At 66.1% G+C, this 57,671-nt stretch carries 55 protein-coding genes (2 of these 55 only partly in view); 15 read left to right on the top strand and 40 right to left on the bottom strand.

What is annotated here, in order from left to right; translation table 11 throughout:
- The 5 genes in view from HQ354_RS01615 to HQ354_RS01635 are tightly spaced (at most 8 nt apart) and all read left to right on the top strand, a layout consistent with a single transcriptional unit that may run on beyond the window.
- Positions 1-93: the final stretch of a nitrite/sulfite reductase gene (locus HQ354_RS01615; protein WP_222634040.1), read on the top strand. The gene continues 1,641 nt to the left of window position 1, outside the view; only the last 93 of its 1,734 coding nucleotides appear in the window; the start codon falls outside the window, past its left edge; the stop codon is at positions 91-93.
- Between the two features lie 8 nt (positions 94-101).
- Entirely contained in the window at positions 102-800 is a 699-nt protein-coding gene (locus HQ354_RS01620) for a phosphoadenylyl-sulfate reductase (protein ID WP_374107335.1), read from the top strand.
- Positions 797-1,732, top strand: a complete 936-nt coding sequence (gene cysD / locus HQ354_RS01625; protein ID WP_222634042.1) for a sulfate adenylyltransferase subunit CysD — start codon at positions 797-799, stop codon at positions 1,730-1,732. Before HQ354_RS01620 ends, cysD begins: the two co-directional genes overlap by 4 nt.
- Positions 1,732-3,036, top strand: coding sequence for a sulfate adenylyltransferase subunit 1 (locus HQ354_RS01630; protein WP_114332100.1), 1,305 nt, complete (start codon positions 1,732-1,734; stop codon positions 3,034-3,036). The genes cysD and HQ354_RS01630 overlap by 1 nt, the downstream gene beginning before the upstream one ends.
- A 1-nt stretch (position 3,037) precedes the next feature.
- Positions 3,038-3,832, top strand: coding sequence for a sirohydrochlorin chelatase (locus tag HQ354_RS01635; protein ID WP_222634043.1), 795 nt, complete (start codon positions 3,038-3,040; stop codon positions 3,830-3,832).
- On the opposite strand, the gene HQ354_RS01640 is transcribed toward HQ354_RS01635, so the two are convergent.
- The 6 genes from HQ354_RS01640 to HQ354_RS01660 all read right to left on the bottom strand — a co-directional run bounded on the left by HQ354_RS01640 (position 3,829) and on the right by HQ354_RS01660 (position 8,222).
- The gene (locus HQ354_RS01640; protein WP_222634044.1) at positions 3,829-4,854 is read right to left on the bottom strand and encodes a sulfate/molybdate ABC transporter ATP-binding protein; all 1,026 of its coding nucleotides are present in this window, start codon (positions 4,852-4,854) and stop codon (positions 3,829-3,831) included. The genes HQ354_RS01635 and HQ354_RS01640 overlap by 4 nt on opposite strands.
- Entirely contained in the window at positions 4,854-5,654 is an 801-nt protein-coding gene (cysW, locus tag HQ354_RS01645) for a sulfate ABC transporter permease subunit CysW (protein ID WP_222634045.1), read from the bottom strand. The genes HQ354_RS01640 and cysW overlap by 1 nt, the downstream gene beginning before the upstream one ends.
- Complete coding sequence (gene cysT / locus HQ354_RS01650) at positions 5,651-6,514, bottom strand: sulfate ABC transporter permease subunit CysT (protein WP_068423681.1); 864 nt, start codon at positions 6,512-6,514, stop codon at positions 5,651-5,653. Before cysT ends, cysW begins: the two co-directional genes overlap by 4 nt.
- A 5-nt stretch (positions 6,515-6,519) precedes the next feature.
- Positions 6,520-7,542, bottom strand: a complete 1,023-nt coding sequence (locus HQ354_RS01655) for a sulfate ABC transporter substrate-binding protein (protein WP_167678793.1) — start codon at positions 7,540-7,542, stop codon at positions 6,520-6,522.
- 203 nt (positions 7,543-7,745) lie between these two features.
- Positions 7,746-7,847: an Ms4533A family Cys-rich leader peptide gene (locus HQ354_RS26000; protein WP_367946703.1), complete on the bottom strand. Its 102-nt coding sequence runs from the start codon at positions 7,845-7,847 to the stop codon at positions 7,746-7,748.
- A gap of 144 nt (positions 7,848-7,991) precedes the next feature.
- Complete coding sequence (locus tag HQ354_RS01660) at positions 7,992-8,222, bottom strand: hypothetical protein (protein WP_174551379.1); 231 nt, start codon at positions 8,220-8,222, stop codon at positions 7,992-7,994.
- Positions 8,223-8,299: 77 nt separating this feature from the next.
- Here HQ354_RS01660 and HQ354_RS01665 point away from each other — a divergent pair, with 77 nt between their 5' ends.
- Positions 8,300-10,342 carry a glycoside hydrolase family 15 protein gene (locus HQ354_RS01665; protein ID WP_068423685.1) on the top strand — a complete coding sequence of 681 codons (2,043 nt, stop codon included), beginning with the start codon at positions 8,300-8,302 and terminating at the stop codon, positions 10,340-10,342.
- Positions 10,343-10,397: 55 nt separating this feature from the next.
- Here HQ354_RS01665 and HQ354_RS01670 read toward each other — a convergent pair whose 3' ends face one another.
- Together HQ354_RS01670 and lepA are read right to left on the bottom strand one after the other, a co-directional pair.
- Positions 10,398-11,417, bottom strand: coding sequence for a nitronate monooxygenase (locus HQ354_RS01670; RefSeq protein WP_222634046.1), 1,020 nt, complete (start codon positions 11,415-11,417; stop codon positions 10,398-10,400).
- A 91-nt stretch (positions 11,418-11,508) separates the two neighbouring features.
- The gene (lepA, locus tag HQ354_RS01675; protein WP_243636952.1) at positions 11,509-13,356 is read right to left on the bottom strand and encodes a translation elongation factor 4; all 1,848 of its coding nucleotides are present in this window, start codon (positions 13,354-13,356) and stop codon (positions 11,509-11,511) included.
- Positions 13,357-13,506: 150 nt separating this feature from the next.
- Between lepA and HQ354_RS01680 the strand changes: the two genes are divergently transcribed.
- Positions 13,507-14,070, top strand: a complete 564-nt coding sequence (locus HQ354_RS01680; RefSeq protein ID WP_222634047.1) for a type II toxin-antitoxin system PemK/MazF family toxin — start codon at positions 13,507-13,509, stop codon at positions 14,068-14,070.
- Positions 14,071-14,115: 45 nt separating this feature from the next.
- Here the strand turns inward: HQ354_RS01680 and HQ354_RS01685 are convergent, their stop codons facing one another.
- The 4 genes from HQ354_RS01685 to HQ354_RS01700 are packed head-to-tail and all read right to left on the bottom strand — an operon-like array spanning position 14,116 to position 18,287.
- The gene (locus HQ354_RS01685) at positions 14,116-14,889 is read right to left on the bottom strand and encodes an aquaporin (protein ID WP_068423693.1); all 774 of its coding nucleotides are present in this window, start codon (positions 14,887-14,889) and stop codon (positions 14,116-14,118) included.
- Positions 14,890-14,943: 54 nt separating this feature from the next.
- Positions 14,944-15,774, bottom strand: a complete 831-nt coding sequence (locus HQ354_RS01690; protein WP_068423695.1) for a transglutaminase family protein — start codon at positions 15,772-15,774, stop codon at positions 14,944-14,946.
- Positions 15,775-15,782: 8 nt separating this feature from the next.
- Complete coding sequence (locus HQ354_RS01695; protein WP_068423697.1) at positions 15,783-16,757, bottom strand: alpha-E domain-containing protein; 975 nt, start codon at positions 16,755-16,757, stop codon at positions 15,783-15,785.
- A complete protein-coding gene (locus HQ354_RS01700; RefSeq protein WP_240931447.1) occupies positions 16,758-18,287 on the bottom strand; it encodes a circularly permuted type 2 ATP-grasp protein in 1,530 nt (509 codons plus the stop codon).
- Positions 18,288-18,667: 380 nt separating this feature from the next.
- On the opposite strand from HQ354_RS01700, the gene rpsT reads away from it, so the two are divergent.
- Positions 18,668-18,928 (top strand): 30S ribosomal protein S20, encoded by a 261-nt coding sequence (gene rpsT, locus HQ354_RS01705; protein ID WP_068423699.1) that lies wholly within the window; start codon positions 18,668-18,670, stop codon positions 18,926-18,928.
- A gap of 83 nt (positions 18,929-19,011) precedes the next feature.
- Here rpsT and holA read toward each other — a convergent pair whose 3' ends face one another.
- The 11 genes from holA to HQ354_RS01760 form a co-directional block, all read right to left on the bottom strand.
- Entirely contained in the window at positions 19,012-19,980 is a 969-nt protein-coding gene (holA, locus tag HQ354_RS01710) for a DNA polymerase III subunit delta (RefSeq protein ID WP_084423640.1), read from the bottom strand.
- Positions 19,981-20,028: 48 nt separating this feature from the next.
- A complete protein-coding gene (locus tag HQ354_RS01715) occupies positions 20,029-21,567 on the bottom strand; it encodes a ComEC/Rec2 family competence protein (protein WP_167679056.1) in 1,539 nt (512 codons plus the stop codon).
- The gene (locus HQ354_RS01720) at positions 21,564-22,415 is read right to left on the bottom strand and encodes a helix-hairpin-helix domain-containing protein (RefSeq protein WP_167679054.1); all 852 of its coding nucleotides are present in this window, start codon (positions 22,413-22,415) and stop codon (positions 21,564-21,566) included. The genes HQ354_RS01715 and HQ354_RS01720 overlap by 4 nt, the downstream gene beginning before the upstream one ends.
- Before the next feature lie 90 nt (positions 22,416-22,505).
- Positions 22,506-23,339, bottom strand: a complete 834-nt coding sequence (locus HQ354_RS01725; protein ID WP_167679052.1) for a DegV family protein — start codon at positions 23,337-23,339, stop codon at positions 22,506-22,508.
- Positions 23,336-24,106: a diglucosylglycerate octanoyltransferase gene (gene octT, locus HQ354_RS01730; protein ID WP_243636946.1), complete on the bottom strand. Its 771-nt coding sequence runs from the start codon at positions 24,104-24,106 to the stop codon at positions 23,336-23,338. Before octT ends, HQ354_RS01725 begins: the two co-directional genes overlap by 4 nt.
- On the bottom strand, positions 24,093-24,758 hold the full coding sequence (locus tag HQ354_RS01735; RefSeq protein WP_114332086.1) for a histidine phosphatase family protein: 666 nt from the start codon (positions 24,756-24,758) through the stop codon (positions 24,093-24,095). Before HQ354_RS01735 ends, octT begins: the two co-directional genes overlap by 14 nt.
- Entirely contained in the window at positions 24,755-25,150 is a 396-nt protein-coding gene (gene rsfS, locus HQ354_RS01740; RefSeq protein ID WP_167679050.1) for a ribosome silencing factor, read from the bottom strand. The genes HQ354_RS01735 and rsfS overlap by 4 nt, the downstream gene beginning before the upstream one ends.
- On the bottom strand, positions 25,151-25,915 hold the full coding sequence (gene nadD / locus HQ354_RS01745) for a nicotinate-nucleotide adenylyltransferase (RefSeq protein ID WP_302050729.1): 765 nt from the start codon (positions 25,913-25,915) through the stop codon (positions 25,151-25,153). It lies immediately after the preceding gene.
- 28 nt (positions 25,916-25,943) lie between these two features.
- Positions 25,944-27,359 (bottom strand): VWA domain-containing protein, encoded by a 1,416-nt coding sequence (locus HQ354_RS01750; RefSeq protein WP_167679048.1) that lies wholly within the window; start codon positions 27,357-27,359, stop codon positions 25,944-25,946.
- A 1-nt stretch (position 27,360) separates the two neighbouring features.
- A complete protein-coding gene (locus HQ354_RS01755) occupies positions 27,361-28,248 on the bottom strand; it encodes a MoxR family ATPase (protein ID WP_114332083.1) in 888 nt (295 codons plus the stop codon).
- 23 nt (positions 28,249-28,271) lie between these two features.
- Positions 28,272-29,555: a glutamate-5-semialdehyde dehydrogenase gene (locus HQ354_RS01760; RefSeq protein WP_068423719.1), complete on the bottom strand. Its 1,284-nt coding sequence runs from the start codon at positions 29,553-29,555 to the stop codon at positions 28,272-28,274.
- A 112-nt stretch (positions 29,556-29,667) separates the two neighbouring features.
- Between HQ354_RS01760 and HQ354_RS01765 the strand changes: the two genes are divergently transcribed.
- Entirely contained in the window at positions 29,668-30,771 is a 1,104-nt protein-coding gene (locus HQ354_RS01765) for an NADH:flavin oxidoreductase/NADH oxidase (RefSeq protein WP_068423838.1), read from the top strand.
- Between the two features lie 51 nt (positions 30,772-30,822).
- Here the strand turns inward: HQ354_RS01765 and HQ354_RS01770 are convergent, their stop codons facing one another.
- The 8 genes from HQ354_RS01770 to HQ354_RS01805 form a co-directional block, all read right to left on the bottom strand.
- A complete protein-coding gene (locus HQ354_RS01770) occupies positions 30,823-31,791 on the bottom strand; it encodes a D-2-hydroxyacid dehydrogenase (RefSeq protein WP_068423720.1) in 969 nt (322 codons plus the stop codon).
- On the bottom strand, positions 31,788-33,161 hold the full coding sequence (locus HQ354_RS01775) for an MFS transporter (protein WP_068423722.1): 1,374 nt from the start codon (positions 33,159-33,161) through the stop codon (positions 31,788-31,790). The genes HQ354_RS01770 and HQ354_RS01775 overlap by 4 nt, the downstream gene beginning before the upstream one ends.
- Before the next feature lie 181 nt (positions 33,162-33,342).
- Positions 33,343-34,548 (bottom strand): M20 family metallopeptidase, encoded by a 1,206-nt coding sequence (locus HQ354_RS01780; protein WP_222634048.1) that lies wholly within the window; start codon positions 34,546-34,548, stop codon positions 33,343-33,345.
- On the bottom strand, positions 34,545-35,774 hold the full coding sequence (locus tag HQ354_RS01785; RefSeq protein ID WP_068423726.1) for a PLP-dependent aminotransferase family protein: 1,230 nt from the start codon (positions 35,772-35,774) through the stop codon (positions 34,545-34,547). The genes HQ354_RS01780 and HQ354_RS01785 overlap by 4 nt, the downstream gene beginning before the upstream one ends.
- A gap of 1 nt (position 35,775) precedes the next feature.
- Positions 35,776-36,972 carry a Xaa-Pro peptidase family protein gene (locus HQ354_RS01790; RefSeq protein ID WP_261768619.1) on the bottom strand — a complete coding sequence of 399 codons (1,197 nt, stop codon included), beginning with the start codon at positions 36,970-36,972 and terminating at the stop codon, positions 35,776-35,778.
- 237 nt (positions 36,973-37,209) lie between these two features.
- Complete coding sequence (locus HQ354_RS01795; RefSeq protein ID WP_261768602.1) at positions 37,210-37,929, bottom strand: GntR family transcriptional regulator; 720 nt, start codon at positions 37,927-37,929, stop codon at positions 37,210-37,212.
- A gap of 14 nt (positions 37,930-37,943) precedes the next feature.
- Positions 37,944-39,401, bottom strand: a complete 1,458-nt coding sequence (locus HQ354_RS01800) for an NAD-dependent succinate-semialdehyde dehydrogenase (RefSeq protein WP_222634049.1) — start codon at positions 39,399-39,401, stop codon at positions 37,944-37,946.
- A gap of 46 nt (positions 39,402-39,447) precedes the next feature.
- Positions 39,448-40,710 (bottom strand): aspartate aminotransferase family protein, encoded by a 1,263-nt coding sequence (locus HQ354_RS01805; protein WP_222634050.1) that lies wholly within the window; start codon positions 40,708-40,710, stop codon positions 39,448-39,450.
- A 257-nt stretch (positions 40,711-40,967) separates the two neighbouring features.
- On the opposite strand from HQ354_RS01805, the gene HQ354_RS01810 reads away from it, so the two are divergent.
- Positions 40,968-41,828 (top strand): ribokinase, encoded by an 861-nt coding sequence (locus tag HQ354_RS01810; protein WP_222634051.1) that lies wholly within the window; start codon positions 40,968-40,970, stop codon positions 41,826-41,828.
- Positions 41,825-42,715, top strand: coding sequence for a LysR family transcriptional regulator (locus HQ354_RS01815; RefSeq protein WP_222634052.1), 891 nt, complete (start codon positions 41,825-41,827; stop codon positions 42,713-42,715). Before HQ354_RS01810 ends, HQ354_RS01815 begins: the two co-directional genes overlap by 4 nt.
- A gap of 1 nt (position 42,716) precedes the next feature.
- On the opposite strand, the gene crcB is transcribed toward HQ354_RS01815, so the two are convergent.
- Both crcB and HQ354_RS01825 read right to left on the bottom strand, forming a co-directional pair.
- Positions 42,717-43,079: a fluoride efflux transporter CrcB gene (gene crcB / locus HQ354_RS01820; protein WP_222634053.1), complete on the bottom strand. Its 363-nt coding sequence runs from the start codon at positions 43,077-43,079 to the stop codon at positions 42,717-42,719.
- On the bottom strand, positions 43,076-43,591 hold the full coding sequence (locus HQ354_RS01825; RefSeq protein ID WP_222634054.1) for a CrcB family protein: 516 nt from the start codon (positions 43,589-43,591) through the stop codon (positions 43,076-43,078). The genes crcB and HQ354_RS01825 overlap by 4 nt, the downstream gene beginning before the upstream one ends.
- Before the next feature lie 74 nt (positions 43,592-43,665).
- Here HQ354_RS01825 and HQ354_RS01830 point away from each other — a divergent pair, with 74 nt between their 5' ends.
- The 4 genes from HQ354_RS01830 to HQ354_RS01845 all read left to right on the top strand — a co-directional run bounded on the left by HQ354_RS01830 (position 43,666) and on the right by HQ354_RS01845 (position 49,263).
- Complete coding sequence (locus HQ354_RS01830; protein ID WP_222634055.1) at positions 43,666-45,771, top strand: ATP-dependent DNA helicase RecQ; 2,106 nt, start codon at positions 43,666-43,668, stop codon at positions 45,769-45,771.
- Between the two features lie 239 nt (positions 45,772-46,010).
- On the top strand, positions 46,011-47,831 hold the full coding sequence (gene ectB / locus HQ354_RS01835) for a diaminobutyrate--2-oxoglutarate transaminase (RefSeq protein WP_222634056.1): 1,821 nt from the start codon (positions 46,011-46,013) through the stop codon (positions 47,829-47,831).
- A 46-nt stretch (positions 47,832-47,877) separates the two neighbouring features.
- Positions 47,878-48,276: an ectoine synthase gene (locus HQ354_RS01840; protein WP_068423739.1), complete on the top strand. Its 399-nt coding sequence runs from the start codon at positions 47,878-47,880 to the stop codon at positions 48,274-48,276.
- 150 nt (positions 48,277-48,426) lie between these two features.
- On the top strand, positions 48,427-49,263 hold the full coding sequence (locus HQ354_RS01845) for a Sir2 family NAD-dependent protein deacetylase (protein WP_068423848.1): 837 nt from the start codon (positions 48,427-48,429) through the stop codon (positions 49,261-49,263).
- Positions 49,264-49,294: 31 nt separating this feature from the next.
- Here the strand turns inward: HQ354_RS01845 and proB are convergent, their stop codons facing one another.
- From proB to HQ354_RS01880, 7 genes are all read right to left on the bottom strand, one after another.
- The gene (gene proB / locus HQ354_RS01850) at positions 49,295-50,425 is read right to left on the bottom strand and encodes a glutamate 5-kinase (RefSeq protein WP_068423741.1); all 1,131 of its coding nucleotides are present in this window, start codon (positions 50,423-50,425) and stop codon (positions 49,295-49,297) included.
- Between the two features lie 6 nt (positions 50,426-50,431).
- Positions 50,432-51,880, bottom strand: a complete 1,449-nt coding sequence (gene obgE / locus HQ354_RS01855) for a GTPase ObgE (protein ID WP_068423849.1) — start codon at positions 51,878-51,880, stop codon at positions 50,432-50,434.
- A gap of 166 nt (positions 51,881-52,046) precedes the next feature.
- Complete coding sequence (gene rpmA, locus HQ354_RS01860; RefSeq protein ID WP_068423743.1) at positions 52,047-52,310, bottom strand: 50S ribosomal protein L27; 264 nt, start codon at positions 52,308-52,310, stop codon at positions 52,047-52,049.
- 73 nt (positions 52,311-52,383) lie between these two features.
- Complete coding sequence (gene rplU, locus HQ354_RS01865; RefSeq protein ID WP_068423745.1) at positions 52,384-52,695, bottom strand: 50S ribosomal protein L21; 312 nt, start codon at positions 52,693-52,695, stop codon at positions 52,384-52,386.
- 235 nt (positions 52,696-52,930) lie between these two features.
- On the bottom strand, positions 52,931-56,410 hold the full coding sequence (locus tag HQ354_RS01870) for a translation initiation factor IF-2 N-terminal domain-containing protein (RefSeq protein WP_222634057.1): 3,480 nt from the start codon (positions 56,408-56,410) through the stop codon (positions 52,931-52,933).
- Positions 56,411-56,930: 520 nt separating this feature from the next.
- Positions 56,931-57,344 (bottom strand): nucleoside-diphosphate kinase, encoded by a 414-nt coding sequence (ndk, locus tag HQ354_RS01875; RefSeq protein ID WP_167678484.1) that lies wholly within the window; start codon positions 57,342-57,344, stop codon positions 56,931-56,933.
- Between the two features lie 39 nt (positions 57,345-57,383).
- Positions 57,384-57,671, bottom strand: the 3' portion of a protein-coding gene (locus HQ354_RS01880) for a DUF4233 domain-containing protein (protein WP_114332703.1). 114 nt of this gene lie beyond the right edge of the window; 288 of the gene's 402 nt are visible here — the last part of the coding sequence; the start codon falls outside the window, past its right edge; it ends in the stop codon at positions 57,384-57,386.

The following is a 57,671-nucleotide window of genomic DNA, read 5'->3' on the forward strand; positions in this document are numbered from 1 at the left end:
GAACGAGTGGTGCGGAACTTCGTCAAGCACCGCGAAGATGGCGAGCGGTTCGCGCAGTGGGCCGTGCGAGCAGACGAGGCGGATTTGCGATGAGCACGAGAATGAATCTGACGGTCAACGAGCTGAAGGCGATCGCCGAGCGCGGCGCCCGTGAACTCGACGGTGCGAGTGCCACCGAATTGATGCAGTGGACCGAGCGCGAGTTCGGCAACGACTACATCGTGGCGTCGAACATGCAGGACGCAGTGTTGGTGCACCTCGCGACTCAGGTGCATCCCGGCGTCGACGTCCTGTTCCTCGACACCGGTTACCACTTCGCGGAGACCATCGGAACCCGTGACGCCGTCGAGGCCGTCTACGGCGTCAACGTTATCAACGCTCGCGCCGAACACAGTGTCGCCGAACAGGATTCGATCGAAGGCAAGGACCTCTTCGCCCGCGAGCCGAACCGCTGCTGCGCGCTGCGCAAGGTCGCGCCGCTGAAGAAGGAACTCGCGAACTACAGCGCGTGGGTCACCGGCATCCGACGCGTCGAGGCTCCCACTCGGGCGAACGCGCCGCTGATCTCCTTCGACGACGCGTTCGGCCTCGTCAAGATCAATCCCATCGCGGCCTGGTCGGACGACGACATGCAGCGGTACATCGACGAACACGGAATTCTCGTCAATCCTCTCGTCGACGAGGGGTATCCATCGATCGGGTGCCAGCCGTGCACCGTCAAGCCCGCCCCCGGCGCCGATCCGCGTAGCGGACGGTGGGCCGGTAAGGCCAAAACGGAATGTGGGTTGCACGCCTCATGACACTCAACTTCGCCACCAAGCGCCCCCAGGTCGACAGCACGCGCTTCGACACCCTCGACGCACTCGAGTCCGAGGCCATCCACATCTTCCGTGAGGTCGCGGGCGAGTTCGAACGGCCGGTCATCCTGTTCTCGGGAGGCAAGGACTCGACCGTCCTGCTGCACCTCGCGATCAAGGCGTTCTGGCCTGCGCCCCTGCCCTTCTCGCTGCTGCACGTCGACACCGGGCACAACCTGCAGGAGGTCCTCGACTTCCGTGACCACGTCGTGTCCAAGTACAACCTGCGCCTGCACGTGGCCAAGGTCGAGGACTACCTCGCCGACGGCCGCCTCACCGAGCGCCCCGACGGCATCCGCAACCCGCTGCAGACAGTGCCGCTGCTCGACGCCATCTCCGAGAACCGCTTCGACGCCGTCTTCGGCGGTGCCCGACGGGACGAGGAACGCGCCCGCGCCAAGGAACGAATCTTCTCGCTGCGCAACGCATTCGGTCAGTGGGACCCCAAGAAGCAGCGGCCGGAACTGTGGAACCTGTACAACGGCAAGCACTCCCCCGGTGAGCAGGTTCGCGTCTTCCCACTCAGCAACTTCACCGAGCTGGACATCTGGCGCTACATCGCGCGCGAGAACGTCGAATTGGCGAGCATCTACTACGCGCACCAGCGTCCGGTGTACCAGCGCGACGGCATGTGGATGACTCCAGGCGTGTGGGGCGGCCCCACCGAGGCCGAGGAGCTGCAGACGCTGTCCGTGCGCTACCGCACCGTCGGTGACGGATCCACCACCGGAGCCGTCCTGTCCGACGCCGCGGACAACGAGGCGATTCTCGCCGAGGTCGCCGCCTCCCGACTCACCGAACGTGGCGCCACCCGCGGCGACGACCGCGTCTCCGAGGCGGCCATGGAAGACCGCAAGCGCGAAGGATATTTCTGATGAGTTCGTCCAATTCACAGCTTCTGCGTCTCGCGACGGCGGGCAGCGTCGACGACGGAAAGTCCACCCTCGTCGGTCGGCTGCTGTACGACACGAAGTCCGTTCTCGCGGACCAGATCGACGCCGTCACACGCGCATCGGTCGACCGCGGCCTCAGCACTCCCGACCTGTCGCTCCTCGTCGACGGTCTGCGCGCCGAGCGCGAGCAGGGCATCACCATCGATGTCGCGTACCGCTACTTCGCCACGCCTGCACGATCTTTCGTTCTCGCGGACACCCCGGGCCACGTGCAGTACACCCGCAACACCGTCTCGGGCGCGTCGACGGCTCAGCTCGTCATCCTGCTCGTCGATGCGCGCAAGGGCGTCATCACGCAGACGCGTCGGCACGCGGCGGTTCTCGCCCTGCTCGGTGTGCCCAAGCTGGTGCTGGCCGTCAACAAGATCGACCTCGTCGAGGATCCGGCGACGGTGTTCGCGGACATCTCCGCCGAGTTCAACTCGCTGACCTCGTCGCTCGGCTGGGCCGCGGAGGACGTCGTCGAGATCCCGGTGTCGGCTCTGCACGGAGACAACGTCGCCGTCCGATCCACCAACACGCCCTACTACGACGGTCCGACGCTCATCGAGCACCTCGAGTCGGTTCCGGTCGACGCCGAGCCGCACCGCGTCGGACTTCGCTTCCCCGTGCAGTACGTGATCCGTCCTCGCACAGCCGAATTCCCGGACTACCGCGGCTACGCGGGCCAGGTCGCCGCAGGTACCGTCGCCCCCGGTGACGAGGTCGTCGTCCTGCCGTCCGGTACCCGGACCACGGTCGAGCGCATCGACACCGCCGACGGCGAACTCGATTCCGCAAGCGCCGGACGCAGCGTCACGCTGATCCTCGCCGACGACGTCGACGTGTCCCGCGGAGACTCCATCGTCTCGCCGCAGGACGCTCCCGAGCCCATCGGCGAGTTCGACGCCACCGTGTGCTGGCTGGCCGAGAAGCCCCTTCGCCCGGGTGCACGCCTGCTGCTCAAGCACGGAACCCGGACGACGCAGGCCATCGTCGGCGCACTGGTCGAGAAGTTCGACGAGCAGAACCTGACGGCCGACCCGTCTCCGGAAACGCTGGAGCTCAACGACATCGGGCGCATCTCAGTGCGCGTCGCCGAGCCCATCGTGGCCGACGACTACGCCGTCAACCGGCACACCGGCAGCTTCCTGCTGATCGATCCTGCCGGAGGCAACACCCTCGCCGCCGGTCTCGTCGGCGACGCGCTGTCGGCAGTCGAACTGGGAGAACCGGTTCCGTCCTGACATGGGTGTGTTGATCGCCGTCGCCCACGGTAGCCGCGACCCTCGTTCGTCGCGGACCGTGGGCGCAGTGGTCGACCGCGTTCGCGTGCGTCGGCCCGACCTCGACGTCAGGGTCGCATATCTGGATCTGACCGAACCCAGCGTCGAAGAGGTCATCGACGAGGTCGCCGCCGACGGGCACGAATCCGCTGCTTTCGTTCCGTTGTTGCTCGGCAACGCTTTTCATGCCCGGGTCGATCTGCCCGGGATTCTGGATGCCGCGCGACGGCGGCACCCGTCCCTCTCGCTGGTGCAAGCCGAGGTCCTCGGCGACGACAATTGCCTCGTCGATGCGCTGCGTGCCCGCATTCTCGGCGCCGGCGTGGACGTGGACGACCCAACGATCGGCGTCGCGGTCGCGGCAGTCGGATCGTCCAGGGAGGCGGCGAACCGGCGTACCCGCGCACTGGCAGCGCGTGTGTCCGCCGGAACGGGATGGGCGGGCGCGGTGACGTGCTTCGCGACGAACCGCAATCCTGGTCCCACCGAAGCGATCTCGCATCTGACGGCAGCCGGGGCGCGTCGCATCGTCATCGTCCCGTGGTTCATCGCCCCCGGGCTGCTCACCGACCGAGTGCGCGACGAGGTCGACGCACTCGACATCGACATCACCCACGCCGACGTTCTCGGTGACCACCCCTTCGTCGCCGATGTCGTGTCGGCACGGTACGACGCGGCGGTGGGCGGCTCCACCACCCGTGCGCGCGAATGCGTAGCGGGCTGTACATTCCCGCGCACGGGGGGCGCAGGCCCCTAGCCGGTCGGGACGATCTGCGGGATGCGCGTCGCCCGCACGTACACCGTCTCACCGGGTTCGAGCTGCAGAGCTTCGCTGTCGCCTCGCGTGATCTGCGCGGAGAACGCTTCACCCGTCGCAGCGTTCTTCAGCTCCACCTTGACCTCGAATCCCAGGTGGACGACGCGTTCGACGATCGCCCGCGTCACACCGGCCGACTCCGCGGTGCCGTTCTTCTGCGCGAGTGCGAGTGCCGGATCCCGTCCGACGCGAATGTCGTGCGGTCGCACCAACATTCCGTTGAGTTTGGCGACCTGTCCGAGGAACGACATGACGAAGTCGTTCTCGGGGCGATCGTAGAGATCCTCGGGTGACCCGACCTGTTCGATCCGTCCCTTGTTCATGACGGCGATGCGGTCGGCGACGTCGAGCGCCTCCTCTTGGTCGTGCGTGACCAGGACCGTCGTCACGTGCACCTCGTCGTGCAGGCGGCGAAGCCACGTCCGAAGGTCTTCGCGCACCTTCGCGTCGAGTGCACCGAACGGCTCGTCGAGCAGCAGAACCTGAGGGTCGACGGCGAGTGCTCGCGCCAACGCCATGCGCTGACGCTGACCGCCGGACAGCTGCGCGGGGAAACGCGTCTGGAAGCCCGCGAGCCCGACGATCTCGAGCAATTCGTCGACGCGGCGTTTGATCTCGTCCTTCGGACGCTTGCGAATCTTCAATCCGAACGCGACGTTGTCACGCACGCTCAAGTGCTTGAAAGCTGCGTAATGCTGGAACACGAAGCCGATCTCGCGTTTCTGCGGGCTGACCCACGTCACGTCCTCGCCCGCCAGAATGACCTGGCCGGAGTCGAGCTGTTCGAGACCGGCGATCGAACGCAGCAGCGTGGACTTGCCCGAACCGCTCGGACCGAGGAGCGCCGTCAACGACCCCTTGGGGATGTCGATGCTCACGTTGTCGAGAGCCGCGAAGTCGCCGTAGTTCTTCTTGGCACCCACCACGGAGATCTCGATGTCGGAACTCTTCTGTGCGGTCATTACTTCGTCCTCTTTTTGTCGAGGGCAGTCATCAGCAGCAACACGATGACGGCGATTGCCATGAGCAGAGTCGACGCGGCGTAGGCGCCTGCTTGGTTGAAGTCCTCGTACCGTGAGTTCACCAGGAGCGTCAGCGTCTGCGAAATGCCGGGGAGGTTCGTCGACACCATGATCACCGCACCGAACTCACCCAGTGAACGGGCAACGGTGAGGACGATGCCGTAGGTCAGACCCCAGCGGATCGCAGGCAATGTGATGCGCCAGAACGTCTGCCACGACGACGCTCCCAGAGTCGATGCCGCCTCCTCCTGCTCCTCGCCGATCTCGTAGAGCACCGGCTCGACTTCGCGGACGACGAACGGAAGCGTCACGAAGATCGTCGCGATGACCATGCCGGGCAACGCGAAGATGATCTTGAAACCGAGGGACTCGACACCACCGAACCATCCGTTGGCACCCCACAGCAGGATGAGGGCGACACCGGTGACGATGGGCGACACGGCGAACGGCAGATCGACGACGGCCTCGAGGATGCCCTTGCCGCGGAAGCGCCCGCGGACGAGAGCCAACGCGGTGATGACACCGAACACGACGTTGACCGGCACCACGATCGCGACGATCAGCAACGACAACTGCAGCGCCGACTGCGCTGCAGGCGTCGTGATCAGGCCCCAGAACTGCATGAAGCCGTCCTCGAACGTGCGGAACAGAATTGCCGCGAGAGGAAACAGCACCAACGCCGCGAGGTACAGCAGCGCGACCGTGCGCAGTGACAGTTTGACGGGAAGTCCGACCTTCATCGGATCTGCTCCTCACGCCGGGCGAGCCGGTTACCGACGATGCGCAGTACGAACAGCACCACGAATGCCAGCGCGAGCAGGACGACGGAGATGGCGGCGGCATCGACGGGCTGGTCGTATTCGATCAGCTCACGGATGTACTGCGACGCGATCTGCGTGTCTCCGGGAATGTTGCCGCCGATCAGCACGACGGAACCGAACTCGCCGATGGCACGGGCGAACGCGAGGCCGGCACCGCTGAGAATCGACGGCAGCAACACGGGGAGAACGATCGAGCGGAAGATCGTCCAGTTGTTCGCGCCCAGGGACGCGGCGGCCTCTTCCACTTCCTTGTCCAGTTCGATCAGGACCGGCTGGACGGCGCGCACCACGAACGGAAGCGTCACGAACAGCAGCGCGACGACGACTGCCGGCTTCGTCGCGTTGAACACCAGACCGATCGGACTCGCGGGACCGTACAGCGACAGCAGCACGAGGCTCGCGACGATCGTCGGCAGAGCGAACGGCAGATCGATCAGCGCGTTGACGATGCGCTTGCCCGGAAAGTCGTCGCGGACGAGCACCCAGGCGATCAGCGTTCCGAACACGAGGTTGATGACCGCGGCGGCCACCGACACCTCCAGGGTGACCTTGAACGTGGCGATGGCGCGCGGCTCGGTGATCGCATCCCAGAAGCCCGAGATGCCGTCGTCGAACGATTTCACGGTCAGAGCCGCCAGCGGCAGCAGAACGATGATGCTCAGCCAGAGCACCGCGACCCCGAGACCGAAGGGCCCGACCGAACCCGACCCGCGGAACTTCCGCCCCTTTCGGGGGGAAGGCCGCGTGCCGGGGGCCGAATCGATGTGCGTCGAGGACATGGTGATTACTGCGTGTTCTCTTTGTAGATAGTGGTGATGGCTCCGTTGTCACCGAAGAGCTCGGCGTCGACGGCTTCCCAACCACCGAGATCGTCGATCGTGCGCAGCGTCGCGGGCGTGAAGAACTTGTCCGTGAACTCGGCGGCGATCTCCGGGTTCGTCGGCCGGAACCCTTCCTCGGCCCAGATGCGCTGTCCCTCGTCGGTGTAGACGAAATCGTTCAACGCGTTCGCCCTGTCGAGTTGCGCGCTCGTGTTGACGACGGCGACGGGGTTGTCGATGCGGAAGGTGTCGGCGACGTCGACATGCTCGACCGGCTGTCCCTGCTCCTCGATGAGCAACGCCTCGTTCTCGTAGCTGATCAGGACGTCACCCTGTCCCTGCAGGAACGCCTCGGTCGCCGCGCGTCCCGACTCGGGCTGCACGGGGAAGTGGCCGGAGACCAGCTGCTGCACGTAGTCGAGGCCGGCCTGCTTGTCCTGGCCACCGTTGCTCTTGGCCGCGTAAGGAGCCAACAGGTTCCACTTGGCCGAGCCGGAGCTGAGCGGGCTGGGGCTGATGACCTGGACGTCCGGCTTCAGCAGATCGTCCCACGTCTGAATGTTCTTCGGATTACCCTCGCGCACAACGAGAGTCACCACCGAACCGAATGGAACACCGCCGTATGCGTTCTGGTTCCAGTCCTCGTCGACCTTGCCTGCCTTGACCAGACGGGTCACATCCGGCTCGACGGAGAAGTTGACGATGTCGGCGGGCGCGCCGTCGGCCACCTTGCGCGACTGGTTGCCCGACGCGCCGTAGTCGGCATTGATCGACGTACCGTCGCCGTCCTCGGTGGCCGCGAACGCGGGAGCAATGGCGTCCCACCCGTTCTTCGGCACCGCGTAGCCGACCAGCGTCAGAGCAGGACCGCTCGACGTGTCGGTCGAGCCGCCGACCGTGTCACTCGATCCACCCCCGCACGCAGCGAGAACGAGGGTTCCGACGGCTGCGAACGTGGTGAGCAGGTAACGAGAGCTGTGCCTCATCGAGTAGGGCCTTTCATCGAGTGTTGCCTCGGATGGATCCACGGAAGGTCGTACGGAAGTCGTGCCGGAGGACGGTCCGTGGACTGCGCCGTCGACAACCCCCGAGAGGGCGACGAACGAGCCGAACCGTCCGCGAGACGTGCACCGACGCAGGCGCACCCTCTACATGGATGCGCGATCTACCGCCGGAGAACAGTTCGCGTCTAGGACGTGATTCGACAACAGTCGATATCTGCGACATCGAGCTTGCCGACCGCAATCAACGCCAACTCATGGCGGACCCGGTACTCGGCAGCGGCAGACACGGTCAGAAATCTAGCAGAGGACTTCGACGGACCGAAAATCCGACTCCGCGCCCCTCATCGCGTCGGTCTACCGGGTCAGCAGCCACGCCAGTACGACGAGTACCAGCAGCGCGATCAGCGCGAGAGTGACTCTCGACTTCGGCATCAGTGACCTTCCCTCGACGGTGAATCGTCCGTTGCGACAGCGACGTCGCGGTCGGACCGGGCATCGCGTCCGAGCGCACGCAGAACCTCGGCCAGCACGCGGTCGAACAACCGCGCCACCCCGAACGCGATCGGCACGAGAACCAGAAGCACGACGATCGACTGGGGAACGAACGGGAGTCCGGTGACCCACAGCTCGATTCCGTCCCACCATGTGGCTAACGCGTGCACCTGTGTCACTGTAGTAGCCGCCACGCCGACGACCCGCATCGGTGGACGACGCGCACTCCTGCGTCGATGATTGGCGTATGACGGCATACGAGGACAAGTCGATCAACGTACCCGTACGCGACGACATGATTCCGCTACCGGGCGCACCCGACATGGACGGACACGACGGCCAGGGCGCCCTGGCCAGCACGGAAGCCCCGATCTCGACTCCGATCTCCTACCGCAGCGCGTTTCCCCCCATCGACGACTACGCGTTTCTCTCCGACTGCGAGACCACATGCCTGATCGCGCGCAACGGGTCGGTCGAGTGGATGTGTGTGCCGCGTCCCGACTCCCCCAGCGTCTTCGGCGCCGTCCTCGACCGAAGCGCAGGCCACTTCCGCGTCGGCCCCTACGGACAGTCGGTTCCCGCCGCGCGTCGCTACCTGCCCGGCGGACTGATCGTCGAGACGACGTGGCAGACCGAAACCGGGTGGATCATCGTGCGCGACGCATTGGTGATGGGGCCCTGGCACAACACCGATCAGCGTTCCCGCACGCACAAGCGCGCCCCGAGCGACTGGGACGCCGAACACATACTGCTTCGCACGGTCAAATGCGTCAGCGGGACCGTCGAACTCGAGATGAGCTGTGAGCCCGCGTTCGACTACCACCGAGCGCCCGCCCGCTGGGAGTACACCGGCAAGGTCTACGAAGAAGCGACTGCGACGTGCGAGGCCAGTTCGATCGGTGATCAGCCGACGCTCAAGCTCACCACCAACCTGCGCATCGGCATCGAAGGTCGCGAGGCTCGCGCCCGCACGCGAATGACCGAAGGCGACAACGTGTTCGTCGCACTCTCGTGGTCCGACCTCCCGGCACCCAAGACGTTCGACGAGGCCGCCGAGAAGATGTGGCGCACGTCCGAATGCTGGCGTCAGTGGATCACCATCGGACGCTTCCCCGATCACCCGTGGCGCGGATACCTTCAGCGCAGCGCACTGGCTCTCAAGGGCCTGACGTACGCGCCGACGGGCGCCCTGCTGGCCGCGTCGACCACGTCTCTACCGGAGACCCCACGGGGCGAACGAAATTGGGACTATCGCTACGCCTGGGTGCGCGACTCGACGTTCGCGTTGTGGGGCCTGTACACACTCGGACTCGACCGTGAGGCCAACGACTTCTTCTCGTTCATGTCGGACGTCTCGGTCTCCGACGACGGCAGCGCCAATCCCCTGCAGGTCATGTACGGAATCGGTGGTGAGAAGACGCTGGAGGAAAGCGAACTGAACCACCTCTCCGGCTACGACGGCGCGAAGCCCGTCCGCATCGGCAACGGCGCGTACAACCAGGAGCAGCACGACATCTGGGGCACCATGCTCGATTCGGTGTACCTGCACGTGCGTTCACGGGAGCACGTTCCGGAGTCGCTGTGGCCGCTGCTCAAGCGTCAGGTCGAAGAGGCCATCGCCAATTGGAGAAAGCCCGACCGCGGCATCTGGGAGGTGCGCGGCGAGCCGCAGCACTTCACGTCGTCGAAAGTGATGTGCTGGGTCGCGCTCGACCGCGGCGCCAAGCTGGCGTCGATCCACGGCGAGGACGAGTACGCGGACGAGTGGAACAAGATCGCCGACGAGATCCGCGAGGACGTGCTCGCGAACGGCGTCGACGAGCGTGGCGTACTCACCCAGCGGTACGGCCACGACTCGCTCGACGCGTCGTTGTTGCTCGTGCCGCTGCTGCGGTTCCTGCCCGCCGACGACGAACGCGTCCGCGCAACGGTTCTCGCGATCGCCGACGAGCTGACCGTCGACGGACTCGTTCTCCGATACAAGGTCGACACCACGGACGACGGCCTGGAGGGCGAGGAAGGCACCTTCACCATCTGTTCCTTCTGGCTGGTGTCGGCGCTCGTCGAGATCGGTGAACTGCAGCGGGCCAAGCACCTGTGCGAGCGTCTGCTCGGATACGCGAGTCCGCTCAAGCTGTACGCGGAGGAGATCGACGCGCGCACCGGTCGGCACCTCGGCAACTTCCCGCAGGCGTTCACGCACCTCGCGCTGATCAACGCCGTCGTGCACGTCATCCGTGCGGAGGAAGCACAGGCGGCCGGGCACTTCCAGCCGGCGCACACCAGCTGACCCTTTCGTGCGTGCGAATGTGCAGCGGGCTGCACATTCGCACGCACGGGCCGCGTCAGCGGCCCAACTGCCTCGCCCATGTCGCCATCAGCTCGGCAGTCGGAAGCGACTGCACGCGAGCATGTCCCGTACCGGCCCACATCGACAGCGCCGACGGATCGTGTGCGGCCGCGGCCTTCGCGCGCATCGGCCCGGTCAGGTAGTGCACGTCGGGGTACGCCAGCGGTGCGTCAGCGGAGTTCTCGCGCATGAAGTCGTTCTCGAGACCCCGTGCAGGGCGCCCCGAGAACGCCCGCGTGACAGCAGTGTTCGCGATGCGGGTGAGCTGTTCACGGTGCACCGGCCTCGTGCCGGCTTCCGGGGTGTCGAGCAACGCGGTCCCGAGCTGAGCTGCGTGCGCTGCACCCGAATCCAACAGCGGCGCAACGTCGTTGCCGTCCATGAGGCCGCCTGCTGCGATGCGCGGCAGGCCCGAGACCGCGGCCACCGCGTCGAGAACCTCGGCCAGCGGAGCCTCGGGCGCAGAACCGTCGAACGTACCGCGATGACCCCCGGCCTCCGGCCCCTGCACGACCAGCGCGTCGACCCCGTTCGCAGTGGCCACCGACGCGTCCTCGGCGCGCGCGACCGTCGCCCACACCTCGGTCCCGACGGCGTGCAGACGTGCGACCTCGTCGGCGGTGAACGTGCCGAACGTGCTCGACACGACGGGCACCGGGTCGGTGATCAGCCACTCGAACTTCTCGGGGTAGAAGTCGTCGCGACGCGGCAGCGCTCCTGGTTCGACGTCGTACTTCTCGAACCAGGGCTGCAGCCGAGCTGCGTAGGCGTCGACGTCGGCGCCCGTCGCGTCCTCGGGCATGAACAGATTGACACCGAACGGCACCGACCCGAGCGTGCCACGCACCCAATTCACTTGCTCGGCAAGCTTTTCGGGCGTCAGCAGCGCACCGGCGATCATGCCGAGGCCACCTGCGCTCGACACTGCTGCCGCCAGCTCGGGCGTCGACGGACCTCCCGCCATGGGTGCTCCGACGATGGGAATCCTCAGTTCGCTCAGTATCCGTGTCGTCATACTGTGCGAACTTACTCCCGGCGGCTGCGCCACCCGTGCGTGCATAGTTGGAGCGGGCGCCAACTTTTCGCGCACGGGCGCCGCAGGCGCACTATTTCTTGGGCTTGTCCGCCGACGACTCCGACGACAGCGCTGCAACGAAGGCCTCCTGCGGCACGTCGACGCGACCGATGGTCTTCATGCGCTTCTTGCCTTCCTTCTGCTTCTCGAGCAGCTTGCGCTTACGGCTGATGTCACCGCCGTAACACTTCGCGAGGACGTCCTTGCGGATGGCGCGGATGTTCTCGCGGGCGATGATGCGCGAGCCGATGGCAGCCTGGATCGGCACCTCGAACTGCTGGCGCGGGATCAGTTCCTTCAACTTGGTTGTCATCTTGTTGCCGTAGGCCGCAGCCGCGTCCTTGTGCACGATCGCGGAGAACGCGTCGACGGCTTCACCCTGCAGCAGGATGTCGACCTTGACGAGGGCCGCGCTCTGCTCGCCGACCTCCTCGTAGTCGAGGCTGGCGTATCCGCGGGTCCGCGACTTCAGGATGTCGAAGAAGTCGAAGATGATCTCGGCCATCGGAATGGTGTACCGCAGCTCGACGCGGGTCTCCGACAGGTAGTCCATACCGCCCAGCTCACCGCGTCGTCCCTGGCACAGCTCCATGATCGAGCCGATGAACTCGCTCGGCGAGATGATGGTGCATCGCACCATCGGCTCGAACACGTCGCGTGTCTTGCCCTCGGGCCAGTACGACGGGTTGGTGACGGTGTGCTCGGTGCCGTCCTCCATCTCGACGCGGTAGACCACGTTCGGTGACGTCGAGATCAAGTCGAGGCCGAATTCGCGTTCGAGACGTTCGCGGGTGATCTCCATGTGCAGCAGGCCGAGGAAGCCACAGCGGAAGCCGAACCCAAGCGCAACCGACGTCTCCGGCTCGTAGGTGAGCGCCGCATCGTTGAGCTGCAGCTTCTCGAGCGCGTCGCGCAGATCGGGGTAGTCGGAGCCGTCGACCGGATAGAGGCCGGAGTACACCATCGGGCGCGGCTCGCGGTATCCCGTCAGCGGATCGGTGGCGCCCTTGCGGAACGTCGTGACCGTGTCACCGACCTTGGACTGGCGCACGTCCTTCACACCGGTGATGAGGTAGCCGACCTCGCCGACGCCGAGACCCGTCGACGCCTTCGGTTCGGGCGACACGATGCCGACCTCGAGAAGCTCGTGCGTCGCACCCGTCGACATCATGGTGATCTTCTCCCGCGGCTTGAGCTCGCCGTCGACGACACGAACGTAGGTGACGACGCCGCGGTAGGTGTCGTAGACCGAGTCGAAGATCATCGCGCGGGCCGGGCCGTCGGGGTCGCCGACGGGTGCAGGCATCTGTTTGACGACCTCGTCGAGCAGTTCCGTGACGCCGACGCCGGTCTTGCCGGACACACGCAGCACCTCGTCCGGCTCGCAGCCGATGATGTGCGCGATCTCGCCCGCGTAGCGATCCGGGTCGGCGGCAGGGAGGTCGATCTTGTTGAGGACCGGGATGATCGTCAGGTCCTTCTCGAGCGCCAGATAAAGATTCGCCAGAGTCTGCGCCTCGATGCCCTGCGCCGCATCGACGAGCAGCACGGCACCTTCACAGGCCTCGAGTGCACGCGACACCTCGTACGTGAAGTCGACGTGCCCGGGTGTGTCGATGAGGTGCAGCACGAATTCTTCGCCGTCGACCGTCCACGGCAGCCGGACGTTCTGCGCCTTGATCGTGATGCCGCGCTCGCGTTCGATGTCCATGCGGTCGAGGTACTGCGCCCGCATCGAGCGATCGTCGATGACACCGGTGAGCTGCAGCATCCGGTCGGCCAGCGTCGACTTTCCGTGGTCGATGTGGGCGATGATGCAGAAGTTCCTGATCCGGGTGGGATCGGTGAACGTCGTGTCGGCGAAGCTGGGCACTCGTATCCTTTGCTGGCGTTTGCAGGAGCAACTGCTCCATGCTCCCACACGAGGGTCGTTCCGCAGGCTTCACTCCCGCCCGTCCCACACCGGCGTCGTTCCACCGGTTCCGCGTCGCGCCGCAGCCGATTCACCGCCTGACTACACTCGGCTCCCATGGCTGGCAACTGGAGCAGACTCGGTAAGGAACTCGGCAAGATCGCACTCCGCGAGGGCCCCAGGCTCTTTCGCCAGCTGCAGAACTCCGGTGCCCTCCAGAAGGGCAAGGACGCTATCGCCTCCAGGACCACGCCCGCCCCGAGCGCTCCCGCCGGGCGGCCGGTGTCGTCGAACGCCGTTCCCACGGCACACCGGGCACGACGCGTCGAATACTCCCCCGACCTCGACGGCAAAGCCGACCCCGGCGAGATCGTGTGGACGTGGGTCACCTACGAAGAGGACGCGAGCCAGGGCAAGGACCGTCCCGTCCTCGTCGTCGGCCGCGACGGCAGCACCCTTCTCGGACTGATGTTGTCCAGCCAGCAGAAGCACGACGGTGACCGAGACTGGGTCGCGATCGGCTCCGGAACATGGGATGCCGAAGGACGGCCGAGCTGGATCCGACTCGACCGTGTCCTGGACGTCCCGGAGACCGGAATCCGCCGCGAGGGTGCCGTTCTCGCGAAGGGCAAGTTCGACGCCGTCGCGGCGCGCTTGCGTTCGGAGTACAGCTGGTCCTGAGTGCCGCTCCGCGACCCGTGCGCGGAAAGTTGGCCTCTGGTGCAACTATCCGCGCACGGGCGGCGCAGCCGCACCGAACACCCCGCGGTAGACGAGCGCGCCCAATGCTCCACCGACGAGCGGGAAGACGACGAACAGCCAGACCTGTCCCATCGCGCCGGGCTGCCACGGGGCGACGGCCAGGCTTCGGGCCGGATTGACCGACGTGTTGTCGATCGGAATCGACACCAGATGGATGACCGCCAGCGTGAAGCCGATCGATACGCCGGCGAGCGGGACGTCGGAGATCTGGTCGGTCGAGGCCAACACGACGAAGACGAGCAACGCCGTCAGGAGCACCTCGACGACGATCGCTGCCGTGATGCCGTACCCGTTCTCCAGGATCCCGCCCAACGGGCCTTCGATCGCCGACGGGCTGTGCGGTCCCCAGCCGTTGGCGCCGAGGCCGTCGACGCTGCGGTCGTACGAGGGAAGACTGTTCGCGATCGCGAACAACACCGCGCCGGCTATCAAGCCGCCGACGACCTGGGCAACCATGAACAGCGCCGTCTGAACGATCGTCAGACGGCCGACGAGCAACTGCCCGAACGTCACGGCCGGATTGACGTGACATCCGGAGATCGGGCCGATCGCGTAGACCAGGAACAACAGGGTCAGGCCGAAGGCGAGCGCGACGCCCAGATTTCCCACCTTGTCGCCGGCGAAGACCGCGGTACCGACTGCGGTGAACACGAGCACGAACGTGCCTATCGCTTCGACGATGTACTTCTTGGTATCGGAGATGACCTCGGGTTCCACGTACTCCTGTGCCGTCGACATAGCCCACCTCTGCTCGATCGAAAAGTCGAAAAGAGAAACCTGCCGAGCAGTAGGTTACGCCAGTCGTGTGATCTCTACCACGACATCGAGGTCGGTGGAACCACCACCCGAATAGATACCTTTCAGGGGCGGGACGTCCGCGTAATCGCGTCCGAGACCCACCGACACGTGCTGTTCGCTGACGGGAATGGCGTTGGTCGGGTCGTAGCCCCACCAGGCGCCGGTCCATGCCTCGATCCATGCGTGGCTCTGCCCCTCGACCGACGCACCGACGACTGCTTCCTTCTTCGGGTGCAGGTAGCCGGAGCAGTAGCGACTCGGGATACCGACGCTACGCAGCAGCAGAAGCGTCAGATGCGCGTAGTCCTGGCAGACGCCCTTCTTCTCCGACCACGCCTCGACAGCCGACGTGTGCACGCCCGTCGTGCCGGGGACGTACGACATCTCCTCGTGTACCCATTCGGCAATTGCGACGACCGATTCCTGGGGCGGTAGGCCCTTCGTCAGCTTCTTCGCGATCGACGCGAGTTGCCGATTCTGCGGCACGTAGACCGTGAAGCCGAGGACTTCGTCGAAGCGGTCGACGACTGCTTCGCTCGCCAGGTACTCCCACGACGCCGTCTCCTCGGGCGGCGTGAACGGGTCGGTCTCCACGACGGACGACCCCGTCACCTCGAGTTCGGTGTGCGGCGCGTGCAGGTCGAACGCGGTCACCGCGGTTCCCCAGTAGTCGGTGTACCGGAACGATCGAGTGACCGGATTGGTCTCGACCCGGTTCAGAATGACGTTCTGTCGGTGGTCGCTTCGTGGCGTCAGACGCGCCTCGTTGTACGACGACGTCACCGGCGCGTCGTACTTGTAGCCCGTGGTGTGCACGACGCGCATACGCCAACTCACAGCTCACCTTCCAGTTGATCTTCGTAGCTCCCCTTGCCTGCGTCGGTCCACGCGACCCACGGCGCGGCGTGAAAGTACTGCTTGGAGATGGCGTCGCCGAGTTCGCGGCACGTCTCCTGCAGCGCGATCAGCCGGTCCTGCAGATCGTCCAACAACGCACCGGGGCGCAGGAACTCCAGTTCGCTTCGGGCTCGACCCAGCAACCGCTGGGCTTCCGCACGAGCGCCGACGCGGCTGTTCGGCTGATGATCGAGCTGATCGAGCGACCGCTCCGCCTCGCTGAGCGCATAGAACACCGATCGCGGAAAAAGCCTGTCCAACAACATGAATTCGAGCACGCGTTGCGCGTCGAGCGCCCCTCGGTACGTCCGAAGGTAGGTGTCGTGCGCACCTGCCGCGCGCAGCACCGTCACCCACGCGGGCGACGACGGCCTGTCCCCCGCGCGTGAGAGCAGCAGCCGCACGACCATGTCGACGCGTTCGACGGAACGGCCGAGGATGAGGAAGCGGTAGCCGTCGTCGTGACTGAGAGTCGAGTCGGCGAGACCGGCGAACATCGCCGCCCTCTCCTCGATGTAACTGAAGAACTCGTGCGGACCGGTGCGTTTCGACGCGCGGATCCGATCACTCAGCCCGTTGTAGGTCGTGTTGAGGCATTCCCACATCTCGGTGGACGTGACTTCCCGTGCGCCGCGGGCGTTTTCGCGCGCACTGGACAGCGAGTCGACGATGGACCCGCCGCCTGTCCGGCTGAACGCGACGAGCTCGGTGAGCGACCACACGTCGAACGACTCGTCGGGCTCGTACCGAAAACCCAGCACGCGCAACAGAACTCGCGAGATGTGGTCCGGGTCGACGGTCGCGTCCTCGAGCAGCTGGTGCACCGTGACGTCGAGAATGCGGGCAGTGTCGTCCGCCCGCTCGACGTATCGCCCGATCCAGTAGAGCGATTCCGCGTTCCGAGCGAGCATCTAGCTGACACCACCGTTCGACTGCTGCTGCTGTTGCTGCTGTTGCTGTTGGTCCATCGTCAGTTCGGGGCCCTGCTCGACCGTCGGCGACTCGGGCGGTTCACTGACGATCTCCTCGCCCGCGAGCTCCTGCTCCTCCTGCGACGTTCGCGTCGCCAGCACCCAGGTGTCCTTGCTGCCGCCACCCTGACTGGAATTGACCACCAGGGACCCCTCCGGGAGCGCGACGCGCGTCAGACCACCGGGCAGCACCCAGACGTCGTCCCCGTCGTTGACCGCGAACGGGCGAAGATCGACGTGACGCGGCACGAGCCGGTCGCCGATCTTGGTGGGAACCGTCGACAGCTGGACGACGGGCTGAGCGATCCACCCGCGCGGATCGGCACGGATCTTCTTGCTGATGGTCGCCAGTTCCTTGGGCGACGCGTCGGGACCGAAGACGATGCCGTAGCCGCCGGAACCTTCGACGGGCTTGATGACGAGTTCGTCGACGCGATCGAGCACTTCCTCGCATTCGTCGTCGAGCCAGCAACGAAACGTGTCGACGTTCGCGAGCAACGGTTTCTCGCCCAGGTAGTAGTCGATGATCGTCGGTACGTACGTGTAGACGAGTTTGTCGTCGCCCACACCGTTTCCGACGGCGCTGGAGATGACGACGTTGCCGGCACGCGCGGCGTTGACGAGCCCAGCGACGCCGAGAACCGAGTCGGGCCGGAACTGCATCGGGTCGAGATAATCGTCGTCGATGCGTCGATAGATGACGTCGACCTGACGCTCACCCTCGGTGGTCCGCATGTAGACGACGTTGTCGCGGCAGAACAGGTCTCGCCCCTCGACCAGTTCGACGCCCATCAGACGAGCGAGCAGCGAATGTTCGAAGTAGGCCGAGTTCGCGACTCCCGGGGTCAGAACGACGACGGTGGGGTCGGCCTCGTTCAGTGCGGCGGACGCACGCAGGGCGCGAAGGAGGTGCGACGCGTAATCCCCCACCGCGCGGACTCGATGCGTCGCGAACAGATCGGGGAACACGCGCGCCATCGTGCGGCGGTTCTCCATGACGTAGGACACGCCGGACGGCGAGCGCAGGTTGTCCTCGAGGACGCGGAAGGTGCCCTGGGCGTCGCGCACGATGTCGATGCCGGCGACGTGGATACGGACACCGTTCGGCGGGACGATGCCGATCGCTTCGCGGTGAAAGTGCTCACACGAGGTGACGAGGCGCTTCGGGACGACGCCGTCGCGCAGAATCTCCTGGTCTCCGTAGATGTCGGCGAGGAACATCTCCAACGCCTTGACGCGCTGCTTGAGGCCACGTTCGAGTCGAGACCACTCACCCGCCGCGATGACGCGCGGCACCTGGTCGAGCGGAAACGGCCGCTCCTGACCGGACAGCGAGAACGTGATGCCCTGGTCGATGAAAGCGCGGCCCAACGCATCGGACCGCGCGTCCAGGTCGGCCGAGCTCGACGGTTCGAGTGCAGTGTGAATTCCTTTGTAGGGCGTTCGGGTCTTTCCTTCGCCGTCGAACATCTCGTCGAACGCCGAGCCGTACTTCCCGTTGTCGAGGTAACCGTCGAACACCCCGTCGATGACGGGATTCGCACGTGCCGCGGATTTGGACTTCGTCTTGGCCTTGGCCTCTGGGGCTGCGGCGCCTCCGGATCGCGGACTCATTGTCGACATGTTGCTACAGAGACTGGCGTCGAGCGCGCTGGACACGTTAAATTCTCGAAACACGGCCCGTCCCGCACGGCCCGGCGCGACGCCGCGTCGACGGATTGGGTTCTGCGACGCCCAGCTGGTATTCTCGATCTTCGGCGCTGGGCTGCAATGGCTCCGCAGCAGACTTCGGGCATTCCAGCATGGATCGCCCTGACCGGAATATCGACGAAGACAGAAGGATTTTACGCGTGGCCAACATCAAGTCCCAGAAGAAGCGCATTCTCACCAACGAGCGCAACCGCCTGCGCAACCAGTCGGTGAAGTCCTCGCTGCGGACGATCATTCGCTCCTTCCGCACCGCTGAGGCTGCAGGCGACAAGGCAACGGCGTCCGCCATCGCCGTCACCGCAGGTCGTCAGCTGGACAAGGCAGCCAGCAAGGGCGTCATCCACAAGAACCAGGCAGCCAACAAGAAGTCAGCTCTGGCTCTGGCTGTCAACAAGCTCTGATTCAGACCTTCTCGTAGAGAACCTCGCAAGAACCCGCTCGGATCACCGAGCGGGTTCTTTGCTGTTCGCTCCGCTTCGGCCGGTCAACTACCGAGGCCGGCCACGACGGCCACCGCGTGCTCGACGGCGTAATCCGCGTCGGCTGCTTGGCCTTTGACGTCGGCGTTCAACTGCGCGACGATCTGCAACGCCTCCCCGATCGACTGCCCGTTCCAGCTGCGCGCCTGGGCCTGCGCCTTCTTGATCTTCCACGGCGGCATGCCGAGTTCACTCGCCATACGGAACGGGTCCCCGCGACCCGCCGACCCGACCAGCGCGATGGTCCGCACCGCGTCGGCGAGCGCGTCGGCAAGCAGGACGTGGGGCACACCCCGGTGCATCGCCCACCGCAGGGCCTCCAGCGCGCCTGCACCATCCCCTGCGACGGCCTTCTCGGCGACGTCGAAACCGGAGACTTCGGCTTTGCCCGAGTAGTAGCGGCGTACCGCGGCCACGTCGACCTTGCCCGCGGTGTCGGCGACCAGCTGCGAGCACGCCGCCGCTAGTTCACGCAGTTCGGAACCGACGGATTCGACGACGGCCTCGACGACGTCGCCGCTGACCCTGACACCCGCAGCGGTGAATTCTCGTTTGACGAAGTCGGGGCGGTCGCCGGGCTTCAGCTTGGAGCAGTCGTGCGTGACGGCACCGGCCTTCTGCAGCGCACCGGCCATCGCCTTCGCGCGGCCACCGCCGGAATGCATGACGACGAGGACGGCCCCGGCAGGCGGATCCGCGGCCGCGTCGAGCACGAGGGCGACGGCGTCCTTGCCCGCCTCGGCTGCCGCCTCCAGCACGACGACGCGGTCCTCCGCGAACAGAGACGGGCTGAGCAGCTCGGCGAGTTCGGGGGCGGTGGCATCGCCTGCACGCAGCTTGGTGACCGGCACCTCGTCACCCTCGGGTGCCCCGGCGCGCACATCGGCGACGATCGACGCGACCGCCCGATCCATGAGCAATTCCTCGTCGCCGAGTACGAGGTGCAGAGGAGAAACCGAGGCTGTCGCAGTCACAGCACAGATCGTGCCATGCCGGTCCGACGCTCTCCGAATGCGCCGACGTCACAAGAGTGCCGTTGCCACCCACGCGAGTGTCGCCGCCGCACAGAGCACTCCGCACACCCATCGGATGGGCCGGAATCGCAATGCCACGAGGACGACAAGCGTGCCGCCGAGAACGAGCCCTGCACCGGCGATGCCGTCCGGAACGACGATCGCACCCCCGGGAGCCGACGCGGCCCAGTGCGCGACGGCAATCAACCACCACAGCGGCGCGGACGCCAGTTCGAGGACGAGTGCGGCGAGTCCGATCGAGACCGGTGCGATCGTTGCCGCGGTCGCACCGACGACGGTGATCGGCGCGACGACCGGCGCGACCACGATGTTGGCCAGTACACCGACCACCGAGAACGTGCCCGCCATCGCCGCCACCACCGGGGCCGTGACGGCGTGAGCCGCCACCGCCACCGCGACGATCTCGGCACCGGCCCTCCCCCACCCGTGACGACGCAGCCAGTCCACCCAGACCGGCGCGAGCACGACGAGACCGGCGGTCGCGAGCACCGACAACGCGAATCCGAAGTCGACTGCCAGTTCCGGCCACCACGCGAGCAACACCAGCACTGCGGTGCACAACGCGGGGACCGCCTGACGACGGCGCCCCGTCACGAGCGCGAGCAGTCCTATTCCGCCCATCACGGCCGCGCGCAACACGCTCGGCGACGGACGCGCGACCACGACGAAACCCAGCAACACGACGGCACACACCACCACCGTCGGGCGTGGACCGATTCCGATCCCCCGCGTCAACAACAGCACGGCACCCAGGACGATCGAAAAGTTGGCTCCCGAGACGGCGTTCAGATGTGTCAGACCTGCTGCCTTGAAATCGCTTTCGACGTCGTCGGGCAGTGCCGAGACGTCTCCGACGACGAGACCGGGCAGCAGCCCGGCCTGATCGTCGGGCAGCGCTGCCCCGGCGGCCGACGTCAGATCACGCCGTATCGAATCCGCTGCGACGCCGATCGGACCTGGATCGCCCACCAGCAGCGGCGGTCCCTGCGTTCGAACGACCGCGAGCGTCAGATCGGCGCGGTCCGGCAGTGCGAGCCGACCACGCAGCGTCACCGATTGGCCTGGCACCACGTGCTCCCACCCGTCGGCGGGCGCGACGACGAGAATTCGACCGCCGTGACGAACGGGAACACCTCCGATGTCGATCTGCTCGAGTTCCGCTCGTACCGACACCGTTGCGGGACCGGGGTAGCGCAACCGACGGGGATCCTCACGAACCACGACCGCCGCGCTGACCCACGCCTTGTCCGCCGCTGCCGACGTGACAGGGCTCGATTCGATTGCCGACGAGTGCAGTGCCGTCGCGCCCGAGTAGCAGGCGCCCGCTACCGCGAACGCGATCAACCCGACGCCCCATCCCACTCCTCTGGTCGAAACACACAGCAGCGCAGCAACACTCGTGCAGACGACGGCGAGAACCACGGCGACGGCCGATCCGAACAGCACCCCGGCGACGGTCGCGGTCCACGCCGCGGCCGCGGCGGGTACCAACCGAATATCGAACGGCCGGATGGCCGGTTCGTTCACACCGAGACCTGAGTGCGCAGCTTCTCCAGTCGGACCGGGCCGATGCCGTCGACCTCCGACAGTTGGTCGACGGAGGTGAAGCGACCGTTCACCTCCCGCCACGCGACGATGTTGGCGGCCGTGACAGGACCGACGCCCGGCAGCGCGTCGAGCTCGGCCACCGACGCGTCGTTCAGATTCACCGGACCGCCGCCGACAGGGCCGGCTGCCGCCGTCGAATTGCCCTGCGTACCAGCCTGACTCGTCGTTCCGCTGACGATCGGACGCCCCTCGGGCGGCAGCGCGCCGACCACGATCTGATCGCCGTCGGCGACTTTCGCCGCGAGATTGAGCGCGACGACGTCGCCGCCGTCGCGGGCTCCACCCGCCGCGGCGAGGGCATCGGCGACGCGGGATCCGACCGGGAGATGAACCAGACCGGCGTTGACGACGAGCCCGACGACACTGACGACGATGTCGACCGGCGGTTCGGGAACTCCGGACGAAGCACCATCGGACGCAGCACCGCCGGACGCAGCATTACCGGACGCCGAAGCGCCCTCCGAAACAGGCTGCACGACAGGGAGAGCCGGAACCGGGGCTACGGCGGGCGCGTCACGAAGCCAGCCGTACGCCGCCACGAGGACGACGACCAGGCCCACCCCCGCCAACGCGAACATTCCCTTGCGTCCCGGGTCCACGCGCGCGCCGCGCCACCGTTCGGGTAGATACGCCGACAGGGCTGTGTCGCGACGATCGTCGGCGAGCAACCAGTTCGGTTGTCCGGTGCGATCGTCGTCGTGTTCGCCCGTCGATCGTGGCGGTGCAGATCCGGCGCGCGACACCGTACGGTTCTCGAGACTTGCCATGGGCCGACGCTAACCCGGCGACGATTCCGGCCTGGCTCCTCTGCGCTGGTGAGAAATTGCCCTGTGGACAGACCGGACGGCTGTGGACGATCAGGCGTCGGGGCAGACCGCGACGCCGACCGCTCCCGGCCCGACGTGCGCACCGAGCACCGCTCCGAACGGTGTGACGTCGACGCGGTCGACCTGCGAAACACGTTCTGCCAGTTGCGATGCGAGCGTCTCGGCGCGTTCCGGGCACTGCATGTGATGCACCGTCAGCGCGACGCCGTGCTCGCCTGCGACCGACGCGACCGCGTTCACGAGTTTTCCGAGCGCCTTCGTCGACGTGCGCGCCTTCTCCGCGAGGACGAGCCGCCCCTCGCTCAGATGGAGGACGGGTTTCATCGCGAGCGCCGTCCCGAGCAACGCTGCGGCTGCGCCGATCCGGCCACCGCGGCGCAGATGGTCGAGTTTGTCCACGACGATGAACGAGCGCACGCGCACCGACACCGACACCGCTGCGTCGTAGACGGCGTCGAGGTTCCCGCCTGCCGCAGCCGTCGACGACGCCGCCAGCGCGGCGTACCCGACGCCCATTCCCGCCGCCCCGGAGTCGACGACGCGTATGCCGTCTCCCAGTTCGGCGGCAGCCTGCCGGGCCGCCTCCCACGTGCTGGAGAGTCCGCGCGAGATGTGCACGGCGACGACGCCGTCGCCGCCACTGCGGTCGAGCGCGTCACCGTAGATCCGTCGCAGTTCGTCGGGCGACGCGCCGGCCGTCGTCACGGGGCCGTCGGCGGCGAAGTCGTCGGGAATCGGGTCGATCCCCTCACGAAGATCGGCACCTCCCACGAACACGTGCAGCGGCGCGATTGCCATGCCTTCTCGCCGGGCTACGGCGTCGTCGATGCACGCCGAGGAATCGGTGACGACGACGACGCTCATGCCTGCTGCCCGTCCGCGCTGACGCGGGGACGCAGTTCCGCGAGCATCGCGTCGGCGACAGCGACGTGTGCGTCCCAGCCCCAGTGGATGCCGTCGGGATTCGCGTTGTCGGACATGATGTTCGCGCGGACGGCCTCGGCGAGATCGACGAGCGGCACGCCGGTGTCCGAGCTCCAGCGCCGCAGTGCCCGCTCGGCTGCGGGCCGCCCGGTGTGCACGTTGCCGTACGCGTCGCTGCGATGCACCGAGGGCAAGGTGCCGACGACGGGCAGGTCGGGTCGGACGTACGCCAGAGCGGCACGGGACTTCTCGAGATATTCGACGCTGAGCTTGGGTGGCAACGCGACGGGCCATCCGAGCGGCGACAGCCGGGGCTGCGCCCACTGATATCCGTTTCGAACGAGACGACGGAGAGCCGGCGGCCTGACGTAGCGAATCTGCTCGCGCAACGCCGTCGGCAACGGTGACGGCAGCGAGTCCATGCCGCCGACGCCGAACACGACCGCGCCCGCTTTCGGGATCGCTGCCCACACGCGGGGGTCCTGCGTCAGTGCCCACCACACGTCTCGGCTGGTCCAGCCGATCCGAGCGACCAGTTCGACCGTCCACCCCAGCTCCGACGCCACCAGATTGGGCCAGATCCTCGGGTCGTCGACCGGCAGGCCGCCCTTGGGGCCGTAGTAACTGAGCGAGTCCGCCAACACCAGCAGTACCGGCGGCGTCCCCTCGGCCACCGGTGGTGCCGAGTAGTCGTCAGAGGACGTCACTGGCCACCCGCGCCGACGCGTTCCACACGTCCAGACGCCATCCCAGGTCGGCGACGTCGCCGTGGCTGCTGAGCTGCACCCAACTGGTGTTCGACAGCCCGCCGAAGACCGGCCATCGGTCGACGGGAAGATCGAGCAACGCTGCGGTCAGTGCAGCGATCAGGCCGCCGTGCGCAACGAGGACGACCGGATGATCGGCGCCGGACGCACCCCATTCCGGCAGCGCCGCGACCAGTTCCTGTACCACCGGCACACTACGGCGAGCGACGTCGACACGGTTCTCCCCACCGGGCGGAGCCATCTGCGCGTCGGCGCGCCACCGGAGCCGCGCACCCGGTGCCACGGCGTCGACGTCGTGATGCGTCAACCCCTGCCATTCGCCCAGGTGCGTCTCACGCAGGCGTTCGTCCGAGGTGACGGCGAGGCCCGCCGCGTCGCCGAGAGCCGACGCGGTATCGAATGCGCGCTTCAGGTCCGACGAGACGATGCGGAGCGGCGAGCGCGCCGCCAACACGGCGGCCGCGTCCTTCGCCTGCGTGCGACCTAGTTCGGTCAGATCGGTGTCGAGCTGGCCCTGCATACGATCGTTCGCGTTGTATTCCGTCTGACCGTGGCGCAGCAGGATCAACTGCCGCTTCGCAGCGATACTCACTGCTCCGATTCCGAGTCGGCGTCCCGGCGTTCGCCGATGCCGGGAACCTCGACGGTCGGGCAGTCCTTCCACAGACGCTCGAGAGCATAGAAGTTGCGCTCGTCGTTGTGCTGGACGTGGATCACGACGTCGACGAAGTCGAGCAACGCCCACCGGCCCTCACGAGTGCCTTCCTTGCGGACCGGCTTGTATCCCGCCTCGCGCAGTTTGTCCTCGACGTTCTCGACGATCGAGCTGACCTGGCGCTCGTTGGGAGCGGAGGCGATGACGAAGCAGTCCGTGATGACCAACTGCTCCGAGACGTCGAGAACGACGACGTCGGTCGCCAGTTTGTCGTCGGCCGCGAGCGCCGCGATTCGTGCGACGTTCACGGCCTCGTCAGTTGCAGTCACTTAGCTTCTCTCCCACTGGTTCGGGCTCGACTCCTCGGTCACGGAATCGGCCTGCTTGATCTTCTGGGGCACCGGCTCCGACATTGTGACGGAACCGTCGAGGCGTTGCTCGCCTCTGGGTCGATAGAGATTTCTCTTCGAGATGTACTGCACCACGCCGTCGGGCACGAGGTACCAGACCGGCCGATTCTCTGCCGCCCGCAACCGGCAATCCGTCGACGAAATGGCCAGCGCCGGAATTTCGATGAGCGTCAACGCATCGTCCGGAAGCGCCTGCAGGTGGTCCGCGAGGTGCTCGACTCCGAGCTCGAACCCAGGCCTCGACACACCGACGAACTTGGCCAGTTCGAACAGTTCCTCCCAGTTCTGCCAGGTCAGGATACTCTCCAGCGCGTCCGCTCCCGTGATGAAGTACAGCTCGGCGGTCGGGTGCTGGGCTCGAAGGTCACGCAGTGTGTCGACGGTGTACGTCAGCTTCTCGCGGTCGACGTCGACCCGGCTTACCGAGAAACGTGGATTGGACGCGGTCGCGATGACCGTCATGAGATACCGGTCCTCGGCGGGGCTGACCGCCTTGCCTTCCTTCTGCCACGGTGTTCCGGTCGGGACGAAGATGACCTCGTCCAATCCGAAGCTGTTCGCGACCTCGCTGGCAGCGACGAGGTGACCGTGGTGAATGGGGTCGAACGTCCCGCCCATCACACCGAGTCTGCGGACCGCAGGACGGTGTGCAGACGAGTCGCTGGTCTGGGGTGGTCGGTGCACGATTGTCGAGCTTATCTGGCGAGTGTCGTCACACCGGCAGCAGACGTGCGACGAAGTCCGAGAGCTGGACCGCCGAACGACATTCGTACATGCCGATCACCTCGCCGTACACGTTCGCCGCGGAGTCACCGCTCCCCCATTGCCCCTTCGGTTCCGGGTTCAGCCAGTAGGCGTGCTTGGCGACGGACACCGTGCGCGCGAGCGCGTCGGTACCCGGGTCGCGGTAGTTGGTCCGGCCGTCTCCCAGCACCAGAACCGAGGAGCGCGACGTCACCGCCGACGCGTACCCATCGTCGAACGTTCGGAACGCATTCCCGTAGTCGGAGTGGCCGTCGTACGTGATCAGATTCGCTTCCCTGACGATGCGCGTCATCGCGGCGCCGAGGTCCGAGCCGGAGTCGAAGAACTGCGTCACCTCGTCGGTCGAATCGATGAACGCGAAGATCCGGACGCGTGAGAACTGTTCGCGCAGCGCATGAACCAGCAGCAGCGTGAAGTGGCTGAAACCAGCGACGGATCCCGACACGTCGCACAACACGACCAGCTCGGGACGCGCCCGGCGCGGCTTGCGTTGCACGAGGTCGATCGGGACGCCGCCCGTCGACATGGACTTGCGCAGCGTGCGTCGTAGATCGATCGCGCCTGCCCTGCTTCGACTGCGTCGCACGGCCAACCTGCTGGCCAGAAGGCGCGCGAGCGGAGCGACACTGCGTCGAAGCGCAACCATCTCGGTGTCCGACGCGCGAAGGAAGTCGACTTCCTCGGCCAGCTTGGGAACTCCGTAACTCGCGACGCGTTCGCGTCCCAACTGTTCGGCGGCGCGGCGGCGTGTTTCCTGGTCGACCATTCTGCGCAGATCTGCGAGTCGCTGCGCTGCGGTCCGCTTGGCCACCTCGTCCTGGTAACCGCCTGCCGACCGGGTGGACCCGTCGTCCGCCTGACCGAGCAGTCCTTCGAGAATCCTGCTGAGCAGCGTGTCGGGTGCGACGTCGCGTAGCGCTTGATACGCCGAGAACGACGGACCGTTCGTGGACTTGTACTGACCGAGTTCTTCCACCATCTGAGCCGCGAGCAGTTCGGTGAGTTCGACGGCGTCCGGGCTGCCGTCGATCAGCAGCTCGGCGATCAGGTCGCGCAGTGCGGGGAAATCGACCTGCCCGTCCGGTGTGCGCGGCAGCGACGTGTCGATGTTTCCCGACTCCCGATGCCCCGACGCGGCGGGGAACCACAGGTCGAACAGCGCGTCGAACGTGGCCCGATGCGTCGGGCGACGCAGCAGCGAGCACGCGAGCCCCTCGCGCAGCGCCTCCCGGTCCATCAGGTCGAGGACCGACACGACCTTGCCCGCGTCGACGGTCTCCGACGGCCCGACGGCCACACCACGCCTGCGCAACGCCTCGACGAAGTCGACGAGATGACCGGGAAACCCGTGCGGGGAGTGCATGTCAGTTCAGCCGAAGCTCGGCTGCAGCCTTGTCCTGGTCCGACTGGTGCTTGAGCACCACGCCGAGCGTCGTACGCACCGCGTCGTCGTCGAGGGTGTCCAGCCCGAGGGCGAGCAGCGTGCGTCCCCAGTCGATGGTCTCGGCAACCGACGGCAGCTTCTTGAGCTGCATCGCGCGCAGCACACGGACCGTACGGACCATCTGTTCGGCTACGGCTTCCGGAAGCTCGGGCACCCGGCTGGCCAGAATGCGTCGCTCGAGATCGGCGTCCGGGAAATCGAGGTGCAGGAAGAGGCACCGCCGCTTCAGCGCCTCCGACAGCTCGCGCGTCGCGTTCGAGGTGAGCACGACGAACGGGGTGCGCGTCGCCGTGATGGTTCCGAGCTCGGGGATGGTGACGGCGAAATCGCTGAGTATCTCGAGCAGCAGGCCCTCGATCTCGACGTCCGCCTTGTCGGTCTCGTCGATCAGCAGGACCGTCGGTTCCTCACGACGAATGGCCTGCAGAAGCGGCCGCGCGAGCAGGAACTCCTCGGAGAACACGTCGAGCTTGGTCTCGTCCCAATCCTGCGCGCCGCCGGATCCCGACTGGATACGCAGAATCTGTTTCGCGTGGTTCCACTCGTAGAGCGCTCTCGCCTCGTCGACGCCCTCGTAGCACTGCAGTCGAACGAGCTCGGCGCCCGACGTCTGTGCCACCGCCCTGGCCAGCTCGGTCTTGCCGACACCGGCAGGACCCTCGATGAGAAGCGGCTTGCCGAGCCGGTCGGCCAGGAACACGGACGTCGCCGTGGCCTTGTTCGCCAGATATCCGGTCTCGGCGAGTCGTGCGACTACGTCGTCGACACTGCCGAACAAGGGAGGGGAAGTCGGAAGCGCTCGATCCACGTCTGGTGTCCTTTGCTGTCAGCTCATGCTTGTCGGGTGTGGCCTTCGCCCCAGACGATCCACTTGGTGGAGGTCAGCTCGGGAAGACCCATCGGCCCGCGTGCGTGCAACTTCTGCGTCGAGATGCCGATCTCGGCGCCGAACCCGAACTGCTCACCGTCGGTGAACGCCGTCGACGCGTTGACCATGACGGCGGCCGCGTCGACTCGGGTGGTGAACTCCTTGGCGGCCTTCAGATCCGAGGTGACGATGGCCTCGGTGTGGCCGGTGCCGAACGTGTCGATGTGTGCGATCGCCGCGTCGATGCCGTCGACGACCTTCAGCGCGACGTCGAGCGACAGATACTCCTCCGACCAGTCCGTGTCCGTCGCCGGAACCAAACCGGGCAGGTCGCCGTGTACGACGACGCTGTGCGCCTGCAGCGCCTGCAGCAACTGTGGCACGGCGGTCTCCGCGACGGCCGCGTCGACCAAGATGGTCTCGGCGGCGTTGCACACGCTGACGCGTCGGGTCTTGGCGTTCAGCACGATCCTCTCGGCCATCTCGAGGTCTGCTGCCGCGTGCACGTAGACGTGGCAGTTACCGACGCCCGTCTCGATGGTCGGAACCGTGGCGTCGCGCACGACCGCCGAGATCAACCCTGCGCCTCCGCGAGGAATGACGACATCGACGAGACCACGAGCCTGGATGAGGTGGGTCACGGACGCTCGGCTCGCGCTGGAAAGCAGCTGTACGGCGTCCACCGGTAGGCCGCGCGCAGCGAGCGAACCCTGGATCGCGTCGACCAGGGCAGCGTTGGACCGTGCAGCCGACGACGAGCCGCGCAGCAGCGCGGCGTTGCCGGACTTGAACGCGAGCCCGAACGCGTCGACGGTGACGTTGGGACGAGCCTCGTAGACCATGCCGACGACGCCGAGCGGAACCCGCAGTTGGCGAATGTCCAGGCCGTTGGGAAGCGTCGATCCGCGTACGACCTCGCCGACGGGGTCGGGCAGCCCGGCCACCTGACGTAGTCCTGCGGCAATGCCGTCGATTCGCGCCTCGGTCAGGCGAAGTCGGTCAAGCAGTCCCTCGTCGGTCCCCGCGGCGCGAGCAGCGTCGACATCCTCGGTATTCGCTGCGATGACCTGCGGCGCGGCGGCCAGCACCGCGTCGGCTGCCGCATGCAGCGCCGCATCCTTCTCTGCGGTGGTCAGCAGGGCCAGTGCCCGCGACGCCACCCGTGCACGCCGAGCTGCAACGTGCACCTGCTCACGCTCGTCCGTACCGCCGGTGGCCTGAGACTCCGCAAAGGATGGTGCAGTCATGCACTACACAGTAACCAGAACGGCCCGGCGGGTTGCAGCGTGATCGAGGGAATGCACCTCCGCTCGGGTGGGTTACCGAAACGGCGAGTGTATTTCGACGAAGGAGAGTTTCTTGAGTGCCCTGTTCGAACCCCTGACCCTGCGCGGCGTGACGTTCCCGAATCGCGTGTGGATGGCACCGATGTGCCAGTACTCCGCCGATACCGCAGGTGACCGCGTCGGAGCGCCGAACGACTGGCATCGGACCCATCTGATCAGTCGTGCGCTCGGCGGAGCGGGTCTCATTCTGACGGAGGCCTCTGCGGTGAGCCCGGACGGGCGAATCAGTCCAGCGGACCTCGGAATCTGGAACGACACGCAGACCGAGGCGTTCGCCGAGATCGTCGCGAAGATCGAGGAGCACGGCTCGGTTCCGGGGATCCAGCTCGCACACGCAGGACGGAAAGCGTCGACGACCGCTCCGTGGCTCGGCGGCAAGTCCATTCCTGCCGACGAGGAACTCGGATGGGAGACCATCGGACCCAGCGCTGTCGCGTTCGGTGACTACTCGACGCCGCGCGCCGCGACGACCGAGGACATCTCGCGGATCGTGCGCGACTTCGTCGCCGCGGCGGAACGGTCGTTGCGCGCCGGCTTCAAGGTCGCGGAAATCCATGCCGCGCACGGGTATCTGGTGCACCAGTTCCTGTCCCCCGCCAGCAACACTCGCACCGACGAGTACGGCGGCGACTTCGCCGGCCGTACCCGGTTGCTCGTCGAGATCGTCGACGCGGTGCGTGAGGTCTGGCCTGCCGAACTGCCACTGTTCGTCCGTGTCTCCGCAACCGATTGGCTCGACGAGGACACCGAGGGTCTCGAGGCGCCGAGTTGGACGTCGGATCAGACCGTCGCGCTCGTTCAGTTGCTGGCCGACCACGGCGTCGACTTGATCGATGTGTCCACCGGCGGCAACGTGCGCGCGAAGATCCCGGTCGAACCCGGCTACCAGGTTCCGTTCGCGAAGCGAGTGCAGAACGAGACGAAAATCCCTGCCGCGGCCGTCGGCCTCATCACCGAACCGAAGCAGGCCGAGGACATCGTGTCCTCCGGTGAGGCGGAGGCCGTCCTGCTCGCCCGTGAACTGCTGCGCGACCCGTACTGGCCCCGCCGCGCGGCGCGCGAACTCGGTGCGGACATCGCGCCCGCCGTGGCTCCGCAGTACGAGCGCGCTTTCTGATCCACGTGCACGAAAATACGTAGCCCGCTGTGTATTTTCGTGCACATGGGGTCAGCTCGAGACGAAACCGAGCTTCTTGTCGACCACGTTCTCGAGATCGGTCGACGACGCATACCGCTCGAAATTCGCGACGAACAGATCCGCCAGGCGGCGGCGCCAGCCCACGGCGTCGCCGCTCATGTGCGGTGTGACGACGACGTTCTCGGCAGACCACAGAGGGCTGTCCTCCGGCAACGGTTCGGTGTCGAACACGTCGAGCGCCGCCCCGCCGACGTGACCACTGCGTAGCGCGTCGAGAAGCGCTGCGCTGTCGAGTAATTCACCGCGCCCGACGTTCACGACGCGAACACCCGGTTTGGCCGCGGCGAGCACGTCTGCATCGACGACCCGCCGCGTCGCGTCGGTCAGCGGGGCGATGAGAATCAGATAGTCGACGTCGTGCACCACCTTTGCCAGCGTCGAACTGGCATGCACGACACCGAAATCGGGGTCCCCGTCGCGAGAGGTGCGTCCGACGCCACTGACCTTCATGCCCACCGCCGTCAGGATGCGGGCGATTTCACGGCCGATGGCGCCGGTACCCACCACCATCGCGTGTGTGGTGTCGATCAGTTCCGTTTCTCGATGCCGCCATTCGCGTCGCTGCTGCAGCTGCGCGGACACCGCGGAATCCTTGGCGAACGCCAGGATCTGGCCGAGTACGAATTCGGCGATGGGACGGTCGAAAACTCCTCGCGAATTGGTCACGACGACATCGGATTCCGCGAGAGCGTCGAACATCAGCGAGTCGACGCCCGCCGCGGCGATGTGAATCCATCTCAGCGAATCGCAACGATCCCACACATCGGGGACCGCCGACGAGAAGAAATCCCACAGCAGCAGGACGTCCGCGCCGGGCATGGCGTCCCCGAGGGTATCCGCCGTGGCGTAACGCACCTCGGCCACAGCGGATACCGCGTCCAGCCCCTCGGGGAGGTGATCGGCGTGGAGGACGACGACGATCGGCCGATCGACCGTCAACCCTTGTACCCCACCAGCTCGACGCCCGACGCCGCGACCTCGTCGTCGTTGTCACCTGGACACTGGGTGCCGCGCAACGAACGTCCTGCAGTTTCCGGCATCAGCAGAATCGGAACGAAAGCGATTGCGGCAGCCAGCATCATGTAGAAACCGGGCACCAGGTTGGAGCCGGTCCGGTCGATCAGGAACGTCAGGATCAGAGGTGCGGTACCGCCGAACAACGACGTCGAGACGTTGTAGCCGATCGCGAACGCGCCGTACCGAACCTGCGTCGGGAACAGCGCGGGCAGCGTCGACGACACGCACGAACACATGATGACCAGCAGGATGCCGAGACCCAGCAGACCGATCGTCTGACCGACCAGTCCGGTGTTGATGATGAGCAGGAACAGCGGCACGCTGAACACGAAGTAGCCGACGCACGCCGCCAGGAGCAGAGGCTTTCGGCCGACGCGGTCGGACAGCGATCCGATCGGGTTGATGATGGCCATCATGACGAGCATGATCACGACCAGCGTGAAGTTGGACTGAGTCGTGCTGTGCCCCAACGTGTCACTGAGGTACGACGGCAGGAACGTGAGCACCGTGTAGTAGGCGATGTTCAGCAGCAGAACGAATCCCATCAGGATGAGAATGCGCTGCCAGTACGTCATCGTGGTCTTGAGCGACGCGATCGCGCCGCCACCCTCCGAGCCCTCGGAGACGGTCTCGCCGTCGGCCTTCGCCTCGGAGAACACCGGCGAATCTTCGAGTCGCGTGCGGAGCCACAGCGCGATGATGCCGAGGGGCAACGTCACGAGGAACGGAATTCTCCAACCCCATGCCTCCATCGTGTCGTCGCCGAGACCGAGGTTGAGCAACGTGCACAGAGTGGCGCCTGCGACAGTGCCTGCGAGAGTGCCGAATTCGAGGAACGAACCGAAGAATCCGCGACGCTTGTCCGGGGCGTATTCCGCCATGAACACGGCGGCGCCACCGTATTCGCCACCGGTGGAGAACCCCTGCACGAGCCGGCAGACGAGGAGCAGGATCGGCGCGAGGATGCCGACGGTGTCGAAGGTCGGCAGAATGCCGATCGCTGCGGTCGCGACCGACATCATCGTGACGGTCAGGACCAGCACCTTCTGGCGACCGATACGGTCACCGAGTGGTCCGAGAACGATTCCGCCGATCGGGCGAATGATGAACGACGCCGCGAGAACCGCGAACGTGGACAACAGGCTGGCCCCGCCGTCCTCCGACGGGAAGAAGTTCGCGGCGACGTAGACGGCCAGGTAGCCGTAGACCGCGTAGTCGAACCATTCGACGGCGTTACCGAGTGCAGAGCCACCGATGGCTCGATGCAGAACTTTCTTCTCCTCCGGGTTCAACTCTTTGGTGTCCGGCGGATAACCGGTGGTCGAACTGTCGGACTCGCTACTGCTAGACCCACTACTGGAAGATCGTGTCACGGTCCATTACCTCTCGCTTTGTGAACAACGTGGAGCGTCGGGCAGGTACTTCGCAGCGTTTCACACTACGGAAGCAAAAATTCGACTTTTCGCACTACCCCTAGGTTTTTGTCATAACTGCTGGTCGCACAATGGTTCTGGACGCCATCAATGCGTACGCCCTTGCGCTGTCGCACAATTGCCGAACCGACACCGATTCGTCGGGCTGGTGAGCCTGCGTTTCTATTTCTCCTGGGCCGAACACGACGGTCGGTGTACCCAGATCGCGCGCGACGAAACCTCCGTCGCACGACGCCGTCCACACGTCGGTTCCGCGGAATCCTGCCGCATCGGTGACGGCGCCGACGACCGTGCCGACGACAGCGGCATCGATCGAGGTCAGGAAACCGGGCATCTCCATCGCGACATCGACCGACACGTCGATTCCATCGCCTGTGATGCCCGCTGCGCGGACACGGTTCGCCAGGTGTGCTGCGATGTCGTGCGCATCCTCGCCGGGAAGAAGCCGGCGGTCGGCGGTGATGACGCAGCGATCCGCGACCATCGAGGTACCCGTGCCGCCCGCGATCGTTCCGACGTTCCACGTGCCCGGCCCCAGGGTGGGGTGCGCGGATGCCCTCAGTTCCTCGGCCATGGTGTCGAGGAGCCCGACGATGCGCGCGGCTGAGGAGATCGCATTGCGACCGTTGCTGGGCCGCCCCGCGTGTGCGGACCGACCGGTCACCGTGATCTCGAGATTCGCAGCGCCCCGGCATCCGACGATGGTCACCAGATCCGTCGGCTCGGCGACGATGCACGACGCATACGTCCTCCGATGCGGCGCACGCACGTACGCGCGAATGCCGAGTCCGGTGTCCTCTTCGTCGACGAGACACGCGAGCGACACCGGTGAAGCACCCACCGCGCCTGCCTCTTTCAACGCAGCCATGGCCATGACGACCGCTGCGAGACCACCTTTCATGTCGCACGCTCCACGGCCGAACAGTCGGCCGTCTCGCACCGTTGCGCGGAACGGGTCGGACGTCCATCCGCTCCCCGCCGGAACGACGTCGGAGTGGCCGACGAACAGCACCCCCGGCTCGTCGGAACCGCCCACCGACACAACGACATTGGGACGACCGGGCGCGACATCGTCGATCTCGACGTCGAATCCGAGAGCGCGACAATGCTCGTCGAGTACTGCCGCGACGGAGCCCTCCGTGCTGCCGGGGTTCTCACCACCGGCATCGATCAGCGCCGACGCCAGGGACACGATCGCGTCGTCGTCGATACGTTCGAGAATTCGACGCTCGAGGGCGTCCGTCATCGACGGGAGCTACCCGATCGTGCGTCGACGACCTTGTCGACCGCCACCGCAAGGCGTTTCACACCCTCGTCGATCCGATCCGGAGTCGACGACGCGAAGCACAGCCGCAGCGAGTCGTGGAACGCGCCCGCGACCGAGAGTGCAGGTCCGGGAATGTAGGCAACACCCTCGGCCAGTGCGACTTCGAACAATTCCTGCGTCGAGATCGACGCGGCCTCGCCGCGCAACGTGGCCCACAGGAAGAATCCACCCTCGGGGTCGGTGGTCACGAGGCTGTCGCCGAAGTACGTCGCGATGCTCTGCTGCATGGCGATCTTCCGTGGGCGGTAGACCGCCGCGAGCGACCGAAGATGAGCGTCGAGGTACCCGCGTCGAATGAATTCGGCGATCATCCGTTGGTTCGGCAGGTTGGTGCACGTGTCCATCGCCTGCTTCGCGTTGATGATCAGCTGCCGAGCCTCGGGGGCGGCGTCCACCCATCCGACGCGTAGGCCCGGAGCGATCATCTTGGAGAACGTGCGTACCGAGAACACGAGCGGATCGTTCGGGCTCAGCGACGGGAAGCTCGGAATGTGCTCGCCCTCGAATCGGAGAAGCCCGTACGGGTCGTCGTCGAGGATCACCGAACCCCATGCGTGCGCGAGCTCGAGCAACATGGTCCGACGCGCGAGCGACATCGTTGTACCCGAGGGGTTCTGGAAGTTCGGGATGACGTAGATCATCTTGGGGCGTCTGCCCGCGCGCTCGACCAGCTCCGGGAGGGCCTCGACGACGAGACCGTCGGAATCCATCGGCGCTTCGAGAACGTCGCCTCCGTAGCTCAGAATCGTCGCCGTTCCGTTCGTGTACGTCGGACTTTCGACGATCACCAGATCTCCCGGATCCACGAACAACTTGCACGCGAGGTCGAGACCCTGCATACCACCGGAGGTGATGACGAGTCGGTCCGCCGACGTCGGCTCCCCCACCGAATCCAGATAGCCGAGCAGCGCGTCGAGCAACGCCGGATCACCCTCGGTCGCAGCGTAATCCATCGCATCGGCCGTCAGGACCGACGACGCGATCTCCGAGAACGCCTGCGCCGGAACCGTTTCGGCGGCAGGTGATCCCATGGCGAATCGAACGATGTCATGCTTCTGCGACGCGAGGAGCGATGTCGAGGAGTCGATCACCGAACCCACGAGCTTGTCGGTGCGCATCGCCCAGGGCAGTGTGGTCGCAATCATTTCACTCCTTCGTCAGCAGGTGCCGCGGGAAGGACGTGAACGTCTCGACTCCGCTGTCGGTTACTCGGACGGCCTCGGATACCTCGTATCCGTAGTCGTCCATCCACATTCCCCCGATGATGTGGAAGGTCATGTTCTCGGCGAGAACCGTGTCGTCGTCGGTGCGGATGCTCACCGTGCGCTCGCCCCAGTCGGGTGCGTAGGCGATGCCGATCGAGTACCCGATGCGCGACGGCTTGTGCAAGCCGTGCTCGGCGAGAGCGATGTTCCAGGTCTGCGCCAGATCGCTGGTCGTGGCACCGGGACGAACGGCGTCGAGAACGGCGTTCAAGGCCTCGCCGGTCGACTTCGCCAGATAGTCGAGCCGCGTGCTCGGAGTGCCGAGGACGATCGTGCGGGCCATCGGGACGTGGTACCGACGGAACACACCGGCCAACTCGACGACGGTGGTCTCACCGGCGATGAAAGCTTGATCGGACCACGTCAGGTGAGGTGTGTCCGCGCCCGCACCGGTGGGAAGCATGGGCACGATTGCCGGGTGGTCACCGCCGAAGGCGTCGGTGCCCTTCACCTGCGCGCTCATGATGGCGGCGGCCGCGTCGCACTGCCGCCGTCCGATCTCGACCGATTCGAACGCCGCCTCCATCGCCGATTCGCACACACGCGCGGCGCCCCGCATCAGATCGATCTCGGCGGGTGACTTCACGACGCGCACCCAGTTGACCAACTCGTAGGAATCGGTGAATCGATACTCGGGCAGTGCCTTGACGAGAACCTCGAAGGCGCGCGGGCTGAAGTAGTAGGAATCCATCTCCAGACCGACCTGGCCGTGCGAGAAGTTGTTCACCACACCGAGTTCCCGCAATTTCTGGCCGACCCACACGAACGGGTGCGTATCTTTGCGCTGCACGAACGTTTCGGGGTAGCCGAACGTCTGATCCTGCGGCAACCACGACGTCCGGAATGCGCCTGCCGCGTCCATCGCCCGCGCGAAGAAGTACAGCTCTCCTTCGAGTGGGACGTACAGCATCTGCGGGGTGTAGAACGACAAAGCGTTGTAGCCCAACAGGTAGTAGAGGTTGGACGGGTCGGTCACGATGAGGGCCGTCAGATTCTGCCGGGTCATGCGTTCCCGCACCGCGGCCAGACGACGGGAGTACTCGTCCTCGGTGAAGGTGATCGGCGTGCTGTTCGGCAGATCCACGTATTCGGCGAGACCCGGTGCATGCTCCGGTCCGACTGCGCTGGTGAGCGCGACGACGGGATGTTCGTTCTCGTTCACTGGTACCCCCTTTCGAGATGTCGCGGACGGCAGGGACCAGCCTGTACGCGTTTTGCAGATTGTTGACAATCAGGCTAGGTGCTGAAACCCAGCCACTGCAAGGGATGTCGTGTTACTTCTGCGTTGCGGACAGCCGACGGCAGCCCGGACCGCTCAGGACGAGGCCAGGAGTGGTACGTGCTCGGCGGGGGCCGACTCCGCCGCCATCGCCGTCGTCAGATCGTGGACGGCCGTGTCCATGTGCTCGTGCAGGCCCGCTTCGAGCGCCGCCCAATCCGAGCCGAGCAACAGGTCGACGAGCAATTGATGTTCCTCGACGAGCGCTTCCGGCCGGTAGTACGCAGTTTCCAAGTTGGCCATGCAGATTCGCGCTTCGGCCGCAAGCGTCGCGTACATCCGAGACATCCTGCTGTTCGACGTCGCCGCCACCAACGCGGTGTGGAAGGCCAGGTCACGCTCGGCGAGCCCGAGCCAGTCGGCACGATCGATGAACGGCTGCATCTGACCGACGATGTCCGACAATTCCACCGCAGTGGACTTCAGGACCGCGAGATCTCCGTTCACGAGCGTCCACGCGGCACCCACCTCGATCGCGGCGCGCGCCCCGTAGATCTCGGCGACGTCGTCGACACTGAGTTCGACGACGAAGACACCGCGGTTCCGGTAGCTGACGAGCAGACCTTCCTGATTGAGACGCTGCAACGCCTCGCGTACCGGGCCACGTGAAATCTGAAGCTCTGCAGCGACATTCGCCTCGTTGATCTGCTCCCCTGGTGCGTAGGAGCCGTCGATGATGCGATCGCGGATCTGATCCGCGATCACCATCGAGGTGTTCCGCGCATCGATCGGCGTCAGCCGCCTCGAACCGGTCATCGTCATGCCTCCTGTCAAGACCTCGGGATCGCAAAGTATTTGTATTCCAAGAACTCGTCTATGCCAACCTTGCCACCCTCACGACCGAGCCCGGATTGCTTGACGCCTCCGAACGGCGCCGCCGGATTGGACACCAATCCTGTGTTGAGTCCGACCATGCCGACCTCGAGCCGCTCCCCCATGCGCAGCGCGCGGTCGATGTCCTGCGTGAACACGTACCCGACCAGTCCCCACTCGGTGTCGTTCGCGAGCGCGATCACTTCGTCCTCGGTGTCGAACGGTACGACCGCGGCGACGGGGCCGAAGATCTCGGTCGACATGAGATCGGAGGACGCGTCGACGTCGTCGAGCACGGTGGGCGGATAGAAGTAGCCGGGTCCGTCGTCCTGGATCCCGCCGACCACCGCACGAGCCCCCCGCGACAGTGCGTCGTCGACGAGGCGTTGCACCTTGGCGCGTCCGTCCTGGTCGATCAGCGGACCCACCTCGACACCGTCCCGGGCGCCGGCACCGACCGTCAGCGACCCCATGCGCGCGCCGAGCTTGTCGGCGAATTCCTTTGCGACGCTGCGGTGGACGAAGAATCGATTGGCGGCGGTGCACGCCTCCCCCATGTTGCGCATCTTGGCGACCATCGCCCCGTCGACCGCTCGATCGATGTCGGCGCCCTCGGCCACGATGAACGGTGCGTTGCCACCGAGCTCCATCGACGCCCGCATGACGGTCGGTGCAGCCTGCGCCAGCAAGATCTTGCCGACCTCGGTCGAGCCGGTGAAGCTGATCTTGCGCGCGAGGCCGCTCGACATCCACGAGCCGACGACGTCCGACGCGTTCGTCGTCGGAACGACGTTGACGACACCGTCGGGCACGCCCGCCTCGTGAAGGATGTCCGCGAGCGCCAGCGCGGTCAACGGAGTCTGCTCGGCGGGCTTGAACACGACGGTGCATCCCGCAGCCAGCGCAGGCCCGATCTTGCGGGTACCCATGGCCAGCGGAAAGTTCCACGGCGTCACCAGAATGCACGGCCCGACGGGCGCACGCGTGACGATGATGCGGTTCTTGCCGTCGCCGGTCGACGTGTGATCACCCGAGATGCGTACCGCCTCCTCGGAGAACCATCGAAAGAATTCCGCGCCGTAGGCGACTTCGCCGCGGGCGTCGGCCAGCGGTTTGCCCATTTCGGCGGTGATCACGGCGGCCAGTTGCTCCGTGCGCTCGACGATCAGCTCGAATGCCCGACGCAGGATGTTGCTGCGTTCGCGAGGAGCCGTCGCAGCCCAGGCCTCCTGCGCATCGGCGGCGGCAGTCATCGCAGCTTCTGCATCGGCGACCGTTCCATCGGCGACGGCGGCGATCACCTCACCGGTGGCAGGGTCGACGACGTTGAATGTCGCCTCCGTATCGCGCCACGCACCGGCGATGAAAAGTCCTGTCGGAGTATCGATGTGGGGTCGAGTAGTTGTCGCGGTCACCGGAGCCGCTCCTTTCCGTAGTGGGCGGCGATCATCGCTGATTCGGTCACAGCGCACGCTTCAAGGTCCGGGCGAGCGCGTCGACGCCCTCGGCGATCTCGTCGTCGGTCACCACCAACGCAGGAATTACACGGACGACGTTGCCCATCCCTCCACACGTGAGCAGCAACAGGCCTTCGGAGATCGCGGTCTGCTGCACACGGGTCGCGGCGGCCGCGTCGGGTGCACCTGCGTCGTCGACGAATTCGAGCGCGAGCATCAGACCGACGCCACGTGCATCACCGATCGCCGAGTACTGCTCTTTCAGACCCCGGAGACCGTCGAGCAGCGCAGCGCCCTGCTTGGCCGCGTTCTCGACGAGACCCTCGTCGCGGACGACGTCGAGCGTTGCGATGGCCGCGGCCGCGGCGACCGCGTTGCCGCCGTATGTCCCGCCCTGCGAACCCGGCCATGCCTTCGACATCAGCTCGGTGGACGCCGCGATCGCCGAGATCGGGAAGCCCGACGCGAGCCCCTTGGCCGTGATCACGATGTCGGGCTTCGCTGCCGAATGCTCGTGACCCCAGAACTTGCCGGTGCGTCCGACGCCTGCCTGCACCTCGTCGACGACGAACACGATGCCGTGCCTGTCCGCGCGTTCGCGCAGTCCTTCGAGGAACGCGGGCGGGGTCTGGATGTAACCGCCGTCGCCGAGGACCGGTTCGATGATGAACGCCGCGGTGTCGGCGGGACTCGAGACGGTGGCGAGCAGGTAGTCGAGCTCCTTCAGCGCGAAGGCCACTGCGGTGTCGACGTCCCAGCCGTAACGAAACGCGTACGGGAACGGTGCGATGTGGACGCCGCCCATGATCGGCGAGAAGCCGGACCGAAATTTCGTGCCCGCGGTGGTGAGCGACGCAGCCGCGACGGTCCGGCCGTGGAATCCGCCGTGGAAGGCGATGATGTTCGGACGCCCGGTTGCCATGCGCGCCAGACGAATCGACGCCTCGACTGCCTCCGACCCGGAGTTCGCGTAGAACACGCTGTCCAGACCGGCCGGCAGGACATCGCCGAGCTTCTCGGTCAGCTCGAGGAGGGGCTTGTGCATGACGGTCGTGTATTGCGCATGGATGATTTTGCCGACCTGCTCGCGCGCGGCCTCGACGACCCTTGGATGGCAATGCCCGGTGCTGGTGACGCCGATCCCCGTCGTGAAGTCGAGGTACCGGTTCCCGTCCGTCCCGTGAATCCAACTGCCGATCGCATGGTCCACGACGACAGGGGTCGCCTGCTTCAGGGCTGGACTGAGGTGAGTGGTCGACGCTGTCATGCGCTCCATCGTGGGCGCAGTATTGCCGATTGTCAACAATCTGCAACTGACTTTTGGGCGCCCCCACCCGCCCCATTTCCGGACCGAATGTCACGTTCGGTCACTCGGAGTAAGCGAGGGACGCCCTCGCTGGTGTTCGGGCGTTCGGCGCCCACCGGACCGAATGACGCATTCGGTCACTCTGAGTAAGCACGGGACGCCCTCGGTCCGTCTCACCCCTCCCCCGCACCCTCACCCCGGCCGCATAGTGTCATCCCATGCACGCGACGCGAGTGACCGTTCTGGGCAGCATCAACATGGACCTGACTGCGGTTACCGACCACCTCCCCGCTCCGGGCGAGACGGTTCTCGGCGACGCGTTCGCGACCGCGCAGGGCGGCAAGGGCGCGAATCAAGCGATCGCTGCGGCCCGCTCCGGCTCCGAGACCACATTCCTCGGAGCGGTCGGCGACGACGCGTTCGCGACCGACCTCGCCGCGCGGCTGCGCGATGCATCCGTCGACGCGTCCCTGCTGCGCCGCACCGACGGGCCGAGCGGCATCGCCGTCATCACGGTCGACACGAAGGGCGAGAACTCGATCGTTGTCGTTCCCGGGGCCAACGCGCTCGTCACCGATCCGACCGGCGAGGAACTCGACGCCATCGCCGAATCCGATGTTCTGTTGTGCCAGTTCGAGATTCCGCTGTCCACGGTCACAGCGGCAGCACAACACGCGCGACGGAACGGGACTCTCGTCGTACTGAATCCCTCTCCCGTGCACGCCGCGCCGGACGAGCTTCTCGATGCGGTCGACGTTTTGGTCCTCAACGAGGCCGAGGCCGCGGCACTCGGCTCCGACCTGCTGGAACGCGTCACGCATGTCGTGACGACCCTCGGCGCATCCGGCGCACGCTACTCCGGGCCTGCAGGCGAATTCGCCGTCCCCGCACCCGTCGTCGACGCGATCGACACCACCGGCGCAGGCGACGCGTTCACCGGTGCGCTGGTGGCCGAATGGCCGAAGGGTCCGGAGGCCGCGGTCCGATGGGCTTGTGCAGCGGGCGCATTCGCGGCGACCCGACGCGGCGCGGGAGCGTCGTCGGGCACACGGGCCCAGATCGAGTCCGTACTCGCATGACACTCTCCCCACGCGTCCCGGATCTCACGGCGCTCGACGTGATGGTGTCGGTCGCTCGGCTGGGCAGCATGAGCGCCGCAGGGCGTGAACACGGCATGAGTCAGCAGGCGGTCAGTGCGAGAATCCGTGCAGCCGAACGCGATATCGGGTTGCGCGTCTTCCATCGCACGACGAGCGGAGTGGAACTCACTCCCGAAGGCGTTGCCGTGTTGGAGTGGGCCGAGAGCGTCCTGACCGCGGCCGACACGTTCGCGACGGGCGTTCAGTCCCTGCTGCAGGAAGACCGGGCACACCTGACGGTGGCGGCGAGCATGACGGTCGCCGAGCATCTGGTGCCGGGATGGGTCGTCATGATGCGCTCGCGCTACCCCGACGTCACCACCCAGGTGCGGCTGATGAACTCGACCGAGGTGGCGCAGCACGTCCTCGACGGGCGTGCGGATCTGGGATTCGTCGAGGGCCCCGATGTCCCGTCCGGGCTCGGCGTGCGCGTGGTGGCGGCCGACGAACTGGTCGTCGTCACCGGGGCCGGCCATTCGTGGGCGCGTCGCGGATCGGTCACCGTCGACGAGTTGGCCGCGACACCGCTGGTTCAGCGCGAGCCTGGTTCCGGAACGCGAACGACCTACGAGAACACCGTGCACCCGTCGGCGCAGCCGCTGCTCGAGCTGAACTCGGTGACCGCCATCAAGTCGGCGGTGGCAACGGCGCACGCGCCCGGCGTTCTGTCGTCACTCGCGGTCGACACCGATATTCGGGACGGTCGACTGATCCGCGTCGTCGTCGACGGCCTCAGCATGCCGCGTCAGCTCCGCGCGATCTGGAACCGACAGGAACCACTGCGTGGGCCACGACGGGATTTCCTCGACATTGCGGCAGGCAGCTGAGTCACGCTGCGATGGCCACTCCGACCGCGCAGGCGCCGACCGACAGGACCAGCGTCGCGACCGCGTTGGCCAGCGCCGACAGACGTCGGCCCTGCTGCATCAGCCGCACGGTCTCGACACTGGCAGTACTGAAGGTCGTGTAGCCGCCACAGAAGCCGGTGCCGACGACGGTCTGCAGATCGCTCGATGCGCCGTCGAACAGGACCAGTCCGGCGATGAATCCGAGCAGCAGCGATCCGGAGATGTTGATGGCCACCGTCGCCCACGGAAAAGCGCCGCGCAGCTTCGTCCTGACGACGGAGTCGAGCGCGAATCGGGCGACGGCACCGAGCGCCCCGGCGATCGCGAGAGCGAGGACGATCACTGTGTTCCCCTGTTCCGATGCGACGCGACCGCGATGCCCGCCCACGCCGCGAGAGCACCGAGCACGACGCTGACGACGCCGTACAGCACTGCCGTCACCGCGTGACCGTCGCGCGTCGAGATCACGGCTTCGAGCGCGAGTGTGCTGTACGTGGTGAAGGCACCACAGAATCCCGTGCCGGCGAACAGCCGAAGTCGTTGCCGCACACCGGTGTCAGGCCCCCGCCGGGCCAACGCCTCCAGCAACGAGCCGAGCACGAACGCCCCGACGACGTTGATCGCGAACGTCGCGACAGGCCAGTCCGGCGTCCGGTGCGGAATCGCCGTCTCGATCGCGTGACGAGCCAGGGTGCCGACCACACCGCCGGCGAACACCAACAGCAACGCCAGCGGTTGCCGGTGCAGAGGTCGGAGCGAGGCCGCCGTCGCGGTGACGACGTCCGGATCCGTCGGTAACTCGTCGTGTGGGTCACCGTGCGAGGACTCCGCCGGGTCGTCTCCCTGTGTCGACATGCCACCTCCTCCGGCAGGAGCCTAGCCCCGGCTCCGCACCGGACTCTGTCGGACGCGTGCGGCACCATGGGGCCATGACCACATCGGAAGCACCCACGACCGATCTTCGCGACGACGCCGAACGTCTCCTCGGCGAGTTGGCCGGGCCCGGCGCCCGGCTGCGCGAGGATCAGTGGACCGCCATCGAGGCACTGGTCGTGGGCCGACGGCGCGCTCTGGTGGTGCAGCGCACCGGGTGGGGAAAGTCGGCGGTCTACTTCATCGCCGCCAAGCTGCTGCGCGAGCAGGGCCTCGGCCCGACCGTCATCGTCTCTCCTCTGCTGGCGTTGATGCGCAACCAGGTCGCCTCGGCCGAACGTGCAGGGGTGCGCGCGGCCACGATCAACTCGGGCAACATGACCGAGTGGGAGGACGTGCACGCAGACGTGGCGGCCGGCCGTCTCGACGTCCTGCTCGTCAGCCCCGAGCGGCTCAACAATCCGGACTTCCGGGACCAGGTGCTGCCGTCGCTCGCCGCGGACGCAGGTCTCGTCGTCGTCGACGAAGCGCACTGTGTGTCCGATTGGGGTCACGACTTCCGTCCCGACTATCGACGCATTCGTACCCTCATCTCCGAATTGCGCGACGGCATTCCGGTGCTCGCCACCACTGCGACGGCAAACGACCGCGTCGTCGCCGACGTCGCGGCACAGCTCGGCGTCGGCGGCAGCGACACCGTCGTTCTCCGCGGTGGGCTCGAGCGCGAATCGCTGCACCTGTCGGTGGTGCAGATCGAGAACACCACCGAACGCGCCGCGTGGCTCGCATCCCGTTTGGCCGAACTCCCCGGGTCCGGCATCGTGTACACGCTGACCGTGTCCGCCGCCCACGATCTCGCGAGCCTGCTGTCCGACCAGGGTCTGGCTGTCGCTGCGTACACGGGCCAGACCGATCCGACCGAACGCGAATCGCTCGAGGCGGACCTGCTGAACAACGAGGTCAAGGCGTTGATCGCGACGTCTGCGCTCGGCATGGGCTTCGACAAACCGGATCTGGGCTTCGTGGTCCACATGGGCGCGCCGTCGTCGCCCATCTCCTACTACCAGCAGGTGGGCCGTGCCGGGCGTGCCACCGAGCGCGCCGAGGTCATCCTGCTCCCCGGGCACGAGGACCGGCAGATCTGGAGTTACTTCGCGTCGGTCGCGTTCCCCCGGGAGCACGTCGTGCGGCAGGTGATCGAGGTGCTCGACGAGGTGAAGCCGCAGTCGACTCCGGCGCTCGAGCCGCTCGTCGACCTGAACCGGAGCCGTCTCGAGATGGTACTGAAGGTGCTCGACGTCGACGGCGCCGTCCAGCGCGTACGGGGCGGCTGGATCGCCACCGGACAACCGTGGGTGTACGACGCGTCGCGCTACGAACGGCTGGAGCAGGCAAGAGACTCCGAGCAGCAGGCGATGATCGACTACCAGCGCACCGACGGGTGCCGCATGGAATTCCTACGACGACAGCTCGACGACCCGGAACTCGCGGAGGGCGCCGATCCTTGTGGCCGCTGTGACAATTGCACAGGGCAGTCTTACTCGGTGCAGGTCGAGGAAGCCGCACTCGAATCGACCAGGGCCCGCCTGGACCGACCGGGCGTGGATCTACCGCCGCGGAAGCAATGGCCGAGCGGTATGAAGAAGCTCGGCGTGTCACTGTCCGGCAAGATTGCCGACGGCCCGCGACCCGGCCGAATCCTGGGTAGGCTCACCGACCTGGGCTGGGGCGCCAGGCTGCGTCAGCTGCTCGACGGCCCCGACGGTCCCGCGCCTGCGGCATTGCTCGACGGCTGTATCAGCGTCCTCGCGAACTGGGATTGGGAGACCAGGCCCACCTCCGTCATCGCGCTCGAGTCCGACACACACCCACAGCTCGTTCGATCCGTGTCGAGCGAGCTCGCACGTATCGGTAGGCTCGACGACCTGGGCATCCTCGCCCCTCGGCCGGACCACCCACCCGTGTCGGCCGCCAATTCGGCATTCCGCGTCGCCGGGCTGATCGATTCCTGGGACGTACCGGACCTGACCAGCACCGATGGCCCGGTTCTGCTGCTGGACCTGCTGACCGACAGCGGCTGGACCTTCACGTGCGCGTCGGTCGCGCTCCGCCAGGCCGGAGCAGCGGCTGTCCTACCGTTCGCTCTTGCGACTCCCAAGTAGCCCGGGCTCCGCCTCCGAGACAACTCTGGGTCGATCACAGAAGACGATAAGTCCACCCTGTGCATCGACGTTTTTTGACTCGAAGCATCGTCGCTGTCTCGCGCGGGCGTTACCTCGAATCCCACGAATGTGACCAGCCTCACATTCACCCTCTTACCTGGGAAAGCGACAAGGTTTATCGAACCAATTTCCGGGGGTACATGAAATGCCATGGTCACCTTGTTACGTTGGTATTTCCTATGAAGCCCGCACAGCTGAGAGCGACCCCAATCACTGCGCCGGACGCAGTGACGTTTCGTAGTCCACAGGTTTCCGACGGAGTCCGGCTCTGGGAAATCGCGAGAGATTCGCGCGTACTCGACCTCAATTCGAGCTACGCATATGTATTGTGGTGCAGAGATTTCGCTGCGACATCCGTCGTTTCCGACGTCGATGGTCGCGCCGTAGGGTTCGTCACCGGTTACATCCGACAGGACTCCCCCACAACGTTTTTCGTGTGGCAGGTGGCAGTCGATGCGGATCAACGGGGCAAGGGACTTGCCGGCCGCATGCTGAACGAACTTCTCGATCGGCTTGCGCCGCAGGGCATCACCCATCTCGAAACGACGATCAGCCCCGACAACGAGGCGTCGATCGCGTTGTTCACCGCCCTTGCTCGAACACGGGGCACGGACATCACCAAATCAGACCTGTTCGCGCCGAAAGATTTCCCTGATAGCCACGAGGCGGAGGAGCTCTACACCGTAGGCCCCGCCACCGTGCGCACACACGAAAGGAACAAGCAGAACATGACCGAGTCGACCATCACCGAGAAGCCCGACGTCTTCGAGACCGTCGAGTCCGGAGTTCGGAGCTACAGCCGTCAGTGGCCTGCTGTGTTCAAGACTGCGAAGAACTCGACTCTCGTGGACGAGAACGGCCGTGAGTACCTCGACTTCTTCGGCGGCGCAGGCGCTTTGAACTACGGTCACAACAACGACATCCTCAAGGGTGCACTCGTCGACTACATCCAGAGCGACGGCATCACCCACGGTCTCGACATGTCCACCGTCGCGAAGCGTGAGTTCCTCGAGTCGTTCAAGAAGAACATCCTCGATCCGCGCGGCCTCGACTACAAGGTGCAATTTCCCGGTCCCACAGGCGCCAACACGGTCGAGGCAGCCCTCAAGCTCGCCCGCAAGGTCACCGGACGTGAAGCAATCATCAACTTCACCAACGCTTTCCACGGCATGACACTCGGCGCGCTGTCGGTCACCGGCAATTCGATGAAGCGAGCCGGCGCCGGAATTCCGCTGGTGCACACGACTCCCATGCCGTACGACAACTACTTCGGCGGCGTCACCGAGGACTTCCAGTGGTTCGAGCGCGTGCTCGACGACTCGGGCAGTGGAATCAACCGCCCGGCCGCAGTCATCGTCGAGACCATCCAGGGCGAGGGCGGCATCAACGTTGCCCGTCCGGAGTGGTTGCGCGCCTTGGCCGAACTGTGCTCGCGTCGCGACATCCTGCTGATCGTCGACGACGTGCAGATGGGTTGTGGCCGCACCGGTCAGTTCTTCTCGTTCGAGGAAGCAGGCATCGTTCCTGACATCGTCACGCTGTCGAAGTCGGTCGGTGGATACGGAATGCCGATGGCGCTCACGCTGTTCAAGCCGGAGCTCGACGTGTGGGCGCCGGGTGAGCACAACGGAACGTTCCGAGGATTCAATCCTTCGTTCGTCACGTCGAAGGTCGCCATCGAGACGTACTGGTCCGACGACACGTTCGAGAAGGAAATTCTCGCCAAGGGCGCTCACATCCAGGATCGCTTCATCAAGCTGTGCGCGAAGTTCAGCTGCGTGTCCACTCGTGGCCGCGGAATGGTGCAGGCACTCGCATTCGAGGAGCCGGAGCAGGCCACCAAGGTCGCCCAGCTCTGCTACGACGAGGGACTTCTCGTCGAGACCGCAGGTCCGTCCGACGAGGTCGTCAAGCTGCTTCCGCCGCTGACCACGACCCTCGAAGAACTGGATCGCGGACTCGACATCATCGAAAGCGCGACCGCAAAAGTGTGCTCCTGAGCCACTTTCCGCGTAACGCACTCACTCGACCGAAGGGAGATCATCCATGATCGTTCGTACTACCCAGGACATCACCGGCACCGATCGCGAAATCAAGAGTGAAGACGGCCAGTGGGTCAGCAAGCGCATCATCCTCGGCGGCGACAAGGTGGGATTCTCGTTCCACGAGACCACCATCAAGGCCGGGACGGTGAACAACTTTCACTACGCCAACCATGTCGAGGCCGTCTGGCTCATCGAAGGTGAGGGCACTCTGACCGACCGTGAAACCGGTGAGACGTACGAGCTGGGCCCGGGTTCGATGTACCTGCTCAACGGCCACGAGCGCCACACGGTGGAGCCGCGGACCCAGATGCGCATGATGTGCGTGTTCAACCCGCCCGTCGTCGGCAACGAGACGCACGACGAGAACGGCGTGTACCCGCTCGTCGAGGTCCCTGCATAAGACAGCGGTATTCTTTCCCCGAGACATCTCCGACGCCCCGTCCGACCGCGTGAGCCGGTCGCACGGGGCGTCGGCGTATCGGCGCCTCGACCAGGTGCGCGGCTGCCGGGCGCTACCCTGGATGGGGTGTCGGCCCCTGGAACTCACAGCATCGTCGCCGGGACGGACTTCGACGCGATCGTCGAGGTACTGTCCGGCAAGTCCGTCGCCGTCGTCACCGGCGCCGGTATGTCGACCGACTCGGGAATCCCCGACTACCGAGGACCGGACTCACCTCCACGGAATCCGATGACGTATCAGCAGTTCATCGGCGACGACGAGTTCCGCCGGCACTACTGGGCACGTAACCACGTCGGTTGGCGTCACATGGACGCAGCACGCCCGAACCTCGGACACCGCAGTCTCGCCGCGCTGGAGCGTCGCGGCGTGGTGTCGGGGGTCATCACGCAGAACGTCGACATGCTGCACACCAAGGCGGGAAGCCGACACGTCATCGACCTCCACGGTGTCTACGCACGTGTCCGGTGCCTGAGCTGCGGACGGCTCATCTCACGATTCACACTCGCGCAGCGACTCGACGAGCTGAACCCCGGATTCTTGGAGAGCGTGGCGCCTGCGGAAGGCGTCGAGATAGCCCCGGACGCGGATGCCGTCCTCACCAGCACGGCCCATTTCCGCATGGTCGACTGCGCGTACTGCGGCGGGGTCCTCAAGCCCGACATCGTCTACTTCGGCGAGAGCGTGCCCAAGCCGAGGGTGGCCGAGGCCTTCGACCTGGTCGATCGCAGCGACGCGGTCCTCGTCCTCGGATCGTCGTTGACGGTCATGTCGGGACTCAGGTTCGTCCGTCGTGCCGCCAAGGCCGGAATTCCCATCGTGATCGTCAACCGAGGGCCGACACGAGGCGACGAGTTCGCGACCGTCACCTCGCATGCGGGGACCTCCGAGACGGTTACCGCGCTTCTCGAGGCGCTCCCGTCGCCGTAGCAGCCCGCGACGGCGGACCGCTTTGTCCGGTTCAGGCAGGAACCAGATCGTCGGCATGTACGACGGGACGATGCAGCTCCGGCGACAGCTCGCTCGTCGACTTGCCGAGCATCCCGGTCAACTCCGACGCGTCGAATGCCACGACCCCGCGGGCGACGAGTTGCCCGTCGGGACCACGCAGCGACACGACGTCGCCACCATAGAACTGACCCGACAGGCCGGTGATGCCCGCCGACAGCAACGATCGACGCTTCTCGACGACGGCGCGCACCGCCCCGGCATCCAGATGGATGTCACCGGAGACGTCGGCGGCATGTCGCACCCAGAACCGGCGCGCCGACAGACGCGTCGGGCGTGCCGCGAATGCCGTTCCGACACTGGCGTCGGTCAGCGCTGCCTCGGCGTCCGACGCTGCCGCGAGCAACACGGGAACGCCTGCGTCGGCGGCGAGGCGCGCTGCGGACAGTTTCGACGCCATTCCGCCGGTCCCCAGTGCACCGCCGGATCCGGCGACGACGCCGTCGAGGTCTTCGGGACTGTCGACCTCGGGGATGAGCGTCGCGTGCCCTTTGCGTGGGTCGCCGTCGTACAGACCCGAAACGTCGGACAGCAGAACGAGAGCGTCGGCTCCCACGAGATGCGCAACCAGCGCAGCGAGCCGGTCGTTGTCACCGAAGCGAATCTCGGCCGTCGCGACCGTGTCGTTCTCGTTGACGATCGCCACCGCACCCAGCGAACGCAGTCGATCCAGCGTGCGTTGCGCGTTACGGTGATTGGTCCGCCGCGCGATGTCCTCGGCGGTCAGCAGCACCTGTCCGACGGTGCGTCCGTATCGGGCGAACGACGTGCCCCACGCATGCGCGAGAGCAAGCTGTCCGACGCTCGCCGCTGCCTGCTTCGTCGCGAGATCCTGTGGGCGCTTGGTCAATCCGAGTGGCGCGATGCCCGCACCGATAGCACCGGACGACACGACGACGACATCCGTGCCGCCCCGCATGCGCGCTTCGACGGCGTCGGCAAGGCGATCCAGTCGACCCGTGTCCAACCCACCGACGAGCGACGTCAGTGCCGACGAACCGATCTTGACGACGATTCTCTTGGCGTCCGCGACGCGTGCCCTCGTGGTCGAGGTGAGCACTTCGGAATCGGATTCAGCCGTCACAGGCCCTCACTCGTCGGTGTCGAGACCGCGACGGACTCGACGTGCGTGCTTGCGCTCGTCGGCGCCGATGCGTTCGACCTGGTCCAGACGCGCATCCGTGCCTCGTCCGGTTCTCGTGACGTCGACGCCTGCCGGGGTCTGCGGTTCCCAGTCGAAGCTGACGTCGGCGATGGTGACCGACGCTCCCGGTTCGGCACCCATCTTGATGAGCGTGTCCTCGACACCGAGCCTGGCGAGCCGGTCCGCGAGGTAGCCGACGGCTTCGTCGTTGCTGAACTGCGTCTGTGCGACCCATCGCTCGGGACGCGTACCGAGCACGATGAAGCCACCGGGCACGTCGGGATCCTTGACCACCTGGAAGCCTTCTTCGTCCCGCGCGACAGGCCGGATGACGGCGCGCCTCGGTGCAGCAGGCGGGTGCGCGACGCGGTACTCCTCCACCATCTTCGCGAGCGCGAAGATCAACGGCTTCAAACCTTCTCGGCTGACGGCCGAGATGGTGAACACGGGCCAACCGCGGGCTTCGAACTCGGGCGTGACCATCTCGGCGAGTTCGGCAGCCTCGGGCACGTCGGCCTTGTTGAGCACGACGATGCGCGGCCTGTCCGCGAGATCACCCAGACTCGCGTCGCCGGACAGCGCAGGCTTGTACGCCGCGAGTTCGGCTTCGAGGGCGTCGACGTCGGAGATCGGGTCACGGCCGGGATCGAGTGTCGCGCAATCGACGACGTGGGCGAGCACGGCACACCGCTCGAGGTGCCGCAGAAATTCGAGACCGAGGCCGCGACCGTCGCTGGCGCCGGGAATCAGACCGGGAACGTCGGCGACGGTGAAGGTCGTCTCACCACTGGAGACCACGCCCAAGTTCGGAACGAGCGTCGTGAACGGGTAGTCCGCGATCTTCGGCTTCGCCGCCGACAGCACCGACACGAGCGACGACTTACCGGCCGACGGGAATCCGACGAGGCCGACGTCGGCGACCGACTTCAGTTCGAGAACGAGATCGCGTTCGACACCCTCTTCACCGAGGAGCGCGAAGCCAGGTGCTTTGCGGGCCTTCGACGCCAGAGCCGCGTTGCCGAGACCTCCGCGACCGCCGCTGGCCGCGTCGAAACGCGTTCCTTCTCCGACCATGTCGGCGAGGATCTTGCCGTCGCGATCTAGGACGACGGTGCCGTCCGGCACCTTCAGAATCAGGTCTTCGCCGTCGGAACCCTGCCGGTTGGCACCCATGCCCTGGGTTCCGTTGGTGGCTTTGGCATGCGAATGGAAATGGAAGTCGAGCAGCGTGTGCACACCGCGATCGACCACGAACACGACGTTGCCGCCGCGTCCGCCGTTGCCGCCGTCGGGGCCGCCGAGCGGCTTGAACTTCTCACGGTGGACGGACGCACAGCCGTTGCCGCCTTTGCCGGCGGTGACGTGGAGCACCACGCGGTCGATGAATCGCGACATGACTGCCCTCGATCCTTCCCCGGCCTCGTCGGCCGAAATTTTCGATGCCCACAAACACGATAAGGGCGGACCGGGTTCTTTCGACCCTGGTCCGCCCTTATCGAAGTGCTGGGCGCGTCGGATCGGCCCCGAGGGGCGCTACCGACGCAGATGATGCAGCGGAGACTCAGGCCTCGACTGCAACCGGAACGATGTTCACGGTCTTGCGTCCACGCTTGGCGCCGAACTCGACCGAGCCTGCAGCCAGAGCGAACAGCGTGTCGTCGCCGCCACGGCCGACGTTGACGCCGGGGTGGAAGTGTGTGCCGCGCTGACGAACCAGGATCTCGCCTGCGCTGACCGTCTGGCCACCGAAACGCTTGACGCCGAGGCGCTGAGCATTCGAATCGCGACCGTTACGGGAGCTGGATGCACCCTTCTTATGTGCCATGTTGCATACCCTCCTCGGGTGATGTGCTCGTGAAGAACGCCGACTGTCAAGTATGCCAGCGCGGAAGAACTGGCTACTTGATGCCGGTGACCTTGAGGACGGTCAGCTTCTGCCTGTGTCCCTGACGCTTGTGGTAACCGGTCTTGTTCTTGAACTTGTGGATGCGGATCTTCGGGCCCTTGGTGTGCTCGACGACCTCACCGGTGACCGAGATCTCGGCCAGCTTGTCGGCGTCGGTGGTCAGGTCGGATCCGTCGACGACGAGGACCGGAGCAAGCGAGACAGCAGTGCCGGGCGCTCCCTCGATCTTCTCGACCTTGACGAGGTCACCAACAGCGACCTTGTACTGCTTTCCGCCGGTCTTGACGATCGCATACGTTGCCATCGGAGGGCTACCCCTTGCTTCTTCGAACTTGCTCGCGCTACCGCAGGGCAACACGACTGGTCTGGGTCTTGCTTGTTTTTTCTGCTTCCTGGGTTACCCGCACAGGCCATTCCCGTTCCGAAAGAACCGGGATCAAGGCACAGCAGAACAGTGTCACCAGGAGCGACTTATCAAGGTTACGGCAGATGGGCAGTCATGGTCAAACCGCCCATCCGCCGACCTCGACGGCTCATCGTTATTCGTCGGCCGGCGGGCCTGCCGGGCGAGCTGCTGCTCGTCGACGAGGCTTCCGTACGGGCAGGTCGGCAGCCGAATCCGAGTTCGACGCCGTGCTCGGACCCGATGTCGTGTGCACCGATTCGGGAGCCGCCAGGTCCGTCGGGGACTGCGTGGCGGGAATCACGAACACGGTTCCGGCGTCGGGTGCCTCTGTCGTCGGCGCAGCCGCCTTACGGGCCACTCTCCTGGCCCGGCGCGGCGTGACGATCGCCTGTTCTTCGACAGGTTCCTCGACCACGGGCTGCGCGACGGCCGACTCCTCGGCTGCTGCCTGTCCGTCCGATCCGGTCTCCGCGACGCCGTCGCCCGTCTCCGTGATCTCGGGCTGCTCGGCTACCTCGGACTTTTCCGTGACCTCGGGCTTCTCGGCTGCCTCGGACTTCCCCGTGACCTCGACCTCGGCGGGAGTCGTCTCGACCGACTCTCCCTGCACCGCAGCGACATCGGTCGCGTCGATGATCTCGGGCGCGGCGTCCGACGCGTCCTGTGCCTTTTCGACCACGTCGGCAGGCGTCACGTCGGCGACGACCTCGTCGTGATGCGCGGCCATGGCCAACGCGACCGGGTGCGCACGCTTCACCGACGGGTCGACGGTGTGCTCATGCTGGGGCTGCTCAGGCGCGTTCTGCGCCTGGTTGTTGTCGGACTTGTCCCGACCACGACGCTTACGGCCGGAGCCGCCTTCGCCACGCGACGAGTTCGAACGCGAGTCGTTCTCGGTGGCCTTGGCCTCGACCGGGAACGGGTGCACGACGATGCCGCGTCCCTGGCAGTGCTCACACGTCGTCGAGAATGCCTCGACCAGGCCCGTACCGAGCTTCTTGCGCGTCATCTGAACGAGGCCGAGCGACGTCACCTCGGACACCTGATGCCGTGTCCGGTCGCGTCCGAGTGCCTCGGTGAGACGCCGGAGCACGAGATCACGGTTCGATTCGAGAACCATGTCGATGAAGTCGACGACGATCATGCCGCCGATGTCGCGCAGACGCATCTGGCGGACGACCTCTTCGGCAGCCTCCAGGTTGTTCCTGGTCACCGTCTCTTCGAGGTTGCCCCCGGCACCGGTGAACTTGCCGGTGTTGACGTCGACGACGGTCATCGCCTCGGTGCGGTCGATGACGAGCGTTCCGCCCGACGGCAGCCACACCTTGCGATCGAGTGCCTTGGCAAGCTGTTCGTCGATGCGGTGTGCCTCGAACACGTCCGGCTGACCGGGTTCGGCGACGTGCCGCTGAAGCTTCGGCAACATGTCGGCGGCCACGGTCTCGATGTACGACGACGTCGTCTGCCACGCCTTGTCACCCTCGATGACGAGCTTGACGAAATCCTCGTTGAACAGGTCACGGATGACCTTGACGAGCAGATCGGGCTCTTCGTAGAGAGTCTGCGGCTGCGTCCCCTTGCTCGACTCGGCCTTCTTAGACGCCTCTTCGATGCTGGTCCACTGGGCCTGTAGACGCGTCACGTCGCGTGCCAGTTCTTCTTCGCTGACGCCCTCGGCGGCAGTACGGATGATGACGCCTGCCTCGGGCGGCACGATCTCGCGGAGAATCTCCTTGAGACGCTTGCGCTCGGTGTCGGGCAGCTTGCGGCTGATTCCGGTGGAACTGCCACCCGGCACGTACACCAGGTAGCGGCCGGCCAACGACAACTGCGTCGTCAGACGCGCACCCTTGTGTCCGACCGGGTCCTTGCTGACCTGGACGAGCACCTGATCGCCCGGCTTCAGCGCCTGTTCGATCTTGCGCGAATTGCCACCGAGACCTGCTGCATCCCAGTTGACCTCACCGGCGTACAGAACACCGTTGCGGCCACGGCCGATGTCGATGAACGCGGCCTCCATGCTCGGAAGCACGTTCTGAACGCGGCCCAGGTAGACGTTGCCGACCATCGAGGCCGACGCGCTGCTGGTCACGAAGTGCTCCACGAGGACGCCGTCCTCGAGCACCGCGACCTGGGTGGTGACGCCGTGGTCGGGGAACGCCTTCTCCCGAACGACCATGACGCGGTCGACCGACTCACGACGAGCGAGGAACTCCGACTCCGTCAGGATCGGCGGCCTGCGGCGACCCGCGTCGCGACCGTCGCGACGACGCTGACGCTTGGCTTCGAGACGCGTCGACCCGGTGATGCCCTGGACTTCGTCCTTGCTGCGCGACTTGTTGCGCGGCTCACGCTCGTGCACGACGGTGTTCGGCGGATCGTCGTCGGCCGACGTCGGCTCGGACGACTCCCCGGAACTGCGGCGACGACGCCTCCGGCGACGGCGACGGCTCGATCCGTCCGAGGACTCGTCCTCGTCGTGCTCCGACGACTCCTCCGCGGAGTCCGACTCCTCGTCCGTGTCGTCGGACTCGGTCGACTCGTCCTGCTCGGACGTCTCGCTCTTGTCTCCCGAACGCGAGCGACGACGACGCGTGCGACGCTCTCCTGCCTGCTTGTCCTCGCCCTCGGTCTCGTCCGACGCGGCCTCGTCGACGTCCGACCGATCGTCGGCGGACTTGTCTTCCGCGCTGCTGTCGGTGCCGGACCCCGACTCGTCGTCGGATTGCGAATCCGACTCGTCACCCGTGCTGTCGGACTGTTCCCCGCGGCCACGGCCGCGACCGCGACGTCCGCGCCGCCTGCGACGCGGCTGCGACTGCTCGTCGTCGTCCTCGCTGCGGTCGGTGTCGGTGTCGGTTCGAGAAGACTCGGTGTCCGTGTCGGCTGCAGCGTCGGCCTCGGCGGGAACAGAGGGGTCCTCGACCCGGGTCGTCGCCTCGGCGGTCTCGGGGATGTCGGTCTCCGGCGTCGACGTCGAGTCCTCGGCGGGTCCGGCCGCCTTACGGCTGCGACGGCGCTTCGGCGGCGCCTCGACGGGCGCCTCGGGCTGCAGGAACAGCGGGGTCGAGAACTGCGGACGTGACGCGGGCGCAACCTCGGGCCGCGTCGCGGCACCGAAGACGTCGCCCGCAGACTCCTCGGCCGCAGGCTCGTCGGCTGCGGGCTCGGTGGTTGCAGGCTCGTCGGTAGCGGGCTCGTCGGTAGCGGGCTCGGTGGTTGCAGGCTCGGTGCCGAGCTGCGGCTCCTCGACGACCGGTTCCACCTCGACGGGGGCGGGTTCACCGGTCAGCGGTTCGGTGACGCTGGGTTCCGCTGCGATGGGTTCTGCGGCAGCCTGCTCCACAGGTGCAACTTCCGGTGCCGTGAACGCGGTGTGCACCGTCGTCGCTGCATCGCGGCCGAGACTCGACTGCGCGCTACGGGCCTCGATACCGAGTTCGCCCAGCTTCGCGAGCACCTGCTTGCTGGTGACGCCGATGATCTTGGCCAGAGCGTGAACGCGCAGCCGATCCGGGAAGGTCGGGGTTTCGCCGGCCGACGACGACGCGTCACCTGCTGAACTTCCCGAGTTCGAGTTCTGTACATCTTCGGGCGGGGCTTGATCGGCCACGTAATCTCCTCGGGCCCCCGGGCGCGTCCACCTGCGTTACTGGTGGGTGTGACGCGGCCACGCGGGGGCAATCCATGTGTACCGACGCCGGGCGTGGCGTCGGTTGTTCGGTCTCGCTCCGCGTCTGGTGCGCTGTCACCGTCGGTGACCGGTGCGCCGGGCGCGGGGCCTGGCTGGTTGGCTCTGGCGCCTGCGAGCCCGAGCGCCGGATCATCAAGCATGCGGTCGGCGTGAGAAGAATTCACGCGTCGCGCAGCGATGACGGGCATCGAACCCCAGGTGTCATCCGGTTGCTACCACGCGAGCGCCACTGCAGTGTCGTCCACTGCCGTGCCGCCCTGGGTCGAGCGTAAAGCGTGTTGGTGCGGTGTAGATGTGTCTTCGTGAAGCCTGTGTTGTGAAAGCAACCATCACGAGTATCCCATACCGAACGAAGTGAACCCGCCACGCCGCTCCGATCACTGGATCGGCGGCGTGGCGGGCGCGCTGGTACGACGACTCGATCGTCGGTGCGACTCGGTCAGGGAAGCTCGGGGAACCACAGCGCGATCTCGCGTTCGGCCGACTCCACCGAGTCGGATCCGTGCACGAGATTCTGCTGGCCGTCGAGAGCGAGGTCGCCACGAATGGTTCCGGGAACCGCCTTCTCGACCGGATCGGTACCGCCTGCGATCTGGCGGAACGCAGCGATGGCCCGCGGACCTTCGAGCACAGCCGCGACGACCGGTCCGGATGTGATGAAGTCGAGGAGCGCCGGGAAGAACGGCTTGCCCTCGTGCTCGGCATAGTGGGCACTGGCCAGCTCCAGCGTCACAGGCTTGAGCTCGAGTGCTGCGATGCTCAGTCCCTTCTTCTCCACGCGGCCGAGAATTTCCCCTACGTAGCGGCGGGCGACTCCGTCGGGCTTGATCAGTACAAGGGTGCGTTCGGTCACGACTGACGACAGTAGTGGACGAAAGCGTGGCCGATTCGGTCAGTCCCTCTGTCCGTAGAGCATGCCGCGTTCGATCCGACGGGTGATGTCGCGGCGGAGGTAGATCAGGTAAGCCCAGACCGCACCGAAGACGACACCGACGATGCCGATCGACAGGTGGATGAACACCCCGGCCAGGACGAGCGCCTGAAGGATCAGGTTGATCTGCATCGCCTGCGGACGCCCCTGCACTCCTGGCGCAAGCATCAACAGAATCGCGACCCCGACTATGTACGTCGTCGAGAACCAGCTCAGCCCGCCGCCGACCGTCGCGACGACGGGCAGCGC

The organism is Rhodococcus sp. BP-261, from assembly GCF_019835205.1.
Taxonomy (GTDB): Bacteria; Actinomycetota; Actinomycetes; order Mycobacteriales; family Mycobacteriaceae; genus Rhodococcoides; species Rhodococcoides kyotonensis_B.

Coding starts and splice junctions, on each gene's coding strand:
- HQ354_RS01620 (WP_374107335.1), top strand. CDS start 102: ATGAATCTGACGGTCAACGAGCTGAAGGCGATCGCCGAGCGCGGCGCC.
- cysD (WP_222634042.1), top strand. CDS start 797: ATGACACTCAACTTCGCCACCAAGCGCCCCCAGGTCGACAGCACGCGC.
- HQ354_RS01630 (WP_114332100.1), top strand. CDS start 1,732: ATGAGTTCGTCCAATTCACAGCTTCTGCGTCTCGCGACGGCGGGCAGC.
- HQ354_RS01635 (WP_222634043.1), top strand. CDS start 3,038: ATGGGTGTGTTGATCGCCGTCGCCCACGGTAGCCGCGACCCTCGTTCG.
- HQ354_RS01640 (WP_222634044.1), bottom strand. CDS start 4,854: ATGACCGCACAGAAGAGTTCCGACATCGAGATCTCCGTGGTGGGTGCC.
- cysW (WP_222634045.1), bottom strand. CDS start 5,654: ATGAAGGTCGGACTTCCCGTCAAACTGTCACTGCGCACGGTCGCGCTG.
- cysT (WP_068423681.1), bottom strand. CDS start 6,514: ATGTCCTCGACGCACATCGATTCGGCCCCCGGCACGCGGCCTTCCCCC.
- HQ354_RS01655 (WP_167678793.1), bottom strand. CDS start 7,542: ATGAGGCACAGCTCTCGTTACCTGCTCACCACGTTCGCAGCCGTCGGA.
- HQ354_RS01665 (WP_068423685.1), top strand. CDS start 8,300: ATGACGGCATACGAGGACAAGTCGATCAACGTACCCGTACGCGACGAC.
- HQ354_RS01670 (WP_222634046.1), bottom strand. CDS start 11,417: ATGACGACACGGATACTGAGCGAACTGAGGATTCCCATCGTCGGAGCA.
- HQ354_RS01680 (WP_222634047.1), top strand. CDS start 13,507: ATGGCTGGCAACTGGAGCAGACTCGGTAAGGAACTCGGCAAGATCGCA.
- HQ354_RS01685 (WP_068423693.1), bottom strand. CDS start 14,889: ATGTCGACGGCACAGGAGTACGTGGAACCCGAGGTCATCTCCGATACC.
- HQ354_RS01690 (WP_068423695.1), bottom strand. CDS start 15,774: ATGCGCGTCGTGCACACCACGGGCTACAAGTACGACGCGCCGGTGACG.
- HQ354_RS01695 (WP_068423697.1), bottom strand. CDS start 16,757: ATGCTCGCTCGGAACGCGGAATCGCTCTACTGGATCGGGCGATACGTC.
- HQ354_RS01700 (WP_240931447.1), bottom strand. CDS start 18,287: ATGTTCGACGGCGAAGGAAAGACCCGAACGCCCTACAAAGGAATTCAC.
- HQ354_RS01720 (WP_167679054.1), bottom strand. CDS start 22,415: ATGGCAAGTCTCGAGAACCGTACGGTGTCGCGCGCCGGATCTGCACCG.
- HQ354_RS01725 (WP_167679052.1), bottom strand. CDS start 23,339: ATGAGCGTCGTCGTCGTCACCGATTCCTCGGCGTGCATCGACGACGCC.
- HQ354_RS01750 (WP_167679048.1), bottom strand. CDS start 27,359: ATGCACTCCCCGCACGGGTTTCCCGGTCATCTCGTCGACTTCGTCGAG.
- HQ354_RS01760 (WP_068423719.1), bottom strand. CDS start 29,555: ATGACTGCACCATCCTTTGCGGAGTCTCAGGCCACCGGCGGTACGGAC.
- HQ354_RS01780 (WP_222634048.1), bottom strand. CDS start 34,548: ATGACGGACGCCCTCGAGCGTCGAATTCTCGAACGTATCGACGACGAC.
- HQ354_RS01785 (WP_068423726.1), bottom strand. CDS start 35,774: ATGATTGCGACCACACTGCCCTGGGCGATGCGCACCGACAAGCTCGTG.
- HQ354_RS01795 (WP_261768602.1), bottom strand. CDS start 37,929: ATGACCGGTTCGAGGCGGCTGACGCCGATCGATGCGCGGAACACCTCG.
- HQ354_RS01805 (WP_222634050.1), bottom strand. CDS start 40,710: ATGACAGCGTCGACCACTCACCTCAGTCCAGCCCTGAAGCAGGCGACC.
- HQ354_RS01810 (WP_222634051.1), top strand. CDS start 40,968: ATGCACGCGACGCGAGTGACCGTTCTGGGCAGCATCAACATGGACCTG.
- HQ354_RS01815 (WP_222634052.1), top strand. CDS start 41,825: ATGACACTCTCCCCACGCGTCCCGGATCTCACGGCGCTCGACGTGATG.
- HQ354_RS01825 (WP_222634054.1), bottom strand. CDS start 43,591: ATGTCGACACAGGGAGACGACCCGGCGGAGTCCTCGCACGGTGACCCA.
- HQ354_RS01830 (WP_222634055.1), top strand. CDS start 43,666: ATGACCACATCGGAAGCACCCACGACCGATCTTCGCGACGACGCCGAA.
- ectB (WP_222634056.1), top strand. CDS start 46,011: ATGAAGCCCGCACAGCTGAGAGCGACCCCAATCACTGCGCCGGACGCA.
- HQ354_RS01840 (WP_068423739.1), top strand. CDS start 47,878: ATGATCGTTCGTACTACCCAGGACATCACCGGCACCGATCGCGAAATC.
- obgE (WP_068423849.1), bottom strand. CDS start 51,880: ATGTCGCGATTCATCGACCGCGTGGTGCTCCACGTCACCGCCGGCAAA.
- rpmA (WP_068423743.1), bottom strand. CDS start 52,310: ATGGCACATAAGAAGGGTGCATCCAGCTCCCGTAACGGTCGCGATTCG.
- rplU (WP_068423745.1), bottom strand. CDS start 52,695: ATGGCAACGTATGCGATCGTCAAGACCGGCGGAAAGCAGTACAAGGTC.